54 protein-coding genes (2 of these 54 running past the window's edge) are annotated in these 55637 nt (G+C 68.0%); 21 read left to right on the top strand and 33 right to left on the bottom strand.

The annotated features are described in order from the left end of the window. The 4 genes from AC1D0A_RS16560 to AC1D0A_RS16545 all read right to left on the bottom strand — a co-directional run. On the bottom strand, nucleotides 1-1179 hold the 5' portion of the coding sequence (locus AC1D0A_RS16560) for a dipeptide ABC transporter ATP-binding protein (protein ID WP_476946322.1). 990 nt of this gene lie to the left of the window's left edge; only the first 1179 of its 2169 coding nucleotides appear in the window; its start codon is at nucleotides 1177-1179; its stop codon lies off the left edge, out of view. Further along, entirely contained in the window at nucleotides 1176-2186 is a 1011-nt protein-coding gene (locus AC1D0A_RS16555) for an ABC transporter permease (RefSeq protein WP_476946321.1), read from the bottom strand. The genes AC1D0A_RS16560 and AC1D0A_RS16555 overlap by 4 nt, the downstream gene beginning before the upstream one ends. 2 nt (nucleotides 2187-2188) lie before the next feature. Next, nucleotides 2189-3175 carry an ABC transporter permease gene (locus tag AC1D0A_RS16550; RefSeq protein WP_243178073.1) on the bottom strand — a complete coding sequence of 329 codons (987 nt, stop codon included), beginning with the start codon at nucleotides 3173-3175 and terminating at the stop codon, nucleotides 2189-2191. A gap of 357 nt (nucleotides 3176-3532) precedes the next feature. Next, complete coding sequence (locus AC1D0A_RS16545; RefSeq protein ID WP_439954086.1) at nucleotides 3533-4165, bottom strand: TetR/AcrR family transcriptional regulator; 633 nt, start codon at nucleotides 4163-4165, stop codon at nucleotides 3533-3535. Nucleotides 4166-4291: 126 nt separating this feature from the next. Between AC1D0A_RS16545 and AC1D0A_RS16540 the strand changes: the two genes are divergently transcribed. The 3 genes from AC1D0A_RS16540 (at nucleotide 4292) to AC1D0A_RS16530 (ending at nucleotide 6811) form a co-directional block, all read left to right on the top strand. Further along, a complete protein-coding gene (locus tag AC1D0A_RS16540; RefSeq protein WP_018775397.1) occupies nucleotides 4292-4855 on the top strand; it encodes an NAD(P)H-dependent oxidoreductase in 564 nt (187 codons plus the stop codon). A 128-nt stretch (nucleotides 4856-4983) separates the two neighbouring features. Next, a complete protein-coding gene (locus AC1D0A_RS16535) occupies nucleotides 4984-6276 on the top strand; it encodes an aminotransferase-like domain-containing protein (protein ID WP_028277584.1) in 1293 nt (430 codons plus the stop codon). Nucleotides 6277-6382: 106 nt separating this feature from the next. Beyond that, on the top strand, nucleotides 6383-6811 hold the full coding sequence (locus tag AC1D0A_RS16530; RefSeq protein ID WP_028277585.1) for a universal stress protein: 429 nt from the start codon (nucleotides 6383-6385) through the stop codon (nucleotides 6809-6811). A 4-nt stretch (nucleotides 6812-6815) separates the two neighbouring features. Here the strand turns inward: AC1D0A_RS16530 and AC1D0A_RS16525 are convergent, their stop codons facing one another. Next, complete coding sequence (locus tag AC1D0A_RS16525; RefSeq protein WP_476946320.1) at nucleotides 6816-8459, bottom strand: AMP-binding protein; 1644 nt, start codon at nucleotides 8457-8459, stop codon at nucleotides 6816-6818. A gap of 256 nt (nucleotides 8460-8715) precedes the next feature. Between AC1D0A_RS16525 and AC1D0A_RS16520 the strand changes: the two genes are divergently transcribed. Beyond that, nucleotides 8716-9054, top strand: coding sequence for a hypothetical protein (locus AC1D0A_RS16520; RefSeq protein WP_028277587.1), 339 nt, complete (start codon nucleotides 8716-8718; stop codon nucleotides 9052-9054). Nucleotides 9055-9177: 123 nt separating this feature from the next. Here AC1D0A_RS16520 and AC1D0A_RS16515 read toward each other — a convergent pair whose 3' ends face one another. From AC1D0A_RS16515 to AC1D0A_RS16500, 4 genes are all read right to left on the bottom strand, one after another. Next, a complete protein-coding gene (locus AC1D0A_RS16515; protein WP_476946319.1) occupies nucleotides 9178-10737 on the bottom strand; it encodes a dihydrolipoamide acetyltransferase family protein in 1560 nt (519 codons plus the stop codon). 9 nt (nucleotides 10738-10746) lie between these two features. Then, the gene (locus AC1D0A_RS16510; RefSeq protein ID WP_243178076.1) at nucleotides 10747-11727 is read right to left on the bottom strand and encodes an alpha-ketoacid dehydrogenase subunit beta; all 981 of its coding nucleotides are present in this window, start codon (nucleotides 11725-11727) and stop codon (nucleotides 10747-10749) included. After that, a complete protein-coding gene (gene pdhA, locus AC1D0A_RS16505) occupies nucleotides 11727-13007 on the bottom strand; it encodes a pyruvate dehydrogenase (acetyl-transferring) E1 component subunit alpha (protein ID WP_476946318.1) in 1281 nt (426 codons plus the stop codon). The genes AC1D0A_RS16510 and pdhA overlap by 1 nt, the downstream gene beginning before the upstream one ends. Before the next feature lie 147 nt (nucleotides 13008-13154). After that, nucleotides 13155-14273 carry a histidinol-phosphate transaminase gene (locus tag AC1D0A_RS16500; RefSeq protein WP_243178078.1) on the bottom strand — a complete coding sequence of 373 codons (1119 nt, stop codon included), beginning with the start codon at nucleotides 14271-14273 and terminating at the stop codon, nucleotides 13155-13157. A gap of 128 nt (nucleotides 14274-14401) precedes the next feature. Here AC1D0A_RS16500 and AC1D0A_RS16495 point away from each other — a divergent pair, with 128 nt between their 5' ends. Next, complete coding sequence (locus tag AC1D0A_RS16495; RefSeq protein ID WP_028277592.1) at nucleotides 14402-14788, top strand: phage holin family protein; 387 nt, start codon at nucleotides 14402-14404, stop codon at nucleotides 14786-14788. On the opposite strand, the gene AC1D0A_RS16490 is transcribed toward AC1D0A_RS16495, so the two are convergent. Together AC1D0A_RS16490 and AC1D0A_RS16485 are read right to left on the bottom strand one after the other, a co-directional pair. Next, nucleotides 14739-16193 (bottom strand): hypothetical protein, encoded by a 1455-nt coding sequence (locus AC1D0A_RS16490; protein WP_476943112.1) that lies wholly within the window; start codon nucleotides 16191-16193, stop codon nucleotides 14739-14741. The two genes, AC1D0A_RS16495 and AC1D0A_RS16490, sit on opposite strands and share 50 nt — an antisense overlap. Then, nucleotides 16193-16522 (bottom strand): hypothetical protein, encoded by a 330-nt coding sequence (locus tag AC1D0A_RS16485; RefSeq protein ID WP_476946317.1) that lies wholly within the window; start codon nucleotides 16520-16522, stop codon nucleotides 16193-16195. The genes AC1D0A_RS16490 and AC1D0A_RS16485 overlap by 1 nt, the downstream gene beginning before the upstream one ends. 260 nt (nucleotides 16523-16782) lie before the next feature. Here AC1D0A_RS16485 and purB point away from each other — a divergent pair, with 260 nt between their 5' ends. From purB to AC1D0A_RS16460, 5 genes are all read left to right on the top strand, one after another. Beyond that, nucleotides 16783-18225, top strand: a complete 1443-nt coding sequence (gene purB / locus AC1D0A_RS16480; RefSeq protein ID WP_476946316.1) for an adenylosuccinate lyase — start codon at nucleotides 16783-16785, stop codon at nucleotides 18223-18225. Further along, the gene (locus tag AC1D0A_RS16475) at nucleotides 18222-18893 is read left to right on the top strand and encodes a histidine phosphatase family protein (RefSeq protein ID WP_476946315.1); all 672 of its coding nucleotides are present in this window, start codon (nucleotides 18222-18224) and stop codon (nucleotides 18891-18893) included. Before purB ends, AC1D0A_RS16475 begins: the two co-directional genes overlap by 4 nt. Nucleotides 18894-19049: 156 nt before the next feature. Continuing rightward, nucleotides 19050-23906 (top strand): NAD-glutamate dehydrogenase, encoded by a 4857-nt coding sequence (locus tag AC1D0A_RS16470; RefSeq protein ID WP_476946314.1) that lies wholly within the window; start codon nucleotides 19050-19052, stop codon nucleotides 23904-23906. A 160-nt stretch (nucleotides 23907-24066) separates the two neighbouring features. Then, nucleotides 24067-24570, top strand: coding sequence for a GNAT family N-acetyltransferase (locus AC1D0A_RS16465; protein ID WP_043436378.1), 504 nt, complete (start codon nucleotides 24067-24069; stop codon nucleotides 24568-24570). A 70-nt stretch (nucleotides 24571-24640) separates the two neighbouring features. Next, nucleotides 24641-25075: an acyl-CoA thioesterase gene (locus AC1D0A_RS16460; protein ID WP_079555099.1), complete on the top strand. Its 435-nt coding sequence runs from the start codon at nucleotides 24641-24643 to the stop codon at nucleotides 25073-25075. Here the strand turns inward: AC1D0A_RS16460 and AC1D0A_RS16455 are convergent. The 4 genes from AC1D0A_RS16455 to AC1D0A_RS16440 all read right to left on the bottom strand — a co-directional run bounded on the left by AC1D0A_RS16455 (nucleotide 25014) and on the right by AC1D0A_RS16440 (nucleotide 28684). Continuing rightward, nucleotides 25014-26066, bottom strand: coding sequence for an FAD-dependent monooxygenase (locus AC1D0A_RS16455; RefSeq protein ID WP_243178398.1), 1053 nt, complete (start codon nucleotides 26064-26066; stop codon nucleotides 25014-25016). The genes AC1D0A_RS16460 and AC1D0A_RS16455 overlap by 62 nt on opposite strands. A 44-nt stretch (nucleotides 26067-26110) precedes the next feature. After that, nucleotides 26111-26503 (bottom strand): nuclear transport factor 2 family protein, encoded by a 393-nt coding sequence (locus AC1D0A_RS16450; RefSeq protein ID WP_043436380.1) that lies wholly within the window; start codon nucleotides 26501-26503, stop codon nucleotides 26111-26113. A gap of 117 nt (nucleotides 26504-26620) precedes the next feature. Further along, nucleotides 26621-27811: a 4-hydroxybenzoate 3-monooxygenase gene (locus AC1D0A_RS16445; protein ID WP_476946313.1), complete on the bottom strand. Its 1191-nt coding sequence runs from the start codon at nucleotides 27809-27811 to the stop codon at nucleotides 26621-26623. Between the two features lie 93 nt (nucleotides 27812-27904). Continuing rightward, nucleotides 27905-28684 (bottom strand): IclR family transcriptional regulator, encoded by a 780-nt coding sequence (locus AC1D0A_RS16440; RefSeq protein ID WP_243178085.1) that lies wholly within the window; start codon nucleotides 28682-28684, stop codon nucleotides 27905-27907. A gap of 133 nt (nucleotides 28685-28817) precedes the next feature. Between AC1D0A_RS16440 and AC1D0A_RS16435 the strand changes: the two genes are divergently transcribed. Continuing rightward, nucleotides 28818-30134 (top strand): MFS transporter, encoded by a 1317-nt coding sequence (locus AC1D0A_RS16435; protein WP_459385901.1) that lies wholly within the window; start codon nucleotides 28818-28820, stop codon nucleotides 30132-30134. Between the two features lie 13 nt (nucleotides 30135-30147). Here AC1D0A_RS16435 and AC1D0A_RS16430 read toward each other — a convergent pair whose 3' ends face one another. Further along, nucleotides 30148-31230: an FUSC family protein gene (locus tag AC1D0A_RS16430; RefSeq protein ID WP_476946312.1), complete on the bottom strand. Its 1083-nt coding sequence runs from the start codon at nucleotides 31228-31230 to the stop codon at nucleotides 30148-30150. Between the two features lie 231 nt (nucleotides 31231-31461). On the opposite strand from AC1D0A_RS16430, the gene mscL reads away from it, so the two are divergent. The 3 genes from mscL to AC1D0A_RS16415 all read left to right on the top strand — a co-directional run bounded on the left by mscL (nucleotide 31462) and on the right by AC1D0A_RS16415 (nucleotide 33625). After that, a complete protein-coding gene (gene mscL, locus AC1D0A_RS16425; RefSeq protein WP_243178088.1) occupies nucleotides 31462-31977 on the top strand; it encodes a large conductance mechanosensitive channel protein MscL in 516 nt (171 codons plus the stop codon). 94 nt (nucleotides 31978-32071) lie between these two features. After that, nucleotides 32072-32665, top strand: a complete 594-nt coding sequence (locus AC1D0A_RS16420) for a DinB family protein (protein ID WP_243178089.1) — start codon at nucleotides 32072-32074, stop codon at nucleotides 32663-32665. A 90-nt stretch (nucleotides 32666-32755) separates the two neighbouring features. Further along, complete coding sequence (locus tag AC1D0A_RS16415; RefSeq protein WP_476943106.1) at nucleotides 32756-33625, top strand: ACT domain-containing protein; 870 nt, start codon at nucleotides 32756-32758, stop codon at nucleotides 33623-33625. A gap of 63 nt (nucleotides 33626-33688) precedes the next feature. On the opposite strand, the gene AC1D0A_RS16410 is transcribed toward AC1D0A_RS16415, so the two are convergent. Continuing rightward, a complete protein-coding gene (locus tag AC1D0A_RS16410) occupies nucleotides 33689-34648 on the bottom strand; it encodes a diacylglycerol/lipid kinase family protein (protein ID WP_243178091.1) in 960 nt (319 codons plus the stop codon). A 172-nt stretch (nucleotides 34649-34820) separates the two neighbouring features. On the opposite strand from AC1D0A_RS16410, the gene AC1D0A_RS16405 reads away from it, so the two are divergent. After that, on the top strand, nucleotides 34821-35057 hold the full coding sequence (locus AC1D0A_RS16405; protein ID WP_028277604.1) for a hypothetical protein: 237 nt from the start codon (nucleotides 34821-34823) through the stop codon (nucleotides 35055-35057). 53 nt (nucleotides 35058-35110) lie between these two features. On the opposite strand, the gene AC1D0A_RS16400 is transcribed toward AC1D0A_RS16405, so the two are convergent. The 12 genes from AC1D0A_RS16400 to AC1D0A_RS16345 all read right to left on the bottom strand — a co-directional run bounded on the left by AC1D0A_RS16400 (nucleotide 35111) and on the right by AC1D0A_RS16345 (nucleotide 46784). Next, nucleotides 35111-35917 carry an IclR family transcriptional regulator domain-containing protein gene (locus AC1D0A_RS16400; RefSeq protein WP_243178092.1) on the bottom strand — a complete coding sequence of 269 codons (807 nt, stop codon included), beginning with the start codon at nucleotides 35915-35917 and terminating at the stop codon, nucleotides 35111-35113. 62 nt (nucleotides 35918-35979) lie between these two features. Then, nucleotides 35980-36687, bottom strand: a complete 708-nt coding sequence (locus tag AC1D0A_RS16395; RefSeq protein ID WP_243178093.1) for a 3-oxoacid CoA-transferase subunit B — start codon at nucleotides 36685-36687, stop codon at nucleotides 35980-35982. Nucleotide 36688: 1 nt separating this feature from the next. Beyond that, nucleotides 36689-37348 (bottom strand): 3-oxoacid CoA-transferase subunit A, encoded by a 660-nt coding sequence (locus AC1D0A_RS16390; protein ID WP_243178094.1) that lies wholly within the window; start codon nucleotides 37346-37348, stop codon nucleotides 36689-36691. Between the two features lie 18 nt (nucleotides 37349-37366). Beyond that, entirely contained in the window at nucleotides 37367-38566 is a 1200-nt protein-coding gene (locus AC1D0A_RS16385; protein WP_243178095.1) for a thiolase family protein, read from the bottom strand. Then, nucleotides 38563-39048: a 4-carboxymuconolactone decarboxylase gene (gene pcaC, locus AC1D0A_RS16380; RefSeq protein ID WP_243178096.1), complete on the bottom strand. Its 486-nt coding sequence runs from the start codon at nucleotides 39046-39048 to the stop codon at nucleotides 38563-38565. Before pcaC ends, AC1D0A_RS16385 begins: the two co-directional genes overlap by 4 nt. Then, the gene (locus AC1D0A_RS16375) at nucleotides 39045-39863 is read right to left on the bottom strand and encodes an alpha/beta fold hydrolase (RefSeq protein ID WP_243178097.1); all 819 of its coding nucleotides are present in this window, start codon (nucleotides 39861-39863) and stop codon (nucleotides 39045-39047) included. The genes pcaC and AC1D0A_RS16375 overlap by 4 nt, the downstream gene beginning before the upstream one ends. After that, entirely contained in the window at nucleotides 39856-41385 is a 1530-nt protein-coding gene (locus tag AC1D0A_RS16370) for a lyase family protein (RefSeq protein WP_476946311.1), read from the bottom strand. Before AC1D0A_RS16370 ends, AC1D0A_RS16375 begins: the two co-directional genes overlap by 8 nt. Beyond that, nucleotides 41382-41972 (bottom strand): protocatechuate 3,4-dioxygenase subunit alpha, encoded by a 591-nt coding sequence (gene pcaG / locus AC1D0A_RS16365; protein ID WP_476946310.1) that lies wholly within the window; start codon nucleotides 41970-41972, stop codon nucleotides 41382-41384. Before pcaG ends, AC1D0A_RS16370 begins: the two co-directional genes overlap by 4 nt. Next, nucleotides 41965-42873 carry a protocatechuate 3,4-dioxygenase subunit beta gene (gene pcaH / locus AC1D0A_RS16360; protein ID WP_476946309.1) on the bottom strand — a complete coding sequence of 303 codons (909 nt, stop codon included), beginning with the start codon at nucleotides 42871-42873 and terminating at the stop codon, nucleotides 41965-41967. Before pcaH ends, pcaG begins: the two co-directional genes overlap by 8 nt. 41 nt (nucleotides 42874-42914) lie before the next feature. Continuing rightward, nucleotides 42915-44888 carry a bifunctional sugar phosphate isomerase/epimerase/4-hydroxyphenylpyruvate dioxygenase family protein gene (locus tag AC1D0A_RS16355; RefSeq protein ID WP_476946308.1) on the bottom strand — a complete coding sequence of 658 codons (1974 nt, stop codon included), beginning with the start codon at nucleotides 44886-44888 and terminating at the stop codon, nucleotides 42915-42917. After that, nucleotides 44888-45769 carry a shikimate dehydrogenase gene (locus tag AC1D0A_RS16350; RefSeq protein WP_459385915.1) on the bottom strand — a complete coding sequence of 294 codons (882 nt, stop codon included), beginning with the start codon at nucleotides 45767-45769 and terminating at the stop codon, nucleotides 44888-44890. Before AC1D0A_RS16350 ends, AC1D0A_RS16355 begins: the two co-directional genes overlap by 1 nt. A 172-nt stretch (nucleotides 45770-45941) precedes the next feature. Continuing rightward, nucleotides 45942-46784, bottom strand: coding sequence for an IclR family transcriptional regulator (locus AC1D0A_RS16345; RefSeq protein ID WP_476943101.1), 843 nt, complete (start codon nucleotides 46782-46784; stop codon nucleotides 45942-45944). A gap of 225 nt (nucleotides 46785-47009) precedes the next feature. Here AC1D0A_RS16345 and AC1D0A_RS16340 point away from each other — a divergent pair, with 225 nt between their 5' ends. Beyond that, nucleotides 47010-48326 carry an MFS transporter gene (locus AC1D0A_RS16340; protein ID WP_476946307.1) on the top strand — a complete coding sequence of 439 codons (1317 nt, stop codon included), beginning with the start codon at nucleotides 47010-47012 and terminating at the stop codon, nucleotides 48324-48326. Between the two features lie 126 nt (nucleotides 48327-48452). Here AC1D0A_RS16340 and AC1D0A_RS16335 read toward each other — a convergent pair whose 3' ends face one another. After that, nucleotides 48453-49538, bottom strand: coding sequence for an ATP-dependent DNA ligase (locus AC1D0A_RS16335; protein ID WP_223914914.1), 1086 nt, complete (start codon nucleotides 49536-49538; stop codon nucleotides 48453-48455). Nucleotides 49539-49656: 118 nt separating this feature from the next. On the opposite strand from AC1D0A_RS16335, the gene AC1D0A_RS16330 reads away from it, so the two are divergent. The 3 genes from AC1D0A_RS16330 to AC1D0A_RS16320 all read left to right on the top strand — a co-directional run bounded on the left by AC1D0A_RS16330 (nucleotide 49657) and on the right by AC1D0A_RS16320 (nucleotide 52775). After that, entirely contained in the window at nucleotides 49657-50655 is a 999-nt protein-coding gene (locus AC1D0A_RS16330; RefSeq protein WP_476946306.1) for a TIGR03885 family FMN-dependent LLM class oxidoreductase, read from the top strand. After that, on the top strand, nucleotides 50652-52385 hold the full coding sequence (locus tag AC1D0A_RS16325) for an alpha-amylase family protein (protein ID WP_476946305.1): 1734 nt from the start codon (nucleotides 50652-50654) through the stop codon (nucleotides 52383-52385). The genes AC1D0A_RS16330 and AC1D0A_RS16325 overlap by 4 nt, the downstream gene beginning before the upstream one ends. Nucleotides 52386-52538: 153 nt before the next feature. Further along, the gene (locus AC1D0A_RS16320; RefSeq protein WP_018775353.1) at nucleotides 52539-52775 is read left to right on the top strand and encodes a hypothetical protein; all 237 of its coding nucleotides are present in this window, start codon (nucleotides 52539-52541) and stop codon (nucleotides 52773-52775) included. Nucleotides 52776-52779: 4 nt separating this feature from the next. Here the strand turns inward: AC1D0A_RS16320 and AC1D0A_RS16315 are convergent, their stop codons facing one another. The 3 genes from AC1D0A_RS16315 to AC1D0A_RS16305 all read right to left on the bottom strand — a co-directional run bounded on the left by AC1D0A_RS16315 (nucleotide 52780) and on the right by AC1D0A_RS16305 (nucleotide 54525). Beyond that, nucleotides 52780-53094: a MoaD/ThiS family protein gene (locus tag AC1D0A_RS16315; protein WP_476942811.1), complete on the bottom strand. Its 315-nt coding sequence runs from the start codon at nucleotides 53092-53094 to the stop codon at nucleotides 52780-52782. Between the two features lie 15 nt (nucleotides 53095-53109). Continuing rightward, nucleotides 53110-54234, bottom strand: coding sequence for a WD40/YVTN/BNR-like repeat-containing protein (locus AC1D0A_RS16310; protein WP_243178108.1), 1125 nt, complete (start codon nucleotides 54232-54234; stop codon nucleotides 53110-53112). A 78-nt stretch (nucleotides 54235-54312) separates the two neighbouring features. Beyond that, a complete protein-coding gene (locus AC1D0A_RS16305) occupies nucleotides 54313-54525 on the bottom strand; it encodes a hypothetical protein (protein WP_028277621.1) in 213 nt (70 codons plus the stop codon). A 150-nt stretch (nucleotides 54526-54675) separates the two neighbouring features. Here AC1D0A_RS16305 and AC1D0A_RS16300 point away from each other — a divergent pair, with 150 nt between their 5' ends. Next, on the top strand, nucleotides 54676-55173 hold the full coding sequence (locus AC1D0A_RS16300) for a universal stress protein (RefSeq protein ID WP_476946304.1): 498 nt from the start codon (nucleotides 54676-54678) through the stop codon (nucleotides 55171-55173). A 239-nt stretch (nucleotides 55174-55412) separates the two neighbouring features. Then, nucleotides 55413-55637: the 5' portion of a metal-sensitive transcriptional regulator gene (locus AC1D0A_RS16295; protein WP_243178399.1), read on the top strand. It continues 111 nt past the right edge of the window; only the first 225 of its 336 coding nucleotides appear in the window; it begins with the start codon at nucleotides 55413-55415; its stop codon lies beyond the right edge, outside the window.

Raw genomic sequence — 55637 nt, 5'->3', positions numbered from 1 at the left:
CAGCGGAAAGTGCTTCCTGACGTCGCGGAGTTCCAGGACAGTCTTGCGTTCGTGCCGGGGAAGGCTGTCAAAGCGGGATACCGGCACGTCCGGGACGGCGAAGACCGTGTGGACATCGACATCGGCGAGGGCCTCGCTCTTGATGCACGCGGCCCTGTGCCCGGTGCCGGGCGCCACCGCCCGAAGGTCCGGTTCGCCGTCGAGGCAGGCCTCGCTGGCCAGCGGGCACCGCGGCGCGAACGAACAGCCGGTGGGCGGCTGGGTGAGGTTCGGGGGGATGCCGTCGATCGGCACCAGCGACGATTTTTCCGCGACGTCCACGCGCGGGACCGCACCGAGCAGGCCCATCGTGTAGGGCATCCGCGGGCTGTAGTAGATGTCATCGACGCTGCCGGTCTCCACCGGCCTGCCCGCGTACATCACCATGATGTCGTCCGCCATGCCGGCGACCACGCCGAGGTCGTGCGTGATCATGACGACGGCGGCGCCGGTCTCCTCCTGGGCGGCGTGGAGCACCTCGAGGACCTGCGCCTGGATGGTGACGTCCAGCGCCGTCGTCGGCTCATCGGCGATCAGAACCCGCGGGTTGTTGGCGATCGCGATGGCGATCATGACGCGCTGGCGCATGCCGCCGGAGAACTCGTGCGGAAAGGCCTTGAGCCGGTCCTTCGGGCTGGGGATGCCGACCAACCCCAGGAGTTCGACGGCGCGTGCCTCCTTGGCCTGCTTGCTCATGGTCGGGTTGTGGACGGTCAGGGCCTCGATGATCTGGGTGCCGACCGTGTAGACCGGGGTCAGGGAGGACAGCGGGTCCTGGAACACCATGGCGAGGTCGCTGCCGCGGTGGCGGCACATGGCCTTGTCGCTGAGCCCCAGGAGCTCCTTGCCCTGCAGCCGGACGGAACCGGTGATTTCCGCCGTCGGGGGCAGCAGGCCCATGATCGCCATGGACGTGACCGATTTGCCGGAGCCGGACTCGCCCACGATGCCCAGCGTCTTGCCGGGCATCACGTCGAAGTCGACGCCGCGGACCGCGTGCACCACGCCGTTTTCCGTGTTGAAGCGGACGTTGAGGTCCCGGACGGAGAGGACCGCGCTGGCGGGGGCGTGCAGCCCGGCGGCGTGGAGGCGCTCGTCGGTGCCTTGGGCGGTGTCCCGTGCGGTGGTGTTGCTGGTCATTTGATCTTCTTCTGTTTCTTGCCGGTGGCGCTGCCGGTGGCGTTGCCAGTGGCCTTGCTCCTCTTGGCGCGGCCAACGGAGCTGGAGCTGGGGTCGAACGCGTCGCGGAGGCCGTCGTTCATCATGGCGAGCGAGCCGGTCAGCAGGAACATTACGATCAGGGGCGCCCAGAACATCCACGGAAAGGTGGAAACCTGGGAGGTCGACTGGCCGATCAGGACGCCCAGGCTCACGTCGGGGACCTTGATGCCGATGCCGATGAAGGAGAACGCGACCTCGGCGAGGATGGCGCCGGTGACGCCGCGGGTGACTTCCAGGACCAGCAGGGAGCCGATGTTCGGCACGAGGTGGCGCCAGACGATCCGGTGCGGCGGGATGCCCATGTACTGGGAGGCTTTGACGAAGTCACGCTGCATGAGGGAAAGCGACAGGGACCTGATGAGGCGTGCGGTCCCCATCCAGCTGAAGACCAGCAGCACGATGATGAGCAGCAGCCAGCTTGGGACGGTGTTCTTCAGGCCGTTGGCGCCGCCGCTCGTGGCCACCGCGACTACCAGCAGGGCGGGCATCATGATCAGGGCTTCGAGGATGAACAGCATGACCTTGTCCACCTTGCGGCCGAAGAATGCCATGGTGCAGCCGTAGACGGCGGCGATCAGCACCGAGACGAGGCCGACGACGACGCCGATCAGGATGGAGACCCTGGTGCCTTCGACGGTCAGGGCGTAGAGGTCGATCCCGGCCTGGGAGGTGCCCAGCGGGTGCTCCGCGGAGGGCGGAATGCCGATGTTGAAGGGGTCGATGGTCTCCTTGTCCCAGTTGCCGAAGAAGCCGCCGATGAAGGAGAAGAGGGTCAGGGCCAGGAAGATGGCGAGGCCGGCGACGGCTGTCCGGTTGCGCAGGAAGCGCCGCAGGATGATGCGCGACTTGCCGATCACGACCTCGTCGTCGCCGAACTTTCCTTCGTCCAGGACGGCGGCCGGGTCAATCGTGTTGAGGTTGGTCACGATTACTGCACCCGCACTCTCGGGTCCACGAGCGTGGTGGCGAAGTCGGCGAGGATCGCTCCGACCGCGAAGATGACGGAGCCGTAGGCGAGGGTCGCGGTGGCCGCGTTGACGTCCTGCAGGGCGATCGAGTCAATGGACCAGGACCCGACGCCGTGCCAGGCGAAGATTTTCTCGGCGAAGAAGCCGCCGGCGAAGATGGCCGGGATAGTGAACGCAATGCTCTGCGCCACGGGGATGAAGGACACCCGCAGGGCGTGCCGGCTGATGGCCTGGTTGCGGGTCAGGCCCTTGGCCCGCGCCGTCCTGACGAAGTCGGCGTTGACGTTGTCCAGCAGATACTGGCGCTGGGCGATCTGGTACGCGCCCCAGCCCACAATTGTGATGGCGAACGTGGGCACGGCGTAGTGGGCGAGCATGTCGACGAACTGGGCCCAGCCGTCGCCGTCCAGACCCGGGGTGGAGATGCCGGTGACAAAGAAGACCCGCTCCCCGACCGACTCGTTGATGTTGATGGCGCCCAGCTGCACCAGGAAGTAGGCGATCGGTGCGGGGACGATGTACATGAGGTAGCTGTACGAGGTGATGGCCCGGTCCGAGGCCTTGTACTGGCGGGCTGCGGTGAAGACGCCGAGGGCGACGCCGATCACGAGGGTCAGGATGATCGAGGCCAGGAAGAGCCGGGTTGAGATCCAGACCCGGTCGCCGAACTCGGCGTTGATGAAGGCGCCGTTGGGGCTCCGTCCCCAGTCCCAGCGGGTGAGAATGCCGGTGAGCCAGTCGACGTAGCGCTCCCACGGGTTGAGGGTGGGATCGAGCCCCTTGAGCCGGAAGGAATTGACCACCTGCTCGGGCGTGGGCCGCGGAATCCGCTCCTGCTCCAGCAGCGCCGGCTGCAGCGTGCTCACAGCCAGGAGATAGCCGGCGCTGGTGGTCAGGAAGATCATGAAGACATACGTGAGCGCACGTTTGGCGAGATATCGAAGCATGGAGCGGCTAGTTCTGGATCGCCGTTGCCTGAGCAGATCCGCGCGTCACGGCTGCGGCCGCACGGGCGGGCCCAACTGTGCCAGGGACAAGATTATTCACAACGTCGATCCTTCCGTCGTCCCCATCCGGCAGCGGGTTCCGCGGCCGGTTCGGGAGTATGGGCCAGCTGGTTTCCGGCCGCCCGCATGCCTTGCGGCTGAGCCCTTGTGGGCTATGTTGCGGGTCACATTCCAGAGGAAGCTATCACATTAGCCGGGCTCCGCCGGGCTCTCACGGGCCGCGACACGGCTGCTTCACTACAGATCGTTATGAATAACTCCGTGGAATGGATTTGGCCCACGGAACCGGCTGCGCCGCTAGTGGCCGCACACTACGCGCGTGACAAGCTCCCGCCAGGTGTCCGCAAGGCGCTCCGGCGCAATCCCGTGCACGCCGACGGAATGGAGCAGCAGTTCCGGCTCCAGCGACGCCCCGAGGGCCGACGCCATGACCCACGGGTCCGCCGTCACGCCGGCTTCGCGCAGCAGCATCTCGAGATGACGGCGCCAGAGCACGGCCGGCGGGACATCGAACCTGTTGTAGACCGAGGCGTCGGCGGCCCGCGCCAGCTCCCCGAATTCCAGGATCCAGTCAATGCGGGCGGCGCCCACGGCGATCAGCCGCTCCAGGGGCGGCGCGCCGGGACCTACCGGGGGCGGACCAAACATGAACCGGCCCTGAAATTCGGCCTCGGCGTCGCTAAGGAGCGCCATCATCAGCCCGGCACGGCTGCCGAACCGCCGGAAGACCGTCCCTTTTCCAACTCCGGCGCGCTGCGCCAGCCGGTCCATGGTGAGGGCGTCGACGCTGGATTCCTCAACGATTTCCCGGGCGGCGCAGAGCAGGAGCTCCCTGTTGCGCATCGCGTCGCTGCGCGCTGATTCTGCGGCGGGCGCGGCGGGGCGCCCTGCCCCGGACTGGGCACCGGGACGGATCGGGATGAGGCTCACACCGCTGATTCTAGCGCCCCGGAATATAACCGGACCGCAGTCCGTTTAGCATGGGTGAAGGCCCCCAAAGCCTCACGATCCACCAGCCGCCGGAATCACCCCGCGGCGTGATGCACAGGAGTACACATGTCCAAGAAGACCATCCTCACTCTCGTCGGCAGCCTTCGCGCCGGCTCCACCAACCTGCAGCTGGCCGAGGCCATCGCGCTCAACGCCCCGGAACAGGTGGACGTGGTCATTCACGAGAGCCTGGGCAACATCCCCTTCTACAACGAGGACATCGACGTCGAAGGCCAGGTGCCCGCGGCCGCCGCCGCCCTGCGGGCCGCCGCCAACGAGGCCGACACCATCCTGCTGGTTACGCCGGAGCATAACGGCACCGTCCCGGCATCGCTGAAGAACGCCATCGACTGGCTGTCCCGCCCCTTCGGCGCAGGCGCCCTCTCCGGCAAGCCCACCGCGGTTGTCGGAACCGCCTTTGGCCAGTTCGGCGGCGTATGGGCCCAGGACGAGGCCCGCAAGGCCGTCGGCATCGCCGGCGCCCAGGTCCTCGAAAACGTCAAGCTGGCAGTCCCGGGCTCGATGGTCCGCTTCGCCGAGGTCCATCCCAAGGACGACGCCGAAGTTGTCGAGCAGATCAAGGGCGTGTTCGACGCACTGGCCGAGGCTCCCGCTGCGGAAGCGGCGTAAGCTACCGCACCCCGCACTCCGCGCCAGATACCTCCCGGGGCCCCCGGAGCATCCCGTCGCTTTCAGCCCTGGCATTCTCTGGAAACAATCGTTTCCCCCAAGACAACACGGGTAGTATCCTTGGGTTTGTGACCCACGAAACACTTGATGCCGCCGCAGCAGTACTTCCGGCCGAGGCCATTGACGCAATCGAACGTGCGGCTACGTCCGCCCACCGCCACGAGATCCTGTTCTCGGAGCGCGCAGCAAATATCAAGCAGTCGGCGGTCCGGGATGTCTTCGACATCTCGATGCGCCCCGGCCTCGTCTCCCTCGCCGGGGGCAGCCCCTACCTGCAGTCCCTGCCGCTGGAACGCCTGGGCCAGACCGCCGCGAAGATCATAGCCGAGCAGGGGATGACCGCCCTGCAGTACGGCGGCGGCCAAGGCACTGAAGAGCTCCGCATCCAGATCTGCGAGGTCATGGCGGCAGAGGGGATCCTGGACGCCGACCCCGCGAACATCGTCATCACGGCCGGCTCGCAGTCCGCGCAGGATGTGGCCACCAAGGTTTTCTGCAATCCGGGCGACGTGGTCCTCGTCGAGGACCCCACCTATGTCGGGGCCCTCAACACCTTCGAGGCCTACCAGGTGGAGGTCGAAACGGTGCCGATGGACGGTGACGGCATCATCCCTGATCTGCTGGAGGCAAAGATCGCGGCCCTCCAGACCGCGGGCAAGAACGTCAAGTTCCTCTATACCATTCCCAGCTTCAACAACCCGTCCGGCATCACCCTGTCCGCGGAACGCCGGCAATCCGTGGTGGATATATGCCGTCGCGCGAATATTCTGGTGCTGGAGGACAACCCTTACGGCCTGCTCCGCTTCGACGGCAAGCCGCTCATCCCCCTCCGGGCGGCCAACCCGGATGACGTCATCTACATGGGGTCCTTTTCCAAGATCTTCGCCCCGGGCCTGCGGATCGGCTGGGCCCTGGTCCCGGCCCACCTGCAGCGCAGGTACTACCTGGCGTCGGAGGCCGTCACCCTGTGCCCGCCGACGCTGAACCAGATGCTGGTGTCGGCCTATCTGCGCGACTACGACTGGCGCGGCCAGATCGAGACGTATCGGGGGCTGTACCAGGAACGTTGCGAGGCAATGCTGGCCGCCTTGGCCGAATACATGCCGGAGGGACTGACCTGGACGCGCCCTGAAGGCGGCTTCTTCGTGTGGGTTACGCTGCCCGACGGCGTGGATACTTACCCGCTGCTAAGGAAGGCCATCGACGCCGGCGTCGTCTTCATTCCGGGAGCGGCCTTTACAAACTCGGACGACCCGTCGAACAAGATCCGGCTGGCGTTCAGCGCGGTGCCGCCCGAATCGATCCGCGAGGGTGTGCGGCGGCTCGCGCCGGTCCTGCGGGAAGCCCTGGCCGCCCTGTAGCGTGAACACCGGCAGGATCCACGCGGGGCCTCGACTGGGGCGCGCTGGGGCCAGTTGATCGGCCAGGCACACTAAACAGCATTACTCGTTGAAAGAGGAGCGGTCCATGACCGGAATAATCGTTGTCGGCGTCGACGGCAGTGAAACTGCACTGCGGGCGGCGCACACCGCGCGCGACCTCGCAGTTTCCGTGGGGGCGACACTTCATGTGGTCAGCGCCTTTGACAGCGACAAGACACAGGTCTTCGGCAGCGGCAGTGACCAGTGGATCGTTTCCGACGCCGGCAATGCGGAAACGGTTGCGCGCTCGGTCGCGGAAGGCCTTCGCCGCCCGGACATCACCGTCACGTACGCCGCCGCGCGGGGCAAGCCGGCCGAGGCCCTGATCCGGGAAGCCGAACGGACCCATGCCTTGATGATCGTGGTCGGCAACCGGCGCATGAGCGGAATCGGCCGGGTCTTGGGGAGCGTTGCGAACAGCGTGGCCCACAACGCCCCCTGTGACGTCTACATCGCCAAAACCGACGCCGACTGAGGCGCTACTGCTTCTTCGGTGCCGCTGCCGGCACGGCGGCTTGGCCGTTGTCTGAACCTGCAGACCCAAGCATCCGCCGCAGGATTTTTCCTGAGGCGGATTTCGGCACGGCCTCGATGAACTCGACCTGTCGGACTTTCTTGAACGGCGCCACCCGGCCCGCCACGAAGTCCATGACGCCCGCCACGTCCAAGGCATCGCCGTCCGCGCCCGGCTGGCGGACCACGAACGCCTTGGGCACCTCCTGGCCGTCGGCGTCGAGGGAGCCGACCACCGCGGAGTCGGCGATGCCGGGGTGGGTGAGGAGCAGCGCCTCCAGTTCCGCCGGGGCGATCTGGTAGCCGTTGTACTTGATCAGTTCCTTGAGCCGGTCCACGACCGTCACCACTCCGTCCGCCCGCACCGTGGCGATGTCCCCCGTGCGCAGGAAGCCGTCCTCGTCCAGGGTGTCCGCGGTTTCCTGGGGCCGGTTGAGGTAGCCGAGCATCACGTTCGGCCCGCGGCACAACAGGTGCCCCGGCGCGCTGGTCCCTTCCGCGGGAACCGGGATCTCCTCCCCCGTGGCCGGGTCCACGAGGCGGCACTGCATGTTCGGCACCGTGTACCCCACGGAACTGACGGGGACCCTGAGCCCATCGCGACTTTGGCGCGGAATGAGGTGCGATACCGGGCTCATCTCGGTCATGCCGTAGCCCTGCAGGACCTGGCAGCCGAGGCGTTCGGCCAGGCGCTTGCCAAGTTCGCCGTCCAGCGGCGCCGCGCCGGAAAGGGTGGTGTGCACCGAGCCGAGGTCGTACTCGGCAACGAGCGGGTGCTTGGACAGCGCCACGGCCACGGGAGGCGCGATGAACAGGTAGCTGCACCGGTGGTCCTGGATGATCCGCAGGAACTCGGGCAGGTCGAACCGGGGCATGGTCACAAGCCTGGCCCGCTGGCGCAGCGCGAGGTTCAGCAGCACGGTCAGCCCGTAGATGTGGAAAAACGGGAGCAGCGCCAGGACCCGGTCTTCGGGGCCGACGTCGAGCAGACCTCTGGCCTGTTCCACGTTGGCGACGAGGTTGCGGTGGCTGAGCATGACCCCCTTCGGCCGGCCGGTGGTGCCGGAGGAGTAGGGCAGCACGGCCACATGCGTGGCGGGATCGAACGAGACGCGGGGTGCCGGTGCGCCCATGGCGAGCAAGTCGGCCAGCGAGGGGTGGCCGTCGGCGCCGTCGAGCACCACGAGCCGTGAGGCAGGAATCCCGGTCCTTTCGGCGGCCTCCCGGGCGGCCGGCAGCAGCGCCGATACGGTGAAGAGCCAGTCCGCGCCGGCGTCGGTGAGCTGGGTGGCGATCTCGTCCGCCGTGTACAGGGCGTTGATGGTGGTGACCGTCGCGCCTGCCCGGAGCAGGCCGTGGAAGACGGTCGCAAAGGCGGGGACGTTGGGACACAGGATGGCGGCCACGCCGTGCACACCCAGGCCCTGGGCGGCGACGGCACCGGCGAGGGCGTCGATCTGCCCGCGCAGCGCCCGGTAGGTGGTCTCCGCACCGCTGGCGCCATCGACGACGGCGACCCGGTCCAGGTCCTCCTCTGCCAGAGCGCCGAAGAGGTAGTCGTAAATGCCGAGGTTGGGAACATCGACGTCGGGGTACGGGCTTGAAAACACGCAACATCTCCTTTGATCCGCTTCCGCCCGGGCTGTCGGCGGCTGGTGCCACTCTAGTGCCGGGCGTAGCCGCGGGACAGGAGGGCGCGGACTTGGCTGTGTCCGGTCGCGGCTGTGTCCGGACTTGATGAGGATCACCCTCTGTCGTGGGCAGCCTCACCGCCCAGCGGGCCGCCCGGCGCGGACCGGCTCAGTAAAATGGGAGGTGCCCTGCGATGGTGCGGACGTCCGAGAACCCACCTACCAAGGGAGCCCCATGATCACTCTTCAGCGCCGCCAGCTGGTTGGCCACGACATCCTTCTGGCCCGGCACGGGAACCACATCAGCGCCATGCGCGTGGACCGCGGCGCCGGTCGCGTTGTCGCATTCCTGGACGACGGATCGACGGACAGCGCACCCAACCTGATTGCCCCGGGACTGCGCATGCCCGACACCGTGCGCAGCGTGTTGCGGGAGGACTGGAAGTTCCTGACGGGAATCAGCGCGTGCTGCGCGGGGCTCGCGGGCCTGATGTTTGCCGCCTCGGTCGCCCTCGCCGGCATGAGCGGCGATCCCGCGCTGGTCCAGATCCTGACCGCATACTCGGGAAACTGAGCGGCCCGGGCCAGGCTGCCCGCCACTGAGAAACCGCAACACTGAGAAACCCCAACACTGAGAAACCCCGCCGCTGAAAGGTTCAGCGGCGGGGTTCTGCGGTTTCGTGGCCGGTTTCGCCGGCTAGTCCAGGAGCAGGGCCGGCTCTTCCAGGATGGCGGCGACGTCGGCCATGAAGCGGGCCGAAAGGTCGCCGTCCACCACGCGGTGGTCGAAGGAGCCGCCGAGGGTGGTGATCCAGCGCGGAATGACTTCGCCGTCCAGGACCCAGGGCTTTTGCTTGATGGTGCCGAACGCCACGATCGCGACCTCGCCCGGGTTGATGATCGGCGTTCCGGTGTCGATCCCGAGGGCGCCGATGTTGGTCACGGTGAGCGTTCCGCCGCGCATCTGGGCAGGCTGGGTCTTGCCGGCCCGCGCCGTGGTGGCGAGCTCGTTCAGGGCCAGGGCCAGCTGCTTGAGCGAGAGGTCCTGGGCGTTCTTGATGTTCGGCACCATCAGCCCGCGGGGCGTGGCGGCCGCGATGCCCAGGTTCATGAAGTGCTTGACGTGGATCTCCGCGGAATCGCTGCCGTCCGGGTTGTCCACCCACGTCGCGTTGACACTCGGGTTTCGCGCCGCGGCCCAAATGACCGCCTTGGCCAGGATCAGCAGCGGGGAGACCTTGATGCCTTCGAAGTCGCGGGAGGCCTTGAGGCGCTTGACGAATTCCATGGTGCGGCTGGCATCGACGTCGACAAAGATGCTGACGTGAGGCGCGGCAAACGCGGATTCGACCATGGCCTTCGCGGTGGCTTTGCGGACTCCCTTGACCGGGATCCGCTCGATCCGCTGGTCCTGCGGGCGGCCGGACTTGCCCCAGAACGAGTCCGCCTTGTCCACCTCGGCGTCCCGCTGGGCCTGGTAGCTCACCAGGTCCTCGCGGGTCACTTCACCGCGGGCGCCGGTAGGCACGACGTCGGCCAGGTTGATCCCGAGGTCCCGGGCGATCTTGCGGACCGGCGGCTTGGCCAGCACCTTGCCGACCAGCCCGCTGATGGCACCGCCGAAGGTGGGGCGCGCCTCGACAGGGCCGGCGGGGCCTGGGGCCGCGTCGGCAGGACTGCTGGCCGCGTCCGGGTTGATCCATATGTCGTGGGCCTCCACCCCCGCCCGCTCCACCACCGGGGCGGCAGCGCCGGTGGTGGGCGCCGCGGACGGGGCTTCGTGGCCGGCGGCCGCAGGGGCGGAAATCCGCCGCCGGCGCTTGACGGCGTCTGCCTTGGGACCGGAGCCCACCAGCGGCCCGCCGGCCGGACGCCCGGCTGGTTCGCCGGCGTCGGAGTCATCAGCCGGAAGCGTGCCGTACATGGGCGCGGCGGAAGCCTGTTCCTGGCCGGCAGCCTGCTTCTGTGCCACAGGCGCCGGGGCGGGTGCCGCGGCGGCAGGCGCCGGGGCGTCGACAGCGTCGCTCACGCTGATGATCGGCGTGCCGACATCCACCGTGACGCCCTCGGGCACCAGCAGTTCCGTGACGGTTCCGGCGAACGGTGAGGGCAGTTCCACCAGGGATTTGGCCGTCTCGATCTCGCACAGGACGTCGTTGACGGCCACGGTATCGCCGGCCTTGACCTTCCAGGCGACGATTTCGGCCTCCGTCAGCCCTTCGCCGACGTCGGGAAGGTTGAACTTGTTGAGCGTCATGGGTCCTCGTCAGTACGCCAGGGCGCGGTCCAGCGCCTCAAGGATGCGGTCGATGTCCGGCAGGTAGTCTTCTTCGACCTTGGCCACGGGATACGGCATATGGAATCCCCCAACGCGGATGACGGGGGCCTCCAGTGAATGGAACGCCCGCTCGCTGATCCGCGCGGCGATTTCGCCGCCGATGCCGCCGAATGTGGGGGCCTCATGGGCCACGACCAGCCGGCCGGTTTTCCGGACCGAGGCCGTGACGGTGTCGAAGTCGATCGGCGAGATCGAACGGAGATCGATCACCTCGACGCTGTGGCCGTCCTCGGCGGCGGCCTCGGCGGCGGCGAGGGCCACGGGCACCAGCGGGCCGTAGACGACGACGGTCGCGTCGGTGCCCTCGCGGAGCACATGCGCCTTGAAGGGGTCCGCGGACGCGCCCGGGGTCTCGGTGTCGACCTCACCCTTGAGCCAGTAGCGGCGCTTGGGCTCGAAGACGATCACGGGATCCTGGCAGTCGACGGCCTGCTGGATCATCCAGTAGGCATCGTGCGGATTGGAGGGGGTGATGATGCGCAACCCGGCGGTGTGGGCGAACAGTGCCTCCGGCGATTCGGAATGGTGTTCAATGGAGCCGATGCCGCCGCCATACGGGATCCGGATGACGACGGGAACGGTCAGGTTGCCGTTGCTGCGCGAGTGCATCTTGGCCAGCTGGGTGGTGATCTGGTTGAACCCCGGGAACACGAAACCGTCGAACTGGATCTCGCAGACCGGCTGGTAGCCGCGCAGGGAGAGGCCGATCGCGGTCCCGATAATGCCGGATTCGGCCAGCGGGGTATCCACCACGCGGTCGGCGCCGAATTCGGCGATCAGCCCGTCGGTGACCCGGTAGACGCCGCCAAGGGCCCCGATGTCCTCGCCCATCAGCAGCGAGCGGGGGTTGTTGTTCAACGTGGCCCGCAGGCCCTCATTGATGGCTTTCGCAATGGTCATGGTGGTCATCAGCGGGCCGCCCTGTCTGTCTGGACTCTATCTGCCTCATCGGCGGACGCCTCTTCGGCGGACGCCTCATCGGCGAACCCCGCGCTGTATTCCTCGAACCAAGCCAGTTCCTCGGCCACCAGCGGGTGGGCCTCCACATAGGTGTTGGCGAAGGCGGTCCGGATGTCCGGGGTTTCAAGGTCGTGGGTGGTCTTGCGGACATAGGCGGCGAGCTCGTCGCCGTCGGCCTTGACCTGCTCGAAGAAGCTGTCATCCGCGAGGCCCTGGGCCCGGAGATACTTCTCCAGCCGCGCCAGCGGGTCCTTGGCACGCCACAGGCTTTCTTCGGCGGATTCGCGGTATTTGGTGGGGTCATCGGCCGTGGTGTGCGCCCCGACCCGGTACGTGAACGCCTCGATGAGTACGGGACCATGGCCCTCGCGGGCCCGCTCCAGCGCCCATTCCGTGACGGCGTGGACGGCGATCACGTCATTGCCGTCCACCCTGATGCCGGGGAAGCCGTAGCCTTTGGCGCGGTTGGCGAGCGGGATGCGGGTCTGCACGGAGCTTGGCACGGAGATGGCCCAGTGGTTGTTCTGGCAGAAGAAGACCACGGGCGCCTGGTAGGAAGCGGCGAACACCATGGATTCATGGACGTCCCCTTCGGAGCTGGCGCCGTCGCCGAAGTACACCATGACGGCGGCGTTCGGCTCCACGGCCTGTCCCGCTTCCACGCTGGCGACGGCGTTGGCGGCCGCCAGTTTCTGGTCCCGCTGGATGCCCATGGCGTACCCGACGGCGTGCGGGGTCTGGGCGGCCAGGACCAGCGTGTAGAGGTGGAAGTTCGTGTCCTTCGGGTTCCAGCCGCCGTTGGAGACGCCCCGGAACTGGCGCAGCAGCTCGGCCAGGTCCACGTTCCGCGTCAGGGCCACGCCGTGCTCGCGGTAGGTGGGGAAGATGTAGTCCTGCGGCTGGCTGGCCCGTCCGGAGCCGATCTGGGCAGCTTCCTGCCCGGTGAGCGGGACCCACAGGGCCAGCTGGCCCTGCCGCTGCAGGGCGGTGGCTTCCACGTCGAAGCGGCGGATCTTGGCCATATCCGCGTAGAAGCCGCGCAGGGTGTCCGGGTCCAGCTTCTCGGCGTATTTTGAGAAAACCGGGTCCGAGCCCAGGGTGCCGTCCGGGTCCAGTAACTGCACCATCGGCTCGGCCGGGGCACCCAGTTGGGCCTCGGCCTCCGCTTCGAGCTGGTCATCCATCCCGGTTCCGTCGAACTCGGTAGAGGGCAGATGTGTGGCGCCCATACCGTCTCCTTGCTTGCCGCATCCGAATGCGCCGCAATCGCTGGGATATATGCCGGGCCGGGAATACATTCCAGGCCCGGCATATATTTTGGCTTACTGGTCCTTACTTTATCCGCACGGGGCGGCCTGAGCGCGCAGTGTTAAGCGCTAGGAACGCCGCGGCGGTTTTGTATAGATCGCACAGAGCTTCAGGAAACGGGTGTTGGCTTCCGTTTCGCCGATGCTGACGCGGACGCCCTCGTTGCCGAAGGCCCGTACGGACAGCGCCCGTTCCGCCGCCAGGGCGGCAAATTCCGCGCTGTTTTCGCCCAGATTGAGCCAAACAAAGTTGCCCTGGGCCTCCGGGACGAACCACCCGAGCTCACGCAGTCCCGCCGCGACCCGGTCCCGTTCGTCCACCAGGCTTTGTACCCTTTCTACAACATCGGCGAAGTGCTCGAGCGACGTGACGGCCGCCGTTTCCGCGATCTGGGACACGGCGAAGGGGGTAGCACTGACGCGCAGGTGCTGCGTCAGTTCGGGCCGGGAGACGCTGTAGCCCACGCGGAGTCCGGCGAGGCCGTGCGCTTTTGAGAAGGTCCGCAGGACGACGACGTTGGGGTACTTGCGGTACATGGCGATGCCGTCCACGGCGTCGCCGGCGCGCACGAATTCCTGGTAGGCCTCGTCAATGACCACCACGACGTCGGCCGGAACGGCGTGGATGAAGCGCTCCGTTTCCTCGGCCGTCAGGATGGGTCCGGTGGGGTTGTTGGGCGTGCACAGCAGGATCATCCGGGTCCGCGCAGTCACCGCGGCGGCCATGGCGTCCAGGTCATGCCGCCCGTCGGATGTCAGCGGGATCCGGACGCTCTCGGCGCCGGCCAGTCCGACGCAGATTGGGTAGGCCTCGAACGAGCGCCAGGCGTAGATGACCTCGTCGGCCTTGCCGTCGTCGTTCTGGCCGGCGAAGGTGGTCAGCAGCTGGTTCAGGGCGCCCAGGCTGCCGGCGCCCGTGACGATGTCCTCGGCGGGCACATCCAGGAAGCGGGCGAGCGCTTCACGCAGCCTGCTGCTGAGCGGATCGGGGTAGCGGTTGAAATCGGTCTGCGCCGCGATGGCCTGCTGCACTGCAGGGATCGGGGGCAACGGGTTCTCGTTGGAGGACAGCTTGTAGCTGGTCAGGCCTTCCACGGGGACGGGGGGTTTTCCGGCCGCGTAGCGGGGGAGGAGGTCTACCACCGGACGGGGCCTGATGCCCCCGGCCGGATTCTCTGATGAAGTCATGCCAACTAGCCTACTTCGGGTCGCTGCCGCAGTTGCGGGAGCTGATTGCTGTCCGTAGGGGATAGCCGTTGCTGACATGGGGAATATGGTCCCTGCCGTCGCCGCCGGGCGTATGACAGCATGGGGCCATGCGCTCAATCATCGTACGAGTCATCATCAACGGGCTGGCCCTTGCAATCGCCTGCTGGATCCTCACCGGGCTGGATATTTCCACCCAGAGTGACGGCACCATCAGCATCATCTTGGGGTACCTGTTCATCGGCCTGATCTTCGGTCTGGTGAATGCCTTCGTCAAGCCTATTGTCAGCCTCCTGTCGCTGCCGATCACTATCCTCACCCTGGGCCTGTTCACCGTGGTCATCAACGCGGCGATGCTCTACCTGACGTCCTGGATCAGCAGCTACACCACTGTGCACTTCACCATCGACTCGTTCTTCTGGACCGCCGTGTTTGCCGCCATCATCATCAGCCTGGTGTCCCTCGTGGCGAGCTTCCTTCCCGCCCTCGATCGCTAGGGGCGCCCGGGCTGCGCTGCGGTCCCGGAGGGGTTGCGGGGGTTGCCCGCGGTGCCGGCCGGGCCTCGCGCCGGAGCGAGAACCGGGTCACCGTCGCCGCCCCGCCAGTCCCCACCACTGCGGCCAGGGCGGCCGTGGAGTCCTGCAGGGTGTTGTCCCGGCTCGCGGAGACGAGCGCGGCCCCGTCGGCGTAATTCTCCAGCCGGTGCCCGGGGCCCAGGCCGAAGTCCTGTGGTGGCGGCACCGCCAGCGGGTTGGTGAGGGTCACGGTCACCCGGTCCCTGGTGTCCGGGTTCGCCAGTCCGTCCGCCCCCGGCACCCAGTCCTGCTCATGTTCCAGGTGCAGGCTGCGGATCCCCGGCGCGGGTCTGATCCCGCCCACCGGGGAGCCCGCGGTCAGCACGAACTTGAGGTCATACTCGGCCAGGACAGCGCGGTCCTTGCTGAGATTCATCGCGTGGATCCCGCCCTGGCTGTAGCCGACGGCCACGAGCTGATCGCCGGCCTCGGCCCCGGCCTGCCGCAGCGCCTCCCTGATGGCCTGCGCCGTCGACGCCGAGTCATAGCCCAGGGCCTCGGCGATTCCGGCAGGGTCGAAGGGGTTGGTGCCTTCCGGCAGGGCGCCCTGCTGGGTTCCGGGGATGATCACCACCCACGCGGGCCGGGATCCGCCGTCGACCTCGATAACCTCGATCCGGCCGCCCTGCTCTCCCACTGCCCCGGCCCGCCGCAGCAGCCCGGCCGGTGAGAGGTCGACGTCGGCCGTAAACCTCTCCCGGCCCACGATGCTGACGGGGCGGGGCTTGAGGAACACGAGCCCCGGCGCTTCCGAGGCGTCCCGCACCAGGCGGCGGATGTCAGCGGGCCCGGCCAGGGCGCTGGCTACGGCGGCCAGGGGCCAGGGCAGGCCAAGCAGCACGGCGAGATTCCGGGGCGCCATGGCGACCCAGCCTTCAACAGTGCCGCGCACCCCGGGCAGGGCGAAGGGCTCCGGTGCTGCGCCGTACTCGGAGCCGTGCAGTCCCATCCGCAGCAGCAGGGCATTCCGGGCTTCGGCATATTCGTATTCGCGGTGACTGGCGCGGACGTCGTCGCCGATCCGCTGAAGCTGGGACCGGACGCGTCCGACGTCCCGGCCGGCCTCCCCCACAGCAATGATGGCGTTGCTGCCGCTGGTGTAGGAGTCGGACTGATAGGGAAAGAGTGCGCGCCGGACGGTGTCGGCCTCCACCTCAACCATTTGCAGCTGCCGGACCAGCCCGTCCAGTGCCGCGGCACCCGCCAGCAGCTCCTCGAACTGGAAGCTCACCCCGCCGATTCCGCCCCGGATGAGCAGGCTGCCGTCGCGCGGCGGCGCGGAAACCCCGGGGCTGCCGCCGGAGCCCGCCGGACTCGACTCGGCCATCAGGGTCCCATCCGGTCCGCGGGCTGCGCCACGTTCCGGGCGTGCCGGAGCACCACGGCAACAGCATCGAGCAGCGCGTCCCGGCTCCGGTGCAGCGCGGCCGCGTGCAGGGACAAGGCCACACGGTAGGCGCGGCCGGCCGGTGACTGCCACGACTGCAGCTCAAGGCGGGCGAGGGCGGCGAGCACCGCATCAGCCTCATCGGCGCACCGCGCAACGCGCGCAGCGAACTGCTGGACTTCATAACTGCGCGAAGCGCACTCGAGGGCGTCGGCGGCCGCCACGCCAAGAACCGCCATGTCCTGCACCGCCATGTCCTGCACTGCCACACTGCCCCCGGGTCCCGGTGGCATGCCGCTGCTGACCGGCCTCATCCCGGCCTCATCCCAGCCTCATCCCGGTGATCTGCCTCATCCAGCTGCCCATGAACCGACGCTAGCGGGCTGGCCCGTGCCCGCTGAAGAGAGCCGCCCGGCTATGTGGACAACGTCCCGGACCGCCAGGACCTGCCAGCCGGCCATGTCATCCGGCAATGTCACAAGGACGGGGGCGCTTAAGGCCCGGCGGCACTTCGTGAAAGAATCGCCATATGCCTGAAACTGCCGCCACAGCTGATACCCGCACGCCGTCCGGACGCCTGGCCCTCGCCGCGTCCGACCACCAGATCGCGCTCGGCCCGCTGGATGGCCGCTACCAGTCCGCCGTCGCGCCGCTGGTCGACTACCTTTCCGAGGCCGCCCTGAACCGCGACCGCGTGGCTGTTGAGGTCGAGTGGCTGATCCACCTGACCGGCAACAGCGTCCTGCCCGGCGCCGGGCCGCTCACGGCGGAACAACAGGAGCAACTGCGTGCGATCGTCACGGAGTTCGACGCCGCCTCCGTCACCGAACTGGCAGAGATCGAGGCCGTTACGGTCCACGACGTCAAGGCCGTGGAGTACTACATCGGCCGCCGGCTGCCCGGCATCGGAATCGACCGGCTGACCGCCATGGTGCACTTCGGCTGCACCTCGGAAGACATCAACAACCTCTCCTACGCCCTGGGCATCAAGGGGGCCGTGGAGGATGTGTGGCTGCCTGCGGCCCGCGCCCTCGTCGCCCAGATCAGCGCCATGGCCGGGGACAACCGCGCCGTGCCGATGCTCTCCCGCACCCACGGCCAGCCCGCCACGCCCACCACGCTGGGCAAGGAACTGGCCGTCATCGCGCACCGGCTCAACCGGCAGCTGGACCGGATCGCCCGCACCGAATACCTCGGCAAGATCAACGGCGCCACCGGCACCTACGCCGCCCACGTCGCCTCCGTCCCGGGCGCCGACTGGGAGCAGGTCGCCAAGGGCTTCGTCGAAGGCCTCGGCCTGACCTGGAACCCGCTGACCACCCAGATCGAAAGCCACGACTGGCAGGCCGAACTCTATGCCGACGTCGCGCGTTTCAACCGCATCCTGCACAACGTCTGCACCGACATCTGGAGCTACATCTCGATCGGGTACTTCGTGCAGATCCCGGTGGCAGGCGCCACGGGCTCCTCAACCATGCCGCACAAGGTGAACCCGATCCGTTTCGAAAACGCCGAGGCCAACCTTGAGATCTCCTCTGGCCTGCTGGACGTCCTCGGCTCCACCCTGGTCACCTCCCGCTGGCAGCGCGATCTCACCGACTCCTCCTCGCAGCGCAACATCGGTGTGGCGTTCGGCCACTCGCTGCTCGCCGTCTCGAACGTTGCCAAGGGCCTGGACCGGCTCAAGGTTGCCGAGGACGTGCTGGCCGCGGACCTTGACACCAACTGGGAAGTCCTGGGCGAGGCCATCCAGATGGTTATGCGCGCCGAGGCCATCGCCGGCGTCGACGGCATGGAAAACCCGTACGAACGGCTCAAGGACCTGACCCGCGGACAGCGCGTGGATGCCGCCCGGATGCAGGAATTCGTCCAGAGCCTCGGCCTGTCCGCCGACGCTGAAGCCCGCCTGCTGGCGCTGACCCCGGGCAAGTACACGGGCATCGCGGACCAGCTGGTGGACCACCTCAAATGAGGCTTCTGCTCATCCGGCACGGCCAGACGCCCGGCAATGTGCTGGGCCAGCTGGACACTGCGCACCCGGGGCCCGGGCTGACCGAACTCGGCGAGCGTCAGGCCGAGACGTTGTCCCGCGCCTTGGCGAACGAGCGGATCCTTGCCCTGTACGCCTCCACCCTGGTTCGGACGCAGATCACAGCGGCACCGCTCGCCCGGGTGCACGGGCTGGAAACCGAGGTGCTGGAGGGCCTTCACGAGATCGAGGCCGGGTCGCTGGAAAAGCGCACGGACCACGAATCGCACAAGCGGTACATCGGCATCATTTCTTCGTGGGCGGACGGCGAGCTGGACCGCCGGATGCCTGCCGGTCCCAGCGGCCGGGACTTCTTTGAGCGCTACGACGCCGCGATCGCCAAAATAGCGGCACGGACAAATGGGGCGGGGGGCTCAGGATCCGTGGCCGTGGTCAGCCACGGCGCAGCCATCCGGGTCTGGGCCGGCCTGCGGGCGGACAACATCGAACCGGACTTTGCCATCAGGCACGTGCTGGACAACACCGGAATCGTGGCGCTGGAAGGCGATCCCGCCAACGGCTGGGAACTCATCCACTGGGACGACAGTCCCGTGGGCGGACTGGCACTGGCGGATCCGACGGCGGAGGATCCCACCGGCCGTCCGGCATAGCGGGCCCGTCCGTCCCCGGCGGGCGTACAGGCCGTCCCGGCGGGACGTACCGGGTCTGGACTCCTCACGGGAACGCGGCGATGATGAAAACAGGCGTGGGGACAGGATGGTCGGCCGCGGCATGCGGTTGAGCCCGCGCAGTGGAGGCGCAGGGGCATGTCACGCAAATCGGTACACCGGGGGCATGCGCCCGGCCGCGTTTTCCCCGGCTTCGATGAACAGTTCCTCGCGGCGTACTACGAGCACGCTGCGCCGGAGGACCTCCAAGGCTACAGTCCCGAAAACCTGGAGCAGCGCTCCAGGCACCATGCGGAACTAGCGGACGGCCGTCCGGCGGGCACGGCGGCCGTCGACATCCTGAACGAAAGCGACGCCAGCGTCCTGCTGGTGGTTGCCGACGCCATCCCGCACCTGATCCATTCGCTTACTGCGGAGCTGGCCCGCCAAAACGAGTCCATCCGGTTACTGGTGCATCCCAATTTTCTGGTGCGGCGGGATCCGCGGACTGATCGGTTGGTGGAGGTACGGCATGGGTCCTCGCAGTCCGGACCGACGGGCCCAATTGCTGGCGTCCCGGGCGCCGCGGCGACCGGCACGGTCCAGGACCCGCCGGGGTGGAGATCCGAAACGTGGGTGGCGGCAGAGATAGGCCGCCTGCCGGGGTCACGGGCCATCGCGGAGCTCACCGCCAACGTGCGGCGTGTCCTGGCGGACGTCCAGTTGGTCGCTGATGACACCCCAGCCATCCACGCCCGTCTCGCCCGCACCATCAACTCCCTGGACCTGCTGCCCGCCGGCACGGTTCCGACTCCGGAGCAGCTCGGTGAGCTCCTGGGCTGGCTGGACCGCGGCAACTTCATGTTTCTGGGATACAGCGAATATGAATACTCGACGGCGGAGGGCCCGGATGTTGTGTCGTTGCTGCCCGGCGCGGGGCTGGGCCTGCTCAGGGACGGGCGGCCGGAGGCCCGCCAGCCTGTTACGGGGCTGCCCCATTCGCAGGTCCTCACCATCTCCATTTCGGATCTGAGATCATCCGTCCCCCGTCCGGCTTACTTGGATGAAATCCTCGTCCGGACCTTCGGTAGCGCCGGGAAGGCCACGGGAGAAGTCAGGTTTGTGGGCCTTTTCGCCCCGGGCGCCACGGGCCGGTCCGTGCGGCGCATCCCGCTCATCCGGGACAAGGTACGCGCCATCCAGGAGCGCTTCGGCTTCACCGAGGCCTCCCACCCTGGCAAGCAGCTCCTCACCGTCCTCGAGTCCTTCCCCCTGGACGAGCTGTTCCACCGGGACCTGGATGAACTTTCCGGGCTTGCCCGGGAGATTCTGCGCCTGCAGGCCCACCACCAGACACGGGTGTTCCTGCGCGCTGACAGCTACGGGCGCTTCATGACCGCGCTGGTGTTCCTCCCCCGGGCCAGGTACAGCACGGCCGTCCGCCTCCGGATTGAACACGAGCTTAAACAGGCTTTCGGGTCCTCCTCGCTCGAGTTCGAAGTCAGGCTTAGTGAATCCCCGATGGCCCGCGTGTTCTTCCGGATACTGTTGCCCGCCGGCGGGATGCCCGACGTCGATCCCGCTGAAGTGGAGCGGAGCGTTGTCAGCGCAACGCGGACGTGGGCCCAGGGCTTGGACGAAGCGCTCCGTGACAGGTTGCCGTCGGCGGAGGCCAGCCGGTTGTCGGCGCTGTGGTCCGCCGCCTTCCCGGCCAGCTACCGGGCTGATTTCGAGGTCGAGGACGCGGTCGAGGACATCACTACGTTTGAGCGGTTCGATCTCGACGGCACGGGCGGGCGACCGCTGAACGATCCCCAGCTGGCCGTTTATGTCCGCCCCGATGCCTCCCCGACGCTGGCCGAAGACGCCCGGATCCGGCTTTACCTGACCACCGCCCACAGCCTGACGCGGATCCTGCCGTTCTTCCACAACCTCGGACTGGAGGTGCTGAACCAACGGCCCTTCGATGTGGTGCGCGGGAGGGACCGGGCCTTGTTCCTCTATGACCTTGGCGTCCGCTACCCGGCCGGCGTGGATCCGTCCCGCACCAGCGGGCTGCTGGGGGATGCCTTCGGAGCTGCCATGCGTGGGGACTCAGAATCGGACCGCTTTGACGGCCTCGTCCTCCGGGAGGGCATCGAATGGCGCCAGGCGGCAATCCTGCGCAGCTATGCCAAGTACCTGCAGCAATTGGGCACAACGACCTCCTACGGCTTCATGGCCGATACCCTGCTGGTCAATGTCCGGGCAACCCACGCGCTCCTGGCACTGTTCAGGGCCAAGTTCGATCCCGAGCTGGAGGTGGCACGCCGGTTGGGGGACACCGACGCGGCCCGGAGGGATCTGCTGGCCGCGATCGACGACATTCCCGTCCTCGACGCCGACCGGCTGCTGCGCACCTTCATGAACCTGGTGGAATCCACGCTCCGCACTAACTACTTCCAGGCGAAGCCCCACCTGAGCTTCAAACTGAACCCTTCCGCGATCGCTGGCGCCCCGCTTCCCCGTCCCAAATACGAAATCTGGGTGTACTCGCCCCGCGTGGAAGGCGTCCACCTGCGCTTCGGGGCACTGGCCAGGGGCGGGCTGCGCTGGTCCGACCGGAGCGAGGATTTCCGCACTGAGGTCCTTGGTTTGGTCAAGGCGCAGAACGTGAAGAACTCGGTGATAGTGCCAACCGGCGCCAAGGGCGGCTTCTATCCCAAACAGTTGCCGGACCCGGCCATGGACCGCGACGCCTGGCTGACGGAGGGCCTGGAATGCTACCGGACCTTCGTCCGCGGGCTGCTGGACATCACCGACAACCTGGTCACCACCGCCCACGGCGAAACAGTGGTGCCTCCGGCGCGACTGGTGCGGCACGACGTCGACGACTATTACCTCGTGGTGGCGGCGGACAAGGGAACAGCGTCATTTTCCGACGCTGCGAACGCGGTGGCCGCGGAGTACGGCTTCTGGCTGGGCGATGCCTTCGCGTCCGGCGGGACCGTGGGCTATGACCATAAGCAGATGGGCATCACGGCCCGCGGGGCCTGGGAATCGGTGAAACAGCATTTCCGCGAACTCGGGATGGACTGCCAGGTGGAGGACTTCACAGTTGCCGGCATCGGCGATATGGGCGGCGACGTCTTTGGGAACGGAATGCTCCTCTCCCGCCACATCCGGCTGGTGGCGGCTTTCGATCACCGCCACATCTTTCTTGACCCGGCGCCGGATCCGGGGGCCTCGTTCGAGGAACGGCGGCGGCTCTTTGCCCTCCCCCGCTCATCTTGGGCGGACTACGATCCAGCACTGATCAGCGAGGGCGGTGGTGTCCACTCCCGCCGGGCCAAGTCCATCAGCATCACGGACCAGGTCAGGAGCTCTCTGGGCCTGGAACCGGGACCCGTGTCCCTGCCGCCGCACGCTCTGCTTCAGGCCATCCTCCGGGCGCCCGTGGACCTGCTGTACAACGGCGGCATCGGAACTTACATCAAGGCGTCATCAGAGGCCAGCACCGGGGTTGGCGACAAGGCGAACGACCCCGTCAGGGTCAACGGCAATGAAGTGCGGGCGAAGATCATCGCCGAGGGCGGGAACCTCGGAATCACGCAGCTCGGGCGGATCGAGGCCGCCCTGTCCGGCGTCCTGCTCAATACCGACGCCATCGATAATTCAGCCGGCGTGGACTGCTCGGATCATGAAGTAAACATCAAGATCTTCGTGGACCGGATGATCGCGGCGGGAAAGATGTCGTCGCCGGAACGCGCCGGCTTCCTGCATTCCCTCACCGACGAGGTGGCCCGCCTTGTGCTGGCCAATAACGCGGACCAGAATGTCCTGCTCTTCAACGACCGGCACCTGGTGCGGGAATGGAGCCCGGGCTTCGAACGGACCATGGACTGGCTCGAGAACGCCACGGACCTTGACCGCAAGCTGGAGGGCCTGCCAAGCAACGAACAACTCAGGGAACGGCTGCGGTCAGGTGAGGGGCTGACCGCGCCGGAACTGTCGGTGCTGGCCGCCTACGCAAAGATCGAACTGGCAGCGGAGCTCAACGCCAGTGACCTTGCCGATGACCCGTGGTTCCGGCGCGTGCTCCGCGGCTACTTTCCACGCCAGCTGTCCGAACGCTTTGAAGCAGAGCTGGCGGACCACCCGCTGCGCCGCCAGATCGTGTGCACAGTGGTGGCCAACGACATGATCAATCTCGGCGGAATCACCTTCGCCTTCCGTGCCACCGAGGAAACCACTGCCACCGCCGCCGCTGTTGCCAGGGCCTTTGTGGTGGCGCGCGAGGCCTACGACCTGCCGTGGATCGTCACCCGGCTGGCCGCACTCCCCGCCGGATATCCCACCGAACACGTCGCCGAGGCGACGCTGCACATGCGCCGGATCCTCGACCGGGCCACGCGATGGTACGTGACGCACGACCATCGCGACCAGCCCGTTGCCGCGGCCTTGGACAGGATCATGCCCACCCTGGAACTGCTGCGGACCCAAACATTGGACTACCTCCGCGGCTCCGACCTGGACCGCGCGGAAGACAGACTCGCGCACTGGGCCGCCGTGGGGATGCCCCGGGAGCTGGGCCTGCGCGCCTCGGACCTGTTGGAGAGTTTCGGGTTGCTGGACATCTCCCTAATCTCCGAACAGGTGCGCGAACCCATCCCCACTATTGCTGACCTGTACTACGCGGTGTTCCAGCGCATCGGCGCCGCGAACCTGCTGCTCAGCATCACCGACCTGCCCCGGCAGAGCCGCTGGGAGTCTCTCGCGCGGGCAGCCCTGCGCGACGATGTGTATTCCGCCGTAGCCGACATGACCGTGTCGGTAATGGCGACAACCCAGGGCCTGAATGCCACCGACGCCGGCACGTCCGATGCCGTGGAGCGCATCGTGGCCTGGGAACGCGGGCACCAGGAGCAGCTGGCACGGATCAAGGACACCTTCGCGGAAGTGACCAAACCGGGCCAAGTGGATATCGCCTCGATCTCCGTGGCGCTGAAACTCCTGCGGACACTGGTGCGCCGCTAGGCTGTGGCCGTCGCCACGTCGACCCGGAAAGTCGAGCCGGAAGCCGCAACTGCACTGCCATCCATCCACAGTTCTCGCGACGCTTACCGGCAGGAAACACAGCCGAAACCGCTGGTGCCTAGCCTTGGACTGCATAACACTTCGGCGAATCGAGGCAGTGATGCAGACCAACCCGCGGCTCAACATCCGTCAGGTCACTTGGGCAAACCCCGTCGGAGCGGACCTGAGGGCAGCCCAACAGGCGGAACTCGAGGCCCGCTTCGGCCGGCCCGACCACGAACCCGGGCCGCCGCCGTCGGAAGCTGACACGGCGGTGTTCCTGGTGGCGCACGACAAGGCCTCGGGCCAGCCGGTGGGCTGCGGCGGCCTTCGCATGCTGGACGCCACCACCGCTGAAATCAAACGCCTCTACGTACTGCCCTACACCCGTGGCTCAGGAGTGGCGAGCTCCATCCTCGCGGCCCTCGAAGCCCACGCCCACGCGCTGGGAATCACCACCCTGACGGCGGAGGCCGGCTCGGTGCAGACCGACGGGCGGCAGTTCTACGAGAACTCCGGCTTCGTGTCCGTGCCGAACTTCGGGCCTTATGTCGGCCTGGTGCACTCGTACTGCTACGCGAAGCCGATCGATTCGCACAGCGCCGCGCACACCGCCATGGCGTGAGGCCGCGCGCCGCCCCGGGCCGGCTGCGTCACACAACGCCGCCGGTCACGGAGTCGGCTAACCTCGCACTATGGAATCGGCCGACATCACCTTCCGCACCCGCAAATGGGTGCGGCCCGAGGACCTCAACGCCAACGGCACCCTGTTCGGCGGGAGCCTGCTGAAGTGGATCGACGAGGAGGCGGCCATCTACGCCATCCTGCAGCTGGGCAACGGCCGGGCCGTCACCAAGTACATCTCCGAAATCAACTTCGTCAGCTCCGCGGTCCAGGGCGACCTGATCGAGATGGGTCTGACCGCGACCCGTTTCGGCCGGACGTCGCTGACGATGCGGGCCGAAGTCCGGAACATGATCACGCGCCGCAGCATCCTCACCATTGATGAGATCGTCTTCGTGAACCTGAGCCCGTCCGGGAAGCCGGAGCCGCACGGCTATACCGAGATCACCTACGACCGGGACCGGATTCCGACGCACCATCTGACCGAGACCCTGGACCAGGACTAGCCAGGCCCAGCAGCGCGTCCCGCACAGGCTGGCCCCGCTCCGCCAGGGCCAGCCGCATCACGGCCGACGACGCCCACCGCAACGCCTGCGTGCGGAGGTGGCGCGCCCGGTTGTAGGCGCTCAGCGCCTCGTCCACGGGCCGGTTATTGAGCAGCGCCGCGAGGGTCACGGCGTCGACCAGCGCCTCGCAGGCACCCCGGCCGAGGTTGGGTGTCATCGCGTGGGCGGCATCCCCTAGCAGTGCCACCCGGGAGCGGACATAGCGACCAAGCGGCGGCGTCGTCCAGATCCGCTGCACCAGGGTCGTTTCCGGTACCGCATCGGCCAGGACGTCGCGGATGCCCGGGGCGTAGCCTCCGTAGCGGGCGCGGGTCTCCGCCAGGACCGCGGCGACGTCGAGGCTTCCCTGTCCCGCCCCGGTGCGGAACGCCGCGTACCAGTTGGTCCCGGCCGCCGCGGGACCAATCCCGAAGAGCTGCCCGCGGCCCCAGTATTCGCCCGTGAGCCCACGCCACAGCGATCCGGGAACCACGCCGCGGACCGCGACGTAGCGGGTGGGCCGGGCACCGGAGCGGGCACCCCAGCAGCTGCGGCGCACCGCGCTGTGGACACCGTCGGCGCCCACCACGAGGCCGGCAGGACCAGGCCGGACGACGTCGAGGCGGCCGGACACCCGGCGCACGCTGCCCGGGACTGCACCGTCGAGGAGCCGGATGAGATCAACCCGGGAGACGCCGATCAGCCCCGTCGCCTGCGCTGATGTCCAGGCCCTGCCGGAGGCCGCCCGGACGGTCATGCCGTCGATCACCGGGCTGGCCTCCCTGACGGCGTCCAGGATGCCCAAATCGCCCAGGGCGCGCTGGGCCGCGGGCCACATGGCCAAGGATGTCCCCACGGTCGGGAGCCCGTACCGCTGTTCGGTGACGGTGACCTCGAAACGCGCGGGATCCAGTCGGGCTGCAAGAGCCAGCCCGGCGATGCCGCCGCCGATGATGGAAACAGCCTGCGGGCGGGGCCGATCATGCGGTTGTTCGGTCAGGTCCAGAAGTCGTCTGCCTTGGCCGTGTCCTCGAAGAACTCCCGTCCTTCCGCGATCTGTCCGTCGCGGACCACGAACGTGATGACGGTCGGCATGTCCAGGGTTTTGCCGTTGGCTTCCCCGTGGGTTTGCTGGATCGCGACCGTATGGTTTTCCCCGCCGACGATGTCCTCGACGTTGGCTTGGAAGTGACCTTGGGTGCGCGCTCCCAGTTCACCGAAGTACGCCAGGATCGCGTCGCGGCCCTGTTTGGTTCCGGATAGCACGCCGCTTCCGGCAACGTGCCAGACTGCGTCCTCCGCGAACAGGTCGCTGAGGGTCGCCATATCCCCTGCGTTGAAGGCCGTGTAACCCCGCCGGACCAGTTCAACATTCTCTGCGGTTCCCATGATCGGACACCTCTCCATCGTCCTTGTCGGGTCATGCTGGGACGGTTATAGGCTAGTCCTGGCCCCTAGGCCTGTCGATGGAAATATCAACCCCCTGCCGGGATTCCGGCCGGTGCTCTAGCGGGCGCCCGGCCAGCCGGTGTAGGCCTCCGCGAGGTAGGCGCTGCCGTGGCGGGAGGACACCACGGACTGGAGCTCGCCAAGCTGGCGGGCGCGGGAGAAATCATCGGCGCCGGCAGGGGTGTGCAGCATGGAAGTCATCCAGTAGGAGAACTGCTGGGCCTTCCACACCCTGTTCAGGGCGCGGTCGCTGTAGGCGTCCAGGAGCGCGGTGGAGCCGCTGGCATAGAAGCTGTCGAATCCCTCGAAGAGGACCTTGACGTCATGCAGCGCCAGGTTCAGGCCCTTGGCCCCGGTGGGCGGCACCGTGTGCGCGGCGTCCCCGGCGAGGAACAGGTTGCCGTGCCGCATGGGGGCGTGGACGAAGCTGCGGAATTTCAGGACCGTCTTGTCGATCACGGGCCCTTCCTTGACCTCGAAGCCGTTGCCGTTGACGCGGCTGCGGAAGGCGTCCCAGATGCGGTCCTCATCCCAGTTGTTGACGTCCTCGTTGGGGTCGCACTGGAAGTACATCCGCTGGACCGTCTCCGTGCGCTGGCTGATCAGGGCGAAGCCGTTCTCCGAGTTGGCGTAGATCAGCTCGGCGGAGCTGCGCGGCGCCTCGGCCAGGATGCCGAACCAGGCGAAGGGGTACTCGTGGAAGTACCATTTGCGGTGCGCCTCGGGAATCTGGAACCGGCAGTGGCTGCGCGAGCCGTCCGCGCCGGCGATGAAGTCGGCCTGGACCTCGTAGTCGACGCCGTCCGCATCGGTAAACCAGACCTTGGGCTTGGCTTCGATGTCGTGGATGGTGGTGTCCGTGACGCCGTAGCGGACATCGCCGCCGTCGGCCTTCCTGCGTGCGGCGAGGTCCAGGAACACGTCCGTCTGCGGGTACAGCCACACCGATTCCCCGACGAGGTCCTGGAAGTCGATCCGGTGGCTTTCGCCGTTGAACCGCAGTTCGATTCCGTCATGCCGGTCGCCGTCACGCAGTACGCGGTCGGAGACACCGCTGTCGACGAGCATGTTGACCGAGCCGTGCTCAAGGATGCCGGCACGGACCGTCTCGGAGATCTCCTGGTGGCTGCGGATCTCCAGGACGGTGGATTCGATGCCGGCCTTGGCCAGCAGGTGGGACAGCATGAGTCCGGCCGGGCCGGCACCGATGATGGCTACCTGGGTGGTGATGACTTTTCGCTGTGCCATGTGCGTCTCGCTTCGTTGCGGGGTCCGGGCGGTCGGAGCCGGGGCCGTTTTCGTCTTCCGGCTAACAGTGTGCTCCCCCGGGGGTGATGCGCGTTACATGGATTCCGCTGAATGGAATACGGGATTCTCGCGGGGCTCTCCCAGCCGCCGCCCGATCCCCCGCGCCGCCGTCTGGAGGGCGGGAACAAGCGCCTGCAGGCGCGCCTCGCGAAGGGGAACAACGACGCCGAGGGCCGCCACGGTGTGCTTCCTGCGGTCCAGCACCGGAACCGCGATCCCCCACGTGTCAGGGTCCACGACGCCGGCCAGCTGGGCATAGCCCCGATGGGCGGCCTCGCCAAGGAGGGCGCGGAGATCCTCCAGGGGCAGCCGGCCGGTCGGATCACTGAATCCCTCGAGGTACTCGGCCTGGACGGGGCGGGGCTGGTTGGCCATGAGCACCAGCCCGGCGGAGGACACGTGCACGGGCATCCGGCCGGCCACCTGCGCCCGGTTGGCGACGGAGCCGCGGCGGGACAGCCGCTCCACAAAGAGCGCTTCCCGCCCGTCCAGCACGGCGAGGTTCACGTTTTGATGCAGCACCTGCTGGATGTCCTCCATGAACGGCAGGGCCGCCTGGCGGAGTTCGAGCGTGGGGGAATTGCGGTTGGCGAGCTCCCAGAGCCGCAGGCCCAGGCTGACGGAGCCGCCGGGGCCGACGTCGAGCAGGCCGTGCCCGGCCAACTGCCGGACGAGCCTGTGCGCGGTGGTCAGGGGGAGCTCGGCCCTCGCGGCAAGCTCCGAGAGCGGCAGCGCCGTGACGCCTTCAGGGAACGCGGCAATCAACCGCAGGACCCGGTCCACCACCGAGTCGCCGGAGTTCGAATTGGCCACCAAATCCCTTCCGTTGAATGGTTTTAAGTGTCCCATGCAACACGGCGCGGTGATACAACTCTCACAATGGAAAGAGGCCCCGCGAACACCGGCCAGGGCACGGAATCACCTAAACACTAGCGCTGAGGTAACAATGTCAACGTCGTCATTGGACAAGTCGTCGTCATCGGGAGAGAAATCACGGTGGCCCGTGTGGCTCTGCTGGCTGGCCATGGTGCTGGACGGCTTTGACCTGGTGGTGCTCGGCACGGTCATCCCGACCCTCATCAAGTCGCAGGAACTTGGCTTCGACGCCGTTGGGGCGACGTTCGCGGCAACCGTCTCCCTGGTCGGTGTGGGGCTCGGCGCGCTCTTCATCGCCCCGCTCTCGGACCGCTTTGGCCGGCGGAACCTGCTGGTGGCCTGCGTGGCGTGGTTCTCCCTCTTTACGATCGCCGTCGTCTTCGCACCCAACGTGGCGTGGTTCAGCGCGTTCCGGCTGCTGGCGGGGCTCGGCCTGGGCGCCTGCCTGCCCGCCGCCCTGGCGTACATGAACGACTACGCACCCGCCGGAACGGCCGGAAAGTCCACCACCCGGACCATGACCGGGTACCACGTCGGCGCCGTGGCCACCGCGTTCCTGGCCCTCATGGTCATTCCAAGCTGGCGGACCATGTTCGTGGCCGGCGGCCTGGCCGGCTTCGCCCTGGTCCCCTTCCTGTGGTTCAAGCTTCCGGAGACCCTCCCGCCGGTCCACCACATCCCTGCGGCCGCCAAGTCCCCGGCCGGCGCTTCCCCGGCCGGCAGCCAGGCCCGCGCGCAGGCCGCGGCCGCGCCCGCGGAAGAACGCGCCAGCTTCCGGGATCTGGGCCGCAAGCCCTACCCGCTGATTGCGGCCGGTGTGGCCGTGGCGTCCTTCATGGGGTTGCTGCTGGTCTACGGCCTGAACACCTGGCTGCCGCAGCTCATGGCCTCCGCCGGCTACAGCCTGAACGCCGGCCTCGCCTTGCTCCTGGTCCTGAACGTGGGCGCCGTGGTGGGCCTGCTGATCGCCGGGGTCCTGGCCGACCGGCACGGGACCAAGAAGATCGTCCTGCTCTGGTTTGGCCTCTCCGCCGTGTTCCTGGCCGCGCTCAGCATCCAGATCCAGAACGAAGTGGTGCTCTATGCCGCCGTCTTCGTCACCGGCGTCTTCGTCTTCAGCTCCCAGGTTCTGGTCTACGCCTGGGTCACCCAGCTCTTCCCCGTCCGCCTGCGCGGCACCGCTTTGGGCTTTGCCGCCGGCGTGGGCCGGCTGGGGGCAATTATGGGCCCGGCCGTCACCGGCGCGCTGGTGGCCGCCGGCATCGCCTACCCGTGGGGCTTCTATGTTTTCGCCGCCGCCGCGGTCCTGGCGGTCCTCGCCCTCGCCTTTGTTCCGCAAACCGTCCCGGCAGTGTCCCGCGCCGGCGCCAGCGTCGGGCACCCGTAGCCGTCAGGCGCTCCTAGGAGAAGCGCTCCGGGGTCCGCGCCTCGCGGCGGACCCTGAGTTTGCGCCACGCGCCGGGCGCCAGCACGACGGCGATGCCGACGGCGGCACCGATGATGGTCTCCACGATTCTGTCGCGGAGCAGGATGCCGGGCGGCACGGGTGCCACGAGAAGCGTGGAGATCAGCGCCAGCGGCGTGACGAAAACCTGCGCCAGCATGTACTGGCGCGCGATGAACATCTCGGCGCCGAACTGGCACGCGGCAATGACGAGCACCGTCTGCCAGGGCGTCGGCTGCAGGAGCAGGATGCCGGCGAGCAGCACCAGCCCCAGGGCTGTGCCCGCGATTCGCTGCAGGCCGCGGCTGACGCGGTGCCGGGTGGTGTGGCCCACCAGCGGAACGACGGCGGCCACCATCGCCCAGTAGTTGTGGCCAATGCCCAGCCATTCCCCGGCCAGGGTCCCCAGCGTTCCCGCCAGGCCTGCCGCCACGAGGTAACCCCAGCTTTCGTGCCACGCGGTGCGTTTCTCCCGCGGAGTGAGGGCCGCCGGTCTCGGATTTACCCACGGGGTCCGGTGGCTCCGGGCCACCCGCGAGGACAGGCCGAGCAGCAGGGAGAAAGCCACCGTGAGGACCGCCACCAGCATGGCCTGCCACAGCGGCGGCTGGTTGGGGATTGACGCGATGGCCGCGAACGCGAAGATGTGGAACAGCGAACCGGCGGGGCGCAGGCGCCACCACGCGACAACCAGGGAGCATCCCCACGCGATCACGGTCGTGGCCACCACCAGGACCCAGGTGGTGTCTGCCGCCGACAGCCCGGCCAGGGCGTCCACCCGCGCGGTGAGGGCGGCCAGGAACATCACCAGCAGCATCAGCCCGCCGCCCCGGACCTGCAGGGTCAGGCGCCTGGCGTGCGGCTCGTTGCGGCCGTAGATGCCGGTGAAGGCGCCGAAGGAAGCGAAGATTGCCAGGTCCAGGCGGTCCAGCAGCACCAGCGTGATCAGCGGAACAAAGACTCCCACGGCGCAGCGGAAGGCAACCTGGTGGTCCTTGTTGCCCGGCGCGATGGTGAACATCTCGGCGAACACTTTCATGGCGCCGGCCTTACAGCGAAAAAGCTCTTCATGGGCGGGTTCTCACGGGTCGGGATGCCTTTCGTTGCAGCCGGAGTGTTACGACGGCGGCGCTGGCATCCAAGGGGGAGTTTACGCCGGAACGGCGCGGCGGCGGCATCGGAATCCGTTGATCGGGATCGGCCGGCTGCACCGCGAAGTGGTAGCGTCTATCGGTTGAATCAAGCCCGCAACGCACACCGGAGGTTCCCCATGCTCAGAGGATTCAAGGATTTCATCCTGCGCGGCAACGTGATCGAACTGTCCATTGCCGTCGTGGTCGGCACCGCCTTCACGGCCCTGGTCAGCGCGTTCACCGCAAACGTCGTCAACCCGATCCTGGCTGCCGCCGGCGGGGTCGAGACCCACGGCCTGGGCTTCTACGTCTGGCCTGGCAACGACAAGACCTTCATCAACATCGGCGCCGTGGTGACGGCCTTCCTGACCTTCCTCATCACCGCCGCGGTGGTGTACTTCATTTTCGTGGCCCCCATGAACCGGATCAACCGAATGGTCAAGAACCGGCTCAAGGCAGCCGAGCCCGAGGAGAAACCCATCCCGGCCGACACCGCGCTGCTGGCCGAGATCCGCGACCTGCTGGCCAATCTGGCCGGCCCGGACTCCGCCGCCACCCGTGCCCGCGTCGGGGATCACCCGGACGGGGAGTACCCGGATGGCAAGGCACACTCGTCCGAGCCGGCCGGAACCGCAATCCGAACTCACGTCTGACCCCTCCTTGCCTGGCCCTCTGGCGGGCGGCCGGACCGGAGTGCTTTGATGTAGGGGCCCCGCCGCGCGAGCCTGGCTGCCAAGGAGGAACACCATGCCGGACCTTAAGTGGAACCACGAGCTGGTGGACCAACTGGACTGGCATTTTGCCAACCAGGCCCGGCCGCGGCTGGACGGGTTGACTGACCACGAGTACTTTTGGGAGCCGGTACCGGGCTGGAATGTCCGCCGCAAAGACGCCTCAACACCCCCGGCCGCGCCGGGTTCGGGCGAATTCACCATAGATTTCAGCTACCCGGAGCCCGTTCCTGCTCCGGTGACAACCATTGCGTGGCGCCTGTGCCACATTCTGGTCGGCGTCCTCGGCGCACGCACGGCATCGCACTTTGGCGGCCCACCGGTGGACTACCAGAGCTTCGCCTACCCCGGCACCGCGGCCGGGGCGCTGGCCCAGCTGGACGAGTACTACGGCCGGTGGATCCACGGCGTGAAGGGCCTCCACGAATCAGGTTTGGCGGCACCCTGCGGGCCGGCCGAAGGCCCGTACGCCGATGCCCCCATGGCAGCACTGGTCCTGCACATCAACCGTGAGATGATCCACCACTTGGCCGAGGTCGCCCTGCTCCGCGACCTTTACGCCCACCGCCACCAGCTCCTGCGCGGCCCGGAGGGTGGACCGGGCTTGTAACAGCACGATCACCTGGCCTGGCCCGGTCCCGGCGCGAAACCGTCACCCGGCGGCAACCCGGCCGAAACAGCCGGCCGGGATCATGGGAGCATGACGCGCACTTCCGCAGGCAAAAACCCTGCCAAAACCACCGGCAAAGCCCAGTCCCCGGCCACTTCCGAGTTGAGCTGCGAAGTGTGCGGCCAGATGCCCGAACCGACCAAGGCACGGCTGACCCTGGCCAATGTCGCCGTGATGCTCCCGATCGAACTGCTGGTGCACGCGGCGGTGGTGGAAACCCACCTGCCCTACGTTGCCAAGGTCCTGGTGCTGACCCTGACCGCGACCATCCTGGTGATCTGGGTGGCCGAACCCTCGGCGGCCCGGATGCTCAGGGGCTGGCTGCATGCCCCGGCCTTGCGGCACCGTAAACGGCTCGGCGCCGCACCCGCCCTGTGGCGGGCGCGGACCGTCCTGAAAGACAAGCCCGGGTCGCTGCAGAAACTGACGCAGGCCCTGGCCGCGCTGAACACGAACATCCTCAGCATTCATGTTCACCCCGTGGCCGGCGGTGTGCTGGACGAGTTTGTGCTCTCGGCCCCGGGCGAAGTCCGCGAAGCCGAGCTGCTCCGGGCGCTGCGGGCCGGCGGCGGAGCGGACCCGCACGTCTGGCCGACCACCGCCCTGGCCATGGCCGACGGGCAAACCGGCGCGCTGAGCCTGGCCGCCCGGATCGCCGCCAGCCCGGAGGAGCTGCCGCTGGCGGTCGCGGAACTGCTGCGGGCACGGATCATCGCCGGCAACACCGAGGTCCCACCCCAGACGGGCGGTGACGGGACGGTCCTGAAGATCCCTACGGCGTGGCACGGGCCCATCACGTTTTCCCGGCCCGGCGAGCCATTTACGCCTGCCGAATCCGCCCGCGCGCACCGTTTGGCCGAACTCGCGGAGATCCTGGCGCACCGGCCGGCGGCGCGTTAGCCGGCCCGGCCGGCCGGTGGCCCGGCTGGCCGGTGAAATAGCCGGCCGATGGTTGGCGCAGGGTCAGATGCCTGTCATCCGGATGGTGAGGGCATCCTGCTCGACCGTGACCTTGAGGTGCTTGGCCTTGCCGAGGGGGTCGCCGTCGAGCTGGAATTCCTGCTCGTGGGCGAGTTCGATCTCGGCTGACTTTCCAGCGAAGTATTCCACCGACGCGTTCTTGGCGTTCCTCCGGCCGAAGACGCCGGCCAGCACATCCAGCCAGCCGAACCGGCCGATGGGGGCCAAAATCACGACGTCCAGGATGCCGTCGTCGATCTTGGCGTCGGGAAAGATCTCCACGCCCCCCATGATCTTGCCGCAGTTACCCACCATCACGCTGCGGATGCGGCGCCGTACCGGGTGCTCGCCGTCCATGCTGATTTTCGCCCTGATGGGCTTGCCCGGCAGGTGCCGGATGCCCGCCTCAACGTACGCGAGCCAGCCCACGCGGTCCTTGAGTTCGTCGACGGTGTTGGCCATGATCGCAGCGTCGTAGCCAAGTCCGGCCATCACCAGGAAGGTGGATTCCGTCTCGGCGTGATCCAGCGTGGCCTTCACTACGTCCACCTTGGTGTCCGTGCCGCTCAGGACGTCGTAGCTGGCCGCCACGGGGTCGGTGATGTCGATGCCGAGATTGCGGGCCAGCAGGTTCCCGGTCCCCAGGGGCACCAGGCCCATCGGCGTTCCGGTGCCTGCGAGGACTTCCGCCACGCAGCGGACCGTTCCGTCGCCGCCTGCGGCGATTACGACGTCGACTCCGGCCTCCAGCGCCTCGCGGGCCTGGCCCAGCCCGGTGTCCTCCTTCGTGGTTTCCAGCCACAGCGGATCCGCCCAGCCCTGGGTCTCGCACAGGCGGAAGAAGGAGGCGCGGAAGCTGTCGCCGGGAGACTTCATGGGGTTGATAACCACGGCGGCGCGCCGGGACGCTGTATTGTCCCCGGTTTCCAGGGTCTCCGACGTCGCGGTGCTGTTCTCTGTCATGGCGTCCTTAGGGGCAATTCGGCGGAGGGTTCCCGAACTAAAATCCTAGCCGCAGTGCCCGCGTAACCTGCGCAGGGCCGGCGCGAATCGTGGACGTGCGCTCCGCAGGCTCACTAGACTGGACTTCGTGATGTGCCGGAGGCTGCGCTCCGGACGCCGAAAGCGGGGGCAGATGACTGAAACAGAGAATTACTCAGCGACGGCAGAATCATCCAGCGTCGATCCGCACGACTGGGGCCGGGCGATGGCACTGGCGCTCACGCGGCTGGCCGAGCAGATCGCGCCCGGAGGCAGCGAAGACATCCATGCCTTGCTGGTGGGCAGGGACCTGCATTTGAAAATCGGTGACGAACCCGGTGGCGTGACGATCACGGTTTCAACTGAGCCGATCCCGGATCCCGCTACCTGACGGTTCTCTTCCCAGGACGTACGCCTTCCCAGACGTACCGTCTGAAACGCGTTTCACCGGCCCGAGGTCAGGTCCGCGGAGATAATTTCCGCCGTGGCCAGCGCCGCCTCACGCACGGCCTTGAGATAGGAGTCCGGATCGGGCTGCGCGGATACCGTCTGGGCCTGCAGCGAGACGTTGATGGCCGCCACCACTTTCGGCCCGTCGTGGACGGGCGCCGCAATGGACATCAGGCCCAGCTCCAGCTCCTGGTTCAGCAGGCACCAGCCCTGGGCGCGAACAGTATCCAGCTCCGCCAGGAGGGCGGCCCGCGTTCCGATGGCTCCGGGAGTCAGGGGCCGGATCTCGGCTGCCGCGAGGTACTCTTCCAGCTTCGCCGGCGGGAGGGCCGCGAGCAGCACCCTGCCCATGGACGTGGCGTAGGCGGGGAAGCGGGTGCCCACCGTGATGCCGACCGTCATGATCCGCCGGGTGGACACCCGGGCGATGTAGGCGATGTCGGTGCCTTCGAGCACCGCGGCCGACGTCGACTCCCCCAGTTCGAGGGAGAGCTCTTCCAGATGCGGCTGGGCGAGCTGCGGCAGGGAGAGCCCGGACAGGTAGGCGTAGCCGAGCTGCAGCACTTTGGCAGTCAGGGCGAAGATCTTGCCGTCCGTGCGGACATAGCCCAGCTCCGCGAGCGTGTGCAGGAACCGCCGGGCGGTGGCCCGGGTCAGCTCGGTCCGGGCCGCCACCTCGGTCAGCGTCATTTTGGGGTGTTCCGTGTCGAAGGCACGGATCACTGCGAGCCCGCGCGCCAGCGACTGCACGTACTGGTCGCTGGCCGCGGGCGCGCCGCCGCTCTTGGCTGGCTCAGTCATTTTCCGCCTCTCGGTCCCGCATCACTTTAGCGGTGCCCACAGCTTGTCCGGCCGCAGGCCTGTCAGCTTGGGTCCGCCGCCCGGAGCGGCATCGGGACCATGGCCTGGAGTTCCTCGAGCGTGCAGCCGAAGGTCTCCCGCACCTGGACGCCGTCGGGTCCGGTCAGGAAGACGGCCTTGTCGGTGTAGACGCGGGTCACGCAGCCGATCCCGGTGAGCGGGTACGTGCAGGTCTCCACGAGTTTGGACACGCCGTCGCGGGTCAGGAGCGTCATCATGACGAAGACGTCCTTGGCGCCGGTGGCGAGGTCCATGGCGCCGCCGACGGCGGGGATCGCGTCCGGGGCCCCGGTGTGCCAGTTGGCGAGGTCGCCGGTGGCGGAAACCTGGAAGGCGCCCAGGACGCAGATGTCCAGGTGTCCGCCGCGCATGATCGCGAAGGAGTCAGCGTGGTGGAAGTAGGACGCCCCCGGCAGTTCGGTCACGGGGATCTTCCCTGCGTTGATGAGGTCGCCGTCGATCTGCTCCCCCGTGGCCTCCGGGCCCATGCCGAGCATGCCGTTCTCGGTGTGGAGCGTAATGTTCTGCTCCGGCTCGAGGTAGTTCGAGACCAGGGTGGGCTGGCCGATGCCGAGGTTCACGAAGGATCCGGGGGCGATGTCGCCGGCCACGAGGCGGGCGAGATCGTCACGGCCCAGCGGCTTGCCGGACGTCTGGAGGTCGGCCTGGTTGCCGGTCCGCAGACTCTGGTCATTGGTTGGGATGCTCATCTCAGGCCACCTTCACAATGCTGTTGACGTAGATGCCGGGGGTCACGATGTTTTCCGGGTCCAGGCCGCCGGTGGGGACGATCCCGGACACCTGGGCGATGGTGTGTTTCGCGGCGGCGGCCATGATGGGGCCGAAGTTCCGCGCGGTTTTACGGTAGACCAGGTTGCCCCGGCCGTCCGCTGTGAGGGCCTTGATGAGGGCGACGTCGGCGTGGATGGGGGTCTCGAACACCTGCCACTTGCCGTCCAGGAAGCGGGTTTCCTTGCCTTCGGCGAGCATGGTGCCGTAGCCGGTGGGCGTGAAGAAACCGCCGATCCCGGCGCCGGCGGCACGGATCCGCTCGGCGAGGTTTCCCTGCGGGACCAGTTCGAGCTCAACCTCGCCGGCGCGGTACTTGGCGTCGAAATGCCAGGAGTCGGACTGCCGCGGGAAGGAGCAGATCATCTTCTTCACCCGGCCTTCCTTGATCAGCAGGGCCAGGCCCTGGTCGCCCTGGCCGGCGTTGTTGTTCACTACGGTCAGGCCGGTGGCGCCGCACTCCAGCAGCGCGTCGATGAGCTCGAACGGCTGCCCGGCGTTGCCGAAGCCGCCGATCATCACGGTGGAACCATCCTCGATGCCGGCGACGGCCTCGCCGACGGTGTCGATGAAATTCAGCATCTCTCTTAGCCCTGTCCTCTATGCCGCATCGCGGGAAGTTACGTTTTCGAGCACGACGGCGAGGCCCTGGCCGACGCCGATGCAGATCGCGGCGACGCCCCAGCGCTGCCCGGAGGCCTGCAGGGACCGGGCCAGGGTGCCCAGGATCCGCCCGCCGGAGGCGCCGAGCGGGTGGCCCATGGCGATCGCGCCGCCGTGCCGGTTCACGATTGACGCGTCGATGCCCCAGGCGTTGATGCAGGCCAGGGACTGCGCGGCGAACGCCTCGTTCAGTTCGACGGCGCCGACCTGGTCCCAGCCGATGCCGGCCTTGGCGAGGGCCTTGTTCGCGGCCTCGACCGGGGCGTAGCCGAAGTACTGGGGATCGTTGGCGTGCGCGCCGCGCCCCGCGATCCGGGCCACAGGCTCCATACCCAGGAGCCCGGCGGCCTTTTCACTGCCCAGCCACGCCGCGGACGCGCCGTCAGAGAGCGGGGACGCGTTCCCGGCCGTGACGGTGCCGTTCCCGGTCCGGAACACGGTCTTGAGCCCGGCGAGCTTCTCCGCCGAGGACCCGGGACGGATGCCCTCGTCGCGGACCAGGTCCGTGCCCGGGACCGGGACGACGAGGTTGTCGTAGAACCCCTCGTCCCAGGCCGCGGCGGCGAGATTGTGGGAGCCGGCGGAGAACTCGTCCTGCGCCTGCCGGGTCACGCCGTACTTCTCCGCCAGCCGTTCGGTGGCCTCGCCCAGGGAGATGGTCCAGTCCGCCGGCATGGCCCGGTTCACCAGCCGCCAGCCCAGCGTGGTGGAGGCCAGGGTCAGGTCCCCGGCCGGGTAGGGCTTCTCGGTCTTGGGCAGCACCCACGGGGCCCGGGACATCGATTCGGCGCCGCCGATCAGCATCAGCTCGGCGTCGCCGGTGTTGATCTGGCGGGAGGCGATGATCGCCGCGTCCAGCGAGGACCCGCAGAGCCGGTTGACCGTGGTGCCCGGAATCGAGACCGGCAGCCCGGCCAGCAGGGTGCCCATCCGGGCGACGTTGCGGTTCTCCTCCCCGGCGCCGTTCGCGTTGCCGAACACCACCTCGTCAATCCGCTCCACGTCGAGGGCCGGGGCGCGCTTCACGGATTCGCGGATCACGTGCGCGGCAAGGTCATCCGGGCGGATCCCGGCGAGGCCGGAACCGAACTTCCCGAACGGCGTCCTCACAGCGTCATAAATAAATGCCTGATTCATGGGTTCTTGTCCGTTTCTGCTTCGTCCATGGCTGCGTCGTCCATGGAATGGAAGACCTGCTGGGCGGTCTTGAACGCGGTGTTGGCGGAGGGGACCCCGCAGTAGATGGCGGTCTGGAGCAGGATTTCCTTGATCTCGTCCCGGCTCAGGCCGTTGGTGATGGCGGCGCGGATGTGCATGGCCAGTTCTTCCCAGTGCCCGTGGGCCACCATGGCGGTCAGGGTGACGGCTGAGCGCATCTGGCGGCTGATCCCGGGCCGGGTCCAGATGCCGCCCCAGGCAATCCTGGTGATCATGTCCTGGAAGTCCTCGGTGAAGGAATCCTTGTTGGCGTTGGCGCGGTCCACGTGCGCGGCGCCGAGGACCTCGCGGCGGACTTTCATGCCGCCGTCATAGATCTCCTGGCTGGTCGCGCCGGGCTGGACCACACCGTTGCGTTCGAGCCCGTTGAATTCGGCACTGCCGGTTTCGGAGAGAGTCATGCCCCCGCTCCCTGGGTCTCGGTCCAGGTGATGAGGCCCTTAAGCAGCTCGGCGACGTGGCCCGGCGCCTCGAACGGCGCCAGGTGTGCCACGCCCTCCAGGCTGACGGCCGTAGCAGTGCCGCCGCCGGAGGTGATACCCGCGGCGACTTCCCCGGCCATCGACGGCGGGGCGACGTCGTCCAGGGCGCCCGCCACAACCTGGGTGGGGACGCGGATGGTGCCGAGCTGGTCCCGCACGTCGAAGCCGGCCAGGGCCTCGCAGCAGAAGGCGTAGCTGAAGCGGTCGGCGTCCCGGAGGCTGTGCAGGAGCCGGCTGCTGAGCTCCGGCTGGCTCTCCATAAAGCCCGGCGCGAACCAGCGCTGCGCGGACCCCTGGATCATCACCGGGGTGCCCTGCGTGCGCACGGTTTCGGCGCGTTCCAGCCAGCCCTCGGCAGTGCCGAGCTTCGCGCCGGAGCACTGCACGGAGAGGCTCTTGAGCCGGTCGCCGTGCTTGATGCCAAGCTGCAGTCCGGTGGCGCCGCCGAGGGATACCCCGGCGTAGTGGAAGCGCGCGCCCGGGGCGATCGAATCGACCAGGCCGATCACGGCATCCGCGAGGTCGGCGACCGTGAAGGTCTCCTCCGCCGCGGGCGAGACGCCGTGCCCCGGCAGGTCCCAGGCGATGACGTCGACGTCGGCGCCCAGCAATGTGCCGGCCTGGCTCCACAGCAGGGAGGATGTTCCGAGCGAGGGCCCGACGATGAGGAGGGGCTTGTCGCCGAGTTCGCGCTGGGGCGACAGCAGGACTGCTTTGACGGTGGGTCTAGCCACGGGAAGCTCCGTTCTGGATGTGGTGGGCGAGGGCGCCGGCGTGGCCGGTGTATTCCGGATACGCCGCGAGGATGCGGCGGGAGATCTCAACGGCCTGGCCGAGGTAGTTGGCCGGGTTCAAAAGTTCCTCAAGCCGGGCGTCGCTGAGCAGCTCCTCCGGGACAGCGGCGCGGAGCAGTGCCCGGTAGGTGTCTGCCTGCTCCGCAGCCGGGGCCAGGAGCGTTTCGTCCACGACGGCCTGGAGCCGCTGTTTCCCGGTCCGGGCTGCTCCCGGGCCGGCGCCGTTCCCGTCCACAACGGTCCGGTCCAAAAGCGGTGCGACGGCGGCGTTGACGGCTTCGGAGAGCAGCAGCGGGCCGCCGAGCTCGAGGTTGCGGCGCATCGCGCCGGGGAAGACCGCCATCCCTTCGGCCAGTTCGCGCAGCTGCACCGCGGCGCCGAGGGCCAGGCGCAGCAGCTGGCGCAGGGCCGCCCATTCGCTGTGCCAGGCGCCGTCGGGGCGTTCGTCGTTGAAATTGGCGGCCGCGAGATGCAGCTGTGCGGCCAGCGCCGGGGCCTGCAGGGCGGCGCTGCGGATCAGCACGGAGAGCACGGGGTTCTGCTTCTGCGGCATGGCCGAGGACACGCCGCGCCCCGCGACGCGCGGTTCCGCAACCTCGGCAACTTCGGGCCGGCTGAGGAACAGGACGTCCGCGGCCACCTTTCCGGCCGCGTCGGTCACCGCCGCCAGCGCGTCGCCGAGCGAGGTTACGGCCAGCCGGTTGGTGTGCCAGGGGGCAGGAACGGGAGCGAGACCCAGGCGGGCGGCCAGCCGGTCGGCGAGGTCAAACGGGGACAGTGTCCCCGCGGCCGGCCCAGCGCCGGCAGTGAGTACAGCGCCGTCAATAAGTACAGTGCCGGAAGCGAGGGTCCCGGCGGCGCCGCCGGTCTGTACCGGCAGTTCGAGGGCCTCGAGCCGGCCGGCCGCGGTGGCCAGCCCGCTGAACCATTGCGCGGCCCGCAGCCCGAAGGTGTAGGGAAGCGAGTGCTGGGTCAGGCTGCGGGCGACACAAAGCGTGTGCCCGTGGGTTTCGGCGAGGCCGGCGAGGGCGGCCGTTGCCGACCGGAGCTCCGCGAGAAGTTCGCGGATGGCCCCGTCGGCCAGCACCATCAGGGCCGAGTCGAGCACGTCCTGGCTGGTCAGCGAGGTGTGAACGGCGCGGACGGCGCCGAGTCCGGCGGTGTCCAGGTTCCTGACCTGCTCCCGGAGGTCGGCGAGCAGCGGGATGACGGGGTTGCCGCCGCCTTGCGCCCGGACGGCGAGGCCCGCGACGTCGTACAGCTGCACGTCCGCGGCGGCGGCCACCACCGCGGCGGACCCGGCCGGGGCCAGGCCGGCCTCGTCCAGGACCGCCGCCCAGGCGGCCTCGACCTTGAGGATGGCGGCGAGCACCGCACGGTCCCCGGTCAGCGCCGCCACGAACGGCGACGCCGACACGGGACTGAGCAGGCCGGCGTCGCCGTCGGTTTCGAAGAAGGTCACTTGGAGGCACCCTCGGCGCTGCTGAAATCCAGGAACACGGTCTCGCCGTCGCCCTGGAGGCGGATGTCCCAGCTCAGTCCGCCGTCGGGATCCCGGTGTGCGATCAGGGTCCGGCGCCGGTCCGGGTCAAGCGAGCTGAGCAGCGGATCCTTGGCCAGGGCCTCCTCGTCCTCCGGCAGGTAGACGCGGGTGAACAGGCGGTTCATCAGGCCCCGGGCAAAGACGGCGACGGCGATGAACGGCGCCGCGCCCTCCTCGGTGGGGCCGGGGTTCACCGTGGTGAAGGTGAAGACGCCGGTGTTGCCGACAGCGCTGCGGCCGAAGCCGGTGAAGGTGTAGCCGTCCCGGACCAGGGAGCCCGTGCGGTGCGGGACCTTGCCGTCCGCGTCGGCCTGCCAGATCTCCAGGATCGCGTCCGGGATCGGGTGCCCGGCGCCGTCATAGACGGTGCCCTGGAGCCGGATGGAACCCGGGGATCCGGGAGCCAGGAGCTCGCGGTCCTTGGCGAAGGGCAGGGCGTAGCCATAGAACGGCCCCACGGTCTGGCCCGGTGTCGGGGTGAGTTTACCCACGGCGTTGCTATTCATTCTCATCGCCTCCTGCGCCCAATGCCTCGTTTTCGGTCCAGGTCCGCTTGGACCCGGTCAGGACGATGTCCCAGTTGTACGCCAGAGCCCATTCAGGCTTGGTCTGCTCGTGGTTGTAGGTGGCCACGAGCCGGTCGCGGGCATCCTGGTCCACGATCGACTGGTAGATCGGGTCCAGCGGGAACAGCTGGTCGCCGGGGAAGTACATCTGGGTGACGATCCGCTGGGTGAACTCCTGCCCGAACAGGGAGAAGTGGATGTGGGCCGGGCGCCAGGCATTGAGGTGGTTCTTCCACGGGTAGGCGCCGGGCTTGATGGTGGTGAAGCTGTAGGAGCCGTCCGCGCCCGTGATGCAGCGGCCGACGCCGGTGAAGTTGGGGTCCAGCGGTGCCGGGTGCTGGTCACGCTTGTGGATGTAGCGGCCGGCGGAGTTCGCCTGCCAGATTTCGACGAGCTGGCCGGTGACGGGGCGTCCGTCGCCGTCGAGCACCCGGCCGGAGACCACGATGCGTTCGCCGAGCGGCTCGCCGTTGTGCGCGATGGTCAGGTCCGCTTCCAGCGCGTGCACGTCCATGTGCCCGAACGCCGGCGAGTACAGTTCGATGGTTTCCGGATCCGCGTGGTGCAGATCCTTGGTGGGGTGGCGCAGGACGCTGCTGCGGTACGGCGCGTAGTCGAGCCGCGGCTGGGTTTCGGCCGGGGCTCCGCCTTTGAGGGCCTGCGCGTACGCTTCGCCGATCGCCTTCATCTCGGCGCTGAGGTCCGCCTGCGACTCCGCGGCAGTATCCAAGGCATGGACAGCGGGCGCATGCGTCTTTGGTGCGGTCTCCGTGGCTTCGTCGGACACGTCCTCGGTGATCGGGTCGGCGTTGAAGACGTCGAGGTTGATTTCTTCAGGCACAGCAGCCTCCTTTCGTTGATGTGTTTGTTGTTCGGATGGGGTCAGGAAGTACGGGTCAGCTGGTGCAGGTGGTCGTACTGGACGGCGTGCCGCACCGGGGCGTTCGGGGCGCCATAGCCGTCGTAGGCACCGCGGCGCTCCACCATTTCGAAGAACACGCTGCCCACGGTGGCGGTGTAGAAGTGCAGGAACTCGCCGTCGGCGTCGCGGTCATAGAGCAGGTTGAGCTCACGGAGCGTGGCCAGGAATTCCGGGTCCAGAGCGAACCGGGCGTCGAGGTCCTCGTAGTAGTTCGCGGGGATCTGCAGGAAGTCCAGTCCGCGGTCCCGTGCGGACCGGGCCGTGGCCACGAGGTCTTCCACGGCGAAGGCGATGTGCTCCTGGTAGCCGGGGCGGTGGCCGGTGCCGGCAGTCCCTTCCTGCTGGATCAGCGGGGCCAGGTTCAGCACCAGGCGGACGCCGCGGTCCTGCGTCAGCATCACCTGGGACCGGACCAGCCCGGTGGGGCTGGCCACCTCGGCGAACGGCTGCGGTTCCAGTGCGAGGGCGCTGGTGTAGAAGAGCACGGCCTCGTCGAAGTGCTGCCACGGCTGCGCAAGGTTCACGTGGTCGATCACCGCGGCCGGGTGCTCTGCCGGGTCCGCCGCGGCGACGTCCAGGCCGTCGCCGAATTCCCGGGTCCACGCGGCGGTGCCGTCCGGGCTGCCCTGGCAGAGGAAGATTTCGGTGGAGTCCGGCGCGGCGAAGCCCTGGAAGACTTCCTCGTTGGCCTGGCTCTTGCGCGGCACGGCGGGGGCCTTGAGCTGCTGGGCGCGGGCGGCGGCGATGACGGGAGAGTCGACGTCGAAGCCCAGGGCGGAGATGGCAGGGGCGGTGGGAGCCGGCTGGCCGGTACCGGCGGCAGCGGTCGCCGTGCCGATGGCTGCCGGTTCTTCATTGATGATCACGCGCGCGTGGCCCATGGTCCACAATTGCACATCCTTCGTGCGATGCCGCCCGTTGAACGCAAACCCCAGCTGGCCCAGCAGGGTTTCCAGTCCGGCGGTGTCACCGGCCCGGACCTCGGCGAAGTTGAAGCCGGCGGGCTCGGCCACGCGGGGAAGCGTGGCCAGCTCCATGGGGTAGCGGCGCAGGGCACCGGACACCGGGCCGGCCGCCCCGCTGACCATGCCGTCTGCTGCATTCGCCGGGTTTGCCTCGAGCCAGGCGGCGCTCTGCTCTTCGAGCCAGATCAGCGACCGCATGGCGTCGACGGCGGTGCGTTCGACGTCGGCCTGGCGGAAGACGTCGTTGAATACTTCCAGCGACACCGGTCCCGTGTAGCCCGCGCGGACCACGTGGCCCATGAACTTGGCGAGTTCGAACTGGCCCTCCCCTGGAAACACCCGGTAGTGCCGGCTCCAGGACAGCACGTCCATGGACAGCTTGGGGGCATCGGCGACCTGGACGAAGAAGATTTTCTCCGGGTCGAAGGCCTCGATCGGCGCGGTATCCCAGTCCCGGGAGAGGATGTGGAAGGAGTCCAGGCAGGTGCCCAGGTTGGGGTGGTCCACCATCCCAACCAGCCGGTGGGCGTGCTCGTAGTCGTTCACGTACTTGCCCCAGGCCAGGGCCTCATAGGCGACCTTGACGCCGTGGTCACCCGCGAGGTCCGCGAGCCGGGAAAGCTGTGCGGCGCGGAGCTCGTCATCGTCGATCGTGGCGGTGCCGACGTTGGAGCAGAGCAGCATGGTGTCCATGCCCAGGCGGGACATGAGCCGGAACTTGGCGTCCGCGCGGCGCAGGTTGGCGGCGAGCAGGTCCTCGGGAACGCTGTCGAAGTCCCGGAAGGGCTGGTAGAGATCCAGGTTCAGGCCGAGGTCGGCGGCCAGTTTCCGGACGTCCTCCGGGCTCAGCGGGGACGTCACGAGGTCCTGTTCGAAGATCTCGATCCCGTCGAAGCCGGCCACCGCGCAGGCCTGCATTTTTTCCCGCAAGGTGCCGGCGAGGCAGACGGTGGCGATCCCGGTGCGCATCAGGCGGGCACCTCTTCCGCGGCCACAAGTTCCAGGAAGTGGGAGCGCATGCGGTCGGCGTCGGCCTGGCGCCCGGTGAAGATCCGGAAGGCGTCCGCCGCCTGGCCCACGGCCATCCGGCCGCCGTCGAGCACCTCGCAGCCCTTGGCGCGCGCCTCGCGGACGAGCTCTGTTTCGATCGGCCGGTACACGATGTCGGCCACCCAGTGCCGGGACTCCACGAGGGACATGTCCAGCGGAACCCCCGGATGGGCGGCCATGCCCACGGGGGTGCAGTGCACCAGGCCGTCGGCCTGCGGCATGAGCTGCGGGAGCTCCGCCGTCGTCCGGGCGGTGACGGTCCGGTCCGGGAAGAACCCGGCGAGCTCGGCCGCCCGGGCGGCGGACCGGGCCGCGTCGGTGTCCACGAGGTCCAGCTCGCGGACCCCCGCGGTGAGCAGGGCGTAGGCGACGGCGGAGCCGGCGCCGCCGGCTCCCAGCTGCACCACGCGATCCAGGGCGGCGCCGGGGAGCCCGGAGGCCAGCGCCGCGGCGAAGCCGGAGAAGTCGGTGTTGTGGCCGATGAAGCGGCCGTCGCGGATCACCACGGTATTGACGGCGCCCAGGCGCCGGGCGTCGGCGGAGACCTCATCCAGGTACTCGAGCACGAGCTGCTTGCAGGGGTGCGTGATGTTCAATCCGTTGAACCCGAGGCTCCGGGCGCCGGAGAGCAACTCCCCCACGGCCCGGCCGGGCAGGCCGAGTTCGGTGAGGTCGATGGGGCGGTAGAGGTACCGGAGGCCCTGCACGTCGCCCTCGCGTTCATGCATGTAGGGCGTGAGGGAGGGCATGACGCCGTCTCCCACGAGGCCCACGAGGAAGGACTCTGCTCGATTGCTCATCCAGTTTGCTCCTTTGACAACGGCACTCGGCGGGCGGCGACGCTTGCGGCGTCCGCGGCGGGCCGGGTGATAGGGATTACATTACAGATTTTGTTCACATGTTGCACTGTTGTTCGAATGATGAACATATTATGACGCCGCCGGTTTGTTTAGGCCGCAGGCTGGTCGGCCGTCACCGCTGGGGCAGCCGGGCCGACAGCTCGGCGGCCGCCGCCTGCAGCAGCGGCACGAGGGCCGCGAGGGCCTCCATGCTCAGGCGGAAGACCGGGACCGCCGTTGCCAGCGAGGCGAAGGCGTGCCCCTGGGCGTTGAAAACCGGGACGGCGACGGCGCGCATGCCGAGTTCGTTTTCCTCGTCCATGGTGGCGAAGCCCTGGCGCCGGACCTGCTCGATTTCGGCCCGGAAAGCCTCGCGGTCCGTGATGGAGAGCGCCGTCAGCGGCTCCAGGGGCAGTTCCTCGACGAGCTGGGCGCGGGTGGCGTCGTCGGCGAACGCCACCAGTGCCTTGCCCACTGAGGTGGTATGAAGTGCCCCGAGATGCCCGGGGTCGCTCGTGACCCGGAACGTCTGCGGGCCGTCCACCTTGTTCACCGTCAGGTGGTGGATGCCGTCCCGCACGGAGAGGATCGTCGCCTCACCCGTTTCCTCGGTCACGCGCCGCAGGATGGGCAGCGCCGTACCCGCGAAGCCGTGGTGGTTGGAGACGCGCTGGCCAAGCTGGAAGACCCTCAGCCCCAGGTGGTAGCGGCGGCCGTCCGGCTCGTAGTCAACGAAGCCGTCCCGCGTCAGGGAGCCGAGCAGGCGGTACGTGGTGCTGAATGGCAGATCCGCGCGGCGGGAGATCTCCGCGGCGCTGGCACCCCGCGGCTCGTCGCCCAGGAGGACCAGCAGACCCAAGGCCTTGCCCACCATGTCCGTCCGCGAGTCCTCCCTGGCGGCCTTTGCAGGCTTCGAAGGGACTTCCGCCGGATGCCCGGAAGCGGCGGGAACTTCTGTGTTTTGATTCACACTCATGCATCGATGTTCCCACATAGTGAGAGCTATTTCTAGATGGTGATTATTTTTGTTGACAAGTGACTGCGCTCACAGTCATGATTGCTACATCGCACGAGTAGCTTCCACCATGTGGCTACTAGTCCGGGTCTTTCCACGGACCTCCGGCTGCACCACACTTAAGCAAGCGGCAGCCGAGACCTTCCTGATCCATCCGCGACAACGTCGTCACACCAAAGGAACACCATGAGCCACACTGTCCCGTCCACGACGCCGGGTATAACCACAGGAGGGACGCCGAAGAAGGCGGCCCTTGCCAGCTTCCTGGGCAGCGCCGTCGAGTATTACGACTTCTTCATCTTCGGTTCCGCAGCCGCGCTGATCTTCCCGCATGTCTTCTTCCCCGACGCGGACACCAACGCGGCGATCATGTCGTTCGCCACCTTCGGCTTTGCCTACATTGCCCGCCCGGTCGGCGCCGTTATCCTCGGCCACTTCGGTGACAGGATAGGGCGCCGGAAGGTCCTCATGTTCACGCTGTTGCTGATGGGCGCCTCCACCTTTGCCATCGGCTGCCTGCCGGACTTCAAGACGGTCGGCTGGTGGGCCCCTGTCCTGCTGGTGCTGGCGCGTCTCTGCCAGGGCTTTTCCGCTGCCGGCGAGCAGGCCGGCGCCTCGTCCATGACGCTCGAGCACGCCCCGGACAACCGCCGCTCCTTCTTCACCTCCTGGACCCTGACCGGCACCCAGGGCGGCCAGATCCTCGCCGCCCTCGTCTTCATCCCGGTCCTCGCCCTGCCTGACGACATCAAGTACACGATCGGCTGGCGCATCCCGTTCTGGCTCAGCGCCGTGGTTGTGCTGGTCGCGTTCTTCATCCGCCGCACCCTGCACGAGCCGCCGGCGTTCGAGGAGGCCCAGAAGACCAAGCAGATCTCCAAGCTCCCCGTCGCGGACCTCCTCAAGAGCCACTGGCGCGATGTCCTGCGTGTCATCGCCTGCGCCTTCATCGCCGCCGTGTCCACCGTCTTCGGCACCCTGGCCATCAGCTACGCCAAGAACGTCGCCGGCGTGGACGGCACCACCACCCTATGGCTCGTCGTCGGCGCCAACTTCATGGCACTGGGCACCCAGCCGCTCTTCGGCATGCTCGCCGACAAGATCGGCCGGAAGCCCGTCTTCATCTACGGCGCACTGTCCAGCGCAGCCCTGACCCCGGTCTTCCTGCTGAGCCTCGAATCCGGCAACGTCGCGCTGATGTTCCTTACGGCAATCGCGTTCTTCTCCTTCGGCTACGCTGCGGCCAACGCGGTCTGGCCCTCCTTCTACGCCGAGATGTTCAGCACCAACGTCCGCTTCTCCGGCCTCGCAATCGGCACCCAGCTGGGCTTCCTGATGGCCGGCTTCGCCCCGGCGATCGTGGCGGCCATGGGCGGCATCCAGCCCGGCGGCTGGGTCCAGATCTCCATCTTCACCGCAATGATCTGCCTGATCGCCACGGTCGCGGCGCTGACGGCCAAGGAAACGTTCCGGGTCCCCACCAAACAGCTCGGCCAGCAGTAGCCCCGCACCGGCGGCGGATTTCAACCGCACTTCCGCACCGCTTTTCCGCATTAACGACGGCGGCCTGTCCCTTCGGGGGGCGGGCCGCCGTCGTTAATGCGTTGAGCGGGTGAGCGGGCTACCCGGTTAGCGGGCGGCGCCCAGTACCGCGGCGAGATCGAACTTCACCGGTTCCTCCAGCTGGTCATAGGTGCAGGAGCGCGGATCACGGTCCGGACGCCAGCGCAGGAACTGGGCTGTGTGCCGGAACCTTTCGCCCTCCATATGGTCATACTTCACTTCCACCACGCGCTCGGGCCGCAGCGGGGTGAAGGACAGGTCCTTGCCGCCGCTCCACCGGCTTCCCTCGGCCTTCCGCGGAGTGCGCGCCCCCTCCTCCTGCCGGGCCCAGGCCCAGGGGTGGTCGTCAAAACCGGTGACCAGCTCCTGCAGCTCGGCAAACAGCTCCGCGCGCCGGGCCATCGGGAAGGCTCCCACCACGCCGACGTTCGCCAGCACCCCGGCGTCGTCGTAGAGCCCCAGGAGCAGTGAGCCGATCCGGTCCGGACCGGAGGTGTGCACGCGATATCCGGCCAGCACGCAGTCCGCCGTCCGTTCGTGCTTGACCTTGACCATCGCGCGCTTGTCCGGCTGGTAGCTGCCCTCCAGCGTCTTGGCCACAATCCCGTCCAGTCCGGCGCCCTCGAACTGCCGGAACCAGCGCTGCGCCGTGTCCCGGTCGGAGGTCGCGGCTGTGAGGTGGACCGGCGCCGCGCTGGCTGCCAGTGCGCGCTCCAGCTGCCGGCGGCGCTCGGAGAAGGGTTTGCCCGTGAGATCCTCGTCGCCGAGGGCCAGCAGGTCGAACGCCACGAAGCGCGCCGGGGTCTGTTCCGCGAGCAGCTTCACCCGGCTGGCGGCCGGATGGATGCGCTGCTGGAGCGCGTCGAAGTCCAGCCGGTCCCCGGAGGCCGCCACCAGGATGATCTCGCCGTCCACCACGCAGCGTTCCGGCAGCTCCGACTTCAGCGCCTCGACAAGCTCGGGGAAATAGCGCGTCATCGGCTTGCCGTTCCGGCTGCCGATCTCCACCTCGTCGCCGTCACGGAAGATGATGGAGCGGAAACCGTCCCATTTCGGCTCAAAGAGCCAGCCCGTTCCGGCGTCCGGCGACGGCAGCGCGGGGAGTGCTTTGGCCAGCATGGGCGCAATGGGAGGCATCAACGGCAGGTGCATAGCGCCCATTCTTGCGCCGCGGACCCGGCACCGCCACCCCCACGCCGTGGCTTCTCGCTAGGGGCTCCTCAACTGGGGGCTCCTCGACACGGCCCGGCCCCGGCGGTAAACATGGGTGATGGCTACCATCGGGTTCCACGCCTCGCATGAACAGATCAGCCCCCGCCGCCTCCTGCAGGACGTTCAACTGGCCGAGCAGGCAGGCTTCGATGCCGCCATGTGTTCGGACCATATTGAGCCGTGGTCCGCCCGGCAGGGCCACTCCGGGTTCGCCTGGTCCTGGCTCGGGGCCGCGCTGGCTACCACCGGTCTGCGCTTCGGGGTGGTGACGGCGCCCGGGCAGCGGTACCACCCCGCGATCATCGCGCACGCCTCCGCCACCCTGGCGGACATGTTTCCCGGCCGCTTCTGGATGGCCCCGGGCAGCGGCGAGTATATGAACGAGCACATCACCGGCCAGGCCTGGCCGCCGAAGGAAACGCGTCAGCGCCGGCTGGAGGAATGCGTAGACATCATCCGCCGGCTCCACGCCGGCGACGTGGTCACGCACCACGGCCTCGTCACGGTGGAGCAAGCCCGGATCTGGGATGTTCCGGAGACCAAACCGCCGATCATTGCCCCGGCGGTGAGCGTGGAAACAGCGCGCCGTGCAGCGGACTGGGCCGACGGACTCGTCACCGTCAACCAGCCGGCGGGAAAGCTGAAGGACATGGTGGCGGCGTACCGGAACGCCGGTGGCCGCGGGCCGGCAGCCCTCCAGGTCCACCTGTCCTGGGCGCCGACAGAGGCAGAGGCCGTCGCGATCGCCGAGGACCAGTGGCGCACCAACGTCTTTGCTCCGCCGATTCCCTGGGACCTGCCCACGGCGGCCCATTTCGACGGTGTCAGCGCCGGTGTCCAGGAGGACCAGGTGCGGGCGGCCGTCAACGTCTCCGCCGATGCCGGGCGGCACGCCCAATGGCTGGCCTCCTATCTGGACCTCGGGTTCGATGAGCTGTACCTGCACTTTGTCGGCCAGGAGCAGACGCCGTTTATCGAGGCCTTCGCCGAGCACGTCCTCCCCCAGCTCCGCCCGTCGGCGGGACCGGCTCCGTTCGGAACGGACGGTGCGCTGTGAGAATCGCCGAGACCTCGGACCTCTGGTGGAAGAACGCGGTGATTTACTGCCTGGATCCGGAGACGTTCTTCGACGGCGACGGCGACGGCACCGGAGATTTCGGCGGACTGATCCAGCGGGTGGACTATCTTGCCGCGCTCGGCATCACGTGCATCTGGCTCATGCCCTTCTACCCTTCCCCGGACCGCGACGACGGCTACGACGTCACCGACATGTACGGCGTGGATCCCCGGCTCGGAAGCCTGGGGGACCTGGTGGAATTCATCCGCACCGCCCACGACCGCGGCATCCGGGTGATCGCGGACTTTGTCATCAACCACACCTCCGACCGGCACCCGTGGTTCGTCCAGGCGCGCAAGTCCGTGGACAACCCCTACCGCGACTACTACGTCTGGCGGAAGGACACGCCGCCGGACACCTCGGACCAGGTGGTGTTTCCCGGCGAGGAAACGTCCATCTGGACCCAGGACAAGGCCACCGGTGAGTGGTATCTGCACATGTTCGCCAAACACCAGCCGGACCTGAACGTGATGAATGCCAAGGTGCGGGACGAGATTGCGAAGTCGATGGGATTCTGGCTTCAGCTAGGCCTGGACGGGTTCCGGCTGGACGCGGTGCCCTTCTTCCTGGAGCTGATCGGCGAGCCCAAGGATGAAGCCGCGAAAATCGACCCGCACCAGTACCTGAGCGCCCTGCGCAGCTTCCTCAACCGCCGCCATGGCAGTGCGGTGTTGCTGGGCGAGGTCAACCTTCCATACAAAGAGCAGCTGAAGTACTTCGACGGCCCGGCCGGCAACGAGCTGAACATGCAGTTTGATTTCCTCTCCATGCAGAACATGTACCTGTCACTGGCCCGACAGGACGCCCGGCCGCTGGCCCGGACGCTCGGCAGCCGTCCGAAGATCAATCCCGACAACCAATGGGCCATGTTCGTCCGGAACCACGATGAACTCACCCTGGACAAGCTCAGCGATGCCGAACGCGAGGAGGTCTTCGCGGCCTTCGGCCCGGATCCCGATATGCAGATGTACGGCCGCGGACTGCGGCGGCGGCTGCCCACCATGCTCGGCGGCGACCCGGCCAGGATCCGCATGGTGTACTCCCTGATGTTCTCGCTGCCGGGCACCCCGGTGCTCTTCTACGGCGAAGAAATCGGGATGGGCGAAGACCTGCGCGCGAAGGGCCGCTCGGCCGTCCGCTCTCCCATGCAGTGGGACCACACCGAAAATGGCGGCTTCTCGACCGCCCCGCCGGGGGACCTCGTCGCCCAGCCCGTGGACGGACCGTTCGGGCCGGCGCGCATCAACGCCGCGGCCGCAAAACGGGATCCCGATTCGCTGTGGAACTTCATCGCGACGCTGATCCAGCGGTACCGGGAATGTCCCGAGCTCGGCTGGGGCAGGTTTGCCCTCATCAAGCAGGCCTCACCGACGGTGTTGCTGCACCGCTGCACGTGGGACGGCTCCACGGTGGTGGTGGCCCACAATTTTGGCGCCGAGCCGGCGTCTGTGACGGCCTCGGTGGTCCCGCCGGAGGGCGAGGAAGGCGGCCCGGGGGGTCCGGACGGGAAGGACGCGGCGGGGCGGTCCTACGCCGGGGCCGTGCTCCGGGATCTGCTCGGCGGCGAGGACATCCCGCTCTCCGACGACGGCGCCTTCGAAGTCCCGCTGGACCGCTACGGGTACCGGTGGTTCCGGGTCGAGCGCCCGGGCGAACGCCAGCTCCCCTGAGGGCGCACCGCAGCCCTGATGGGGGCCGGTATCCGTTGCGCCCCCGAAATCTAACCGGCCCCTTACCGTGCCGAAACGCGGACGCAACATTGGCGCAGGAGACTGGAAGTGCCGGCAAGAGCAGGCACCGACTCCAGTCCAGGAGGCCCCGCCATGTTGAAGGAAGCGAAAGCCCATGTAACCCGCGTCCGCGCGCTCGACCAGCTGCACCGCGGCGATGAGATCGAGGCCCGCCTGCGGGTGGGCCCGAACTACGATGACGTCGTGATCCGCCGCGGCAGCGTTCAGGAAACGGCCCCCGGAATCGGCGTCGTCTGGATCATGGACCGCCACACAGGCATGCGCAAGGCCATCAACGCCGACGAATGCAGCGTCTGGCGGGTCGCCTGAGGCGTCAGCCTCCGGCCACCGACTGGATGATGAGGACTTCCTGGCCCGGCGCCACGGCAGTCACCAGACCCTGCAGCCGCCGGATTTCATTCCCGTTGACGTATATATTCACGTAACGGCGAACAGTTCCGGTCTCGTCCCGCAACCGCCGCGACAGCGCCGGATAGCCCCCGGTCACCGTATCCAGCACCCACTCCACCGTCACCGCTGCCTCGGCGGGCGCAGTCAGGATGGACTGCCCGCCGGCGAGCGGTTGGAGGACGCTGGGCAGGACCACGCTGATCACCGAGTCTGCCGGCATGGCGTCGCCGCTGTTCATGCGCTTTTTACCCCTTCACGCCTGCGCCGGGAGCAGGGCAGTGGAGACCACGGCTGCCCGCACGCACAGCACGTCCGGCAGGTGCGAGGCGACCTCGGTAAAGTGTTCTCCCTCGTCAGCGCTGGCGTAGACACTGCCGCCGCGCGTCCCGAAGTAGACGCCCGCAGGCTCCGCGCCGTCGACGCTGGCAGCATCACGGAGCACTGCGTTGTACTCGGCTTCCGGCAGCCCGGCATCGAGCCGTTTCCAGCTGGCGCCCGCGTCATCGGTCCGGTGCACGGCCAGCTTCCCTTCCGGAGGGATACGTTCGCCGTCAGCCTTCAGCGGGACCACCCAGGCGGTACCGGCCCGGCGCGGATGCGTCAGCATCACAAAACCGAAGTCCGCCGGCAGCCCTTCGGCGATCGACTCCCACGATTCGGCGTCGTCGTCGCTGCGGTACACGCCGTGATGGTTTTGCGCGTACAGGCGGCCGTCGACGGCGGCGTCGGCCGCGATCTTGTGGACGCACTGGCCGAATTCCGGGTTGGGATCCGGCATGAAGTACGCGGAAATTCCCTTGTTGCGCGGCTCCCAGGAGGCGCCGCCGTCGAGCGAGCGGTAGACCCCTCCGGTGCTCATGGCGACGTGGACTTTCTCGCCCGTGGGGTCGACGACGATTGAGTGCGCCGCAGCGCCGCCATAGCCTGCGCCCCATTCGCTGCGGTGCGGATGGTCCCAGAGGCCGCGGTTGAGCTCGAAGTGCTCGCCGCCGTCGGTGGATTTCCAGACCGAGATCGGTTCGCAGCCCGCCCACACGACGCCCGGGCGGGAGCCGGCGTCGGGATAGATCTGCCAGATCCGTTCCAGGGCGGCGTCGGTGCCGTCGGGGAACGTGATGGCGCCGTTTTCGGGTTCGGTCCAGGATCCGCCGAGATCATCTGAGTGGAAAACCGTGGGACCCCAGTGCTCGGAGCGGACCCCCACTAGGATCCGGGTCCTGTCATCGCGGGTATCGATGGCGATGCTGGGCACCTCACTCATCAGAAAATGCGGGCCGGACAGCGACCAGTCCTTCCGGTCCTGGCTGGTCGCCAGCCAAAGGCCTTTCTTGGTCCCGATCGCCAGGACGTAACTCTCTGCAGTAGCCATGGGGTCCATGCAACCATCCCCGCCGGAAGGCCGCAACGGTTTTCTCCCGGCGCCCGCCGGCCTGCGCTGCCGCGCCGGTGGCATCTTTCAGTCGACGAACTCCGACTGCGTCTCGATAAAGTCCCAGTCCGCGGCAGTCAATACGGCCGCGCCGGCGGCGGACGGTTCAGCCGGACCGGGCCCGCCGGCATCCGCGATTCCCCGCTGCACGGCCTCGGGCAGTTCGATGGTCCGCAGGTTTTCCCGAAGCCATTCTTTGCTCGCCAAATCCAGATCCAACCACCACATGTAGATCTCCACGGCGGCCACCTCCTCCTGTGTTCTTCAACCGTAGGCCCCACCCCCGGGCTGTTCAAGGGAGGCTGCGGCAAACGGCGCCCGCACCGCCCCGGGCCGGCAGACGGGAAGTAAGCCCCTGTTCAGGGCCGCACCCCGGCGCCAGAATGAAGTATGCCTGACGACTCCGCCCACGGCCCGGCGCCCCTCGTGGTGGGTGTGGTTCCGGGACAGTATCCGGAAGTGCTGCAGACGGCGGCATCCCTCGCGAAGTCCCTCGCCGCGCCCTTGATCTGCGCCTATGTGGACGAGGCCAGCTACCTCGTGGAGTGGGATCCGGCGCGGTCCGCGCACCGCCTGTCCCTGCATCCGGACGCGGACGACGCCCGGATCCGGGCCACCGCCCAGGAGCTGCGTTCCGTTGTTGAGGCACTCTGCGTTCCCCTGGGCATCGACTGGACGCTGCGCACCCTGGCCGGGGATCCCGCCCGGGCGATCGGCAGGCTGGCCGCGGACACCAACGCATCCATGATCGTGGTGGGGACCCCCGAACGGGGCATCGGCCACCGCATCTCCGCCGCGTTGAACGGCTCCGTGGCGGCATGGCTCAGCCACCATCAGGAACGTCCGATCCTGATCGTTCCGGCCGTCGCTCCGGCCGGAAGAAAGTAAAGCGAAAGTACTTATTCAGAGCGCTGGTGTTACCCCACTACCGGCGAGTAAGCTCGATCTGTAGGCCGGAGGAACGGCCTACCCCAAAGCTGCTCCGGAGTGCGTATCCCCCAATAACGCACTCCGGAGCTCTTTGTTTTGCGCAAACATTCCACATGCTGCGCCGGCCGCGCCGCGGGCTTGAAACATACCCCTGGGGGGTATATGTTGAGGGCATGAGCGAGTCAGAAGTCCCCGGCATGGCGCGTCTGGACACTGTTCCCCTTGACGCCCCGCCCCCTGAACACGGCTACACGTCCAACAAGGACGCCTACCTTCGCCGTCTCAAGCGGATCGAAGGGCAGGTCCGCGGCATCGCCCGGATGGTTGACGAGGACAAATACTGCATCGATATCCTCACCCAGGTCGCCGCCGTCACCAAGGCCCTGCATGCTGTGAGCCTCGGGCTTGTCGAAGAGCACATC

It is taken from the genome of Arthrobacter sp. P1_D4, from assembly GCF_056406115.1.
Note: the sequence above shows the minus strand (reverse complement) of the source record. Positions and strands in the feature narration are given on the sequence as shown.

Bases quoted from the DNA above. Each gene is read 5' to 3' on its own strand.
- AC1D0A_RS16550 (WP_243178073.1), bottom strand. From the start codon at position 3,175: ATGCTTCGATATCTCGCCAAACGTGCGCTCACGTATGTCTTCATGATC.
- AC1D0A_RS16540 (WP_018775397.1), top strand. From the start codon at position 4,292: ATGTCCAAGAAGACCATCCTCACTCTCGTCGGCAGCCTTCGCGCCGGC.
- AC1D0A_RS16530 (WP_028277585.1), top strand. From the start codon at position 6,383: ATGACCGGAATAATCGTTGTCGGCGTCGACGGCAGTGAAACTGCACTG.
- AC1D0A_RS16520 (WP_028277587.1), top strand. From the start codon at position 8,716: ATGATCACTCTTCAGCGCCGCCAGCTGGTTGGCCACGACATCCTTCTG.
- AC1D0A_RS16515 (WP_476946319.1), bottom strand. From the start codon at position 10,737: ATGACGCTCAACAAGTTCAACCTTCCCGACGTCGGCGAAGGGCTGACG.
- AC1D0A_RS16510 (WP_243178076.1), bottom strand. From the start codon at position 11,727: ATGACCACCATGACCATTGCGAAAGCCATCAATGAGGGCCTGCGGGCC.
- pdhA (WP_476946318.1), bottom strand. From the start codon at position 13,007: ATGGGCGCCACACATCTGCCCTCTACCGAGTTCGACGGAACCGGGATG.
- AC1D0A_RS16500 (WP_243178078.1), bottom strand. From the start codon at position 14,273: ATGACTTCATCAGAGAATCCGGCCGGGGGCATCAGGCCCCGTCCGGTG.
- AC1D0A_RS16495 (WP_028277592.1), top strand. From the start codon at position 14,402: ATGCGCTCAATCATCGTACGAGTCATCATCAACGGGCTGGCCCTTGCA.
- AC1D0A_RS16490 (WP_476943112.1), bottom strand. From the start codon at position 16,193: ATGGCCGAGTCGAGTCCGGCGGGCTCCGGCGGCAGCCCCGGGGTTTCC.
- purB (WP_476946316.1), top strand. From the start codon at position 16,783: ATGCCTGAAACTGCCGCCACAGCTGATACCCGCACGCCGTCCGGACGC.
- AC1D0A_RS16475 (WP_476946315.1), top strand. From the start codon at position 18,222: ATGAGGCTTCTGCTCATCCGGCACGGCCAGACGCCCGGCAATGTGCTG.
- AC1D0A_RS16470 (WP_476946314.1), top strand. From the start codon at position 19,050: ATGTCACGCAAATCGGTACACCGGGGGCATGCGCCCGGCCGCGTTTTC.
- AC1D0A_RS16465 (WP_043436378.1), top strand. From the start codon at position 24,067: ATGCAGACCAACCCGCGGCTCAACATCCGTCAGGTCACTTGGGCAAAC.
- AC1D0A_RS16460 (WP_079555099.1), top strand. From the start codon at position 24,641: ATGGAATCGGCCGACATCACCTTCCGCACCCGCAAATGGGTGCGGCCC.
- AC1D0A_RS16450 (WP_043436380.1), bottom strand. From the start codon at position 26,503: ATGGGAACCGCAGAGAATGTTGAACTGGTCCGGCGGGGTTACACGGCC.
- AC1D0A_RS16445 (WP_476946313.1), bottom strand. From the start codon at position 27,811: ATGGCACAGCGAAAAGTCATCACCACCCAGGTAGCCATCATCGGTGCC.
- AC1D0A_RS16435 (WP_459385901.1), top strand. From the start codon at position 28,818: ATGTCAACGTCGTCATTGGACAAGTCGTCGTCATCGGGAGAGAAATCA.
- AC1D0A_RS16430 (WP_476946312.1), bottom strand. From the start codon at position 31,230: ATGAAAGTGTTCGCCGAGATGTTCACCATCGCGCCGGGCAACAAGGAC.
- mscL (WP_243178088.1), top strand. From the start codon at position 31,462: ATGCTCAGAGGATTCAAGGATTTCATCCTGCGCGGCAACGTGATCGAA.
- AC1D0A_RS16420 (WP_243178089.1), top strand. From the start codon at position 32,072: ATGCCGGACCTTAAGTGGAACCACGAGCTGGTGGACCAACTGGACTGG.
- AC1D0A_RS16415 (WP_476943106.1), top strand. From the start codon at position 32,756: ATGACGCGCACTTCCGCAGGCAAAAACCCTGCCAAAACCACCGGCAAA.
- AC1D0A_RS16410 (WP_243178091.1), bottom strand. From the start codon at position 34,648: ATGACAGAGAACAGCACCGCGACGTCGGAGACCCTGGAAACCGGGGAC.
- AC1D0A_RS16405 (WP_028277604.1), top strand. From the start codon at position 34,821: ATGACTGAAACAGAGAATTACTCAGCGACGGCAGAATCATCCAGCGTC.
- AC1D0A_RS16400 (WP_243178092.1), bottom strand. From the start codon at position 35,917: ATGACTGAGCCAGCCAAGAGCGGCGGCGCGCCCGCGGCCAGCGACCAG.
- AC1D0A_RS16395 (WP_243178093.1), bottom strand. From the start codon at position 36,687: ATGAGCATCCCAACCAATGACCAGAGTCTGCGGACCGGCAACCAGGCC.
- AC1D0A_RS16390 (WP_243178094.1), bottom strand. From the start codon at position 37,348: ATGCTGAATTTCATCGACACCGTCGGCGAGGCCGTCGCCGGCATCGAG.
- AC1D0A_RS16385 (WP_243178095.1), bottom strand. From the start codon at position 38,566: ATGAATCAGGCATTTATTTATGACGCTGTGAGGACGCCGTTCGGGAAG.
- pcaC (WP_243178096.1), bottom strand. From the start codon at position 39,048: ATGACTCTCTCCGAAACCGGCAGTGCCGAATTCAACGGGCTCGAACGC.
- pcaG (WP_476946310.1), bottom strand. From the start codon at position 41,972: ATGAATAGCAACGCCGTGGGTAAACTCACCCCGACACCGGGCCAGACC.
- AC1D0A_RS16355 (WP_476946308.1), bottom strand. From the start codon at position 44,888: ATGCGCACCGGGATCGCCACCGTCTGCCTCGCCGGCACCTTGCGGGAA.
- AC1D0A_RS16350 (WP_459385915.1), bottom strand. From the start codon at position 45,769: ATGAGCAATCGAGCAGAGTCCTTCCTCGTGGGCCTCGTGGGAGACGGC.
- AC1D0A_RS16345 (WP_476943101.1), bottom strand. From the start codon at position 46,784: ATGAGTGTGAATCAAAACACAGAAGTTCCCGCCGCTTCCGGGCATCCG.
- AC1D0A_RS16340 (WP_476946307.1), top strand. From the start codon at position 47,010: ATGAGCCACACTGTCCCGTCCACGACGCCGGGTATAACCACAGGAGGG.
- AC1D0A_RS16335 (WP_223914914.1), bottom strand. From the start codon at position 49,538: ATGCACCTGCCGTTGATGCCTCCCATTGCGCCCATGCTGGCCAAAGCA.
- AC1D0A_RS16330 (WP_476946306.1), top strand. From the start codon at position 49,657: ATGGCTACCATCGGGTTCCACGCCTCGCATGAACAGATCAGCCCCCGC.
- AC1D0A_RS16320 (WP_018775353.1), top strand. From the start codon at position 52,539: ATGTTGAAGGAAGCGAAAGCCCATGTAACCCGCGTCCGCGCGCTCGAC.
- AC1D0A_RS16315 (WP_476942811.1), bottom strand. From the start codon at position 53,094: ATGAACAGCGGCGACGCCATGCCGGCAGACTCGGTGATCAGCGTGGTC.
- AC1D0A_RS16310 (WP_243178108.1), bottom strand. From the start codon at position 54,234: ATGGACCCCATGGCTACTGCAGAGAGTTACGTCCTGGCGATCGGGACC.
- AC1D0A_RS16300 (WP_476946304.1), top strand. From the start codon at position 54,676: ATGCCTGACGACTCCGCCCACGGCCCGGCGCCCCTCGTGGTGGGTGTG.